We start from the raw sequence: 57,671 nt of genomic DNA, 5'->3' as shown, positions 1-57,671 counted from the left end.
TCGCGCGTTCGGCATGACCGATTTCGGCAATGAGCAACGCAAGCCGCTGGCGCAACGCGTCTCGCACGGCACACACATCCTCGATCTCTCCGGCGGCTACGATCCGACCGCGGAGGATATCGGCAGCAAGCGGCCTCTGTTGGCGGTGCAGCTGCCGTCGCCGGTGTCCAGCGATACGACCGGCGTTACCATGGCGAGCTACGTGCTGCAGGGGGCGCGCCAGATCATGCTATGGGCCGACCGGATCAACCCGAAGCTGCCGCTCGTCATCAATTTCAGCTATGGCATCGCGGCCGGCCCCAAGAACGGCAGCCACGAGATCGAGCAGGCTCTGTCGCGGATGATCGAGCGTCGCAACCAACGCGGCGGCCCGACCTATCTGGTGCTGCCGGCCGGCAACAGCTATCGCGAGCGGACGACGGGCCGGATGGCTGTGCAGCCCGGCGCCTCCGATCAGATCGATTGGATCATGCTGCCGGATGACGGTACGTCCAATCATCTCGAGATCTGGCTCGACGGCGAAGCGATCGCGCAGCAATGGCCGCGCGTCGGCGTCAGCCTGACGCCGCCCGGCGATGTGCCGCGCATGATCGATGGATTCGGTGATGGCGATGTGCAGGTGCTGGAGGATGACGGCAAGCCGATCGCCGCCATCAATGGCCACCTGGCCAAGGTGGCCGGCCAGCCCGACCGCGTTCGCTTTCATCTGTCGGTCAATCCGACCACCGCGCGCTGGAGCGTGAGGCATCCAGCGCCGGCCGGGCGCTGGCGGCTTTCCGTCACCAACGGATCGGAGGCGCCGCTGACCGCACATCTCTACATCCAGCGCGACGATACCCCGCTGGGCTACGTGCAGCATGGACGTCAGTCCTATTTCGATCATGCAGGGGGCTATCAGCGTGCGGCGCTGGATGGCAGCTACAGCGATCCGGACAGCAGCGGCTGCCCCATGACTCGCGAGGACACACTGTCGGCGCTCGCGACCGGCGCGGGCGCGCTCGTGGTCGGCGCCGTCGATGCCGCGGGCCAGCCGACGGATTATACGGCGAGCGGTCCGACGCCGGGGCGCGCCGAGCCCGATTGTGCTGCCATCGCCGACCAGGGGCCCGCGCATTGGGGCGTGCTCGCGGCCGGTACCCGGAGCGGTTCGGTGGTGGCGATGCGCGGCACCAGCGTGGCAGCGCCGCAACTCGTGCGTCGGCTCGCAGATTATCTCGCATCGCTGCAACCGGGCCCGGTGCTTGCGTCGCTTGCGGTGACCGACGGTCCCGTGGCCAGCTCCGACGTCCCGCCGCCGGGCGCCGCCGTGCTCGAGCCGATCAAGCAGGACGCGGTGGCCGCTTCGCCGTGTGACCATGCCCGTATCGGCAGTTTCATCCTGCGTGCGAGCGGCCACCCCGGCCTGCCGCCGCGGACCTATCCGCGCAGCCCAAACTTGCGCTGAGCCCGACTCCCTGGTTCGCCGCCGCGCAATTGCAGCATGCTGGCAGACAGTGAGCCAGCACAGGCGCGCGCCTCGACTCCCAGCCCGGATCCGATGCCTCTTGCGCTGCGCCCTTGCCGACGCGCGCGATAGCGCAAGTGCGTGAGTGCAGATGGCGTCGTTCCGATGCATTTTTGACGATGCTCTTGCGATGTCCTGACGATCGTCTCACACCACCTCGGCATAGTTCCTCCCGTGCAAACGAGACACAGGAGGATTCAATGCGCAGATCCAATATCCGTATCGTGATGGGCTTGATCATCTCGCCCTTGCTGATGTCCCAGGCCTCCGGTCAGAACCTCAAGGACCTGGTGCCGACCTATCAGCCGCATCAACAGACCGACAGCGAGCGGTTGCAGAACTTCCACGCTCCAGCCCCGCCTCCGACCAACTATCCGAACATCAGCCGTGATCCTTCCACCAACGAGCCGCGGCTCAACGTCAACCGCGATGTCTCGCTCGGCGGCAACGTGACCCGGAACAGCGCCGAGGGAAACGTCCGCTTCCCGATTCCGGGATCTCGCTAGGCGCTGTTCGGCGACCTGGATGGCAGCTCGCCGTCCAGGCGCGGCGTCTCGAAAGCGGGCCGCTGATTCAAACAATCATGATGACCTGAGGAGATTGCAGATGAAGAGTCTTCGACTGATGGCCTGCTCCGCCATGCTGTTGCCCAGCGTCGCTCTGGCGCAACAGCAGATTCCGACAGGCTCACTGCCGCCCGACATCGCGGCCGCGATCAAGGCGGCTCCGCTGACGCAGACGCTGATTCCGATCAGCGGCGAGGAGAAATTCGCGCAGCAGATCATCAAGGCAGACGAGATTTCCTTCGCGGCGGGGGCAAAGCTGACGTTGACCGGATTGAACTATCCCTACATCGTGGTGGCCGCGCAACGCATCAAGTTCGCCAACCCGGACACCTACAGCATCATCCAGCGCGATCCGCAGGCCGTGGCCGCCGTCGGCAGTGACGGCCCCGCAGGTCCCAATGGCGCCGACAATCCCGGCGAGACCAACCGGACTGGCAATCCCGGTTACCCCGGCGGCCCTGGCGGGCCTGCCGTTGCCGGACAGACCCGGCAACTGCCCGACGTCTATCTGGTCGCCGGAGAGCTCTCCGATCCGAAAGGGCCGATCCCGGCTGGTCTTCTCAACCTCGTCCTTCTCTTCCGCGGCATTGACGGCGGCGATGGTGGGACCGGGGGGAAAGGCGGCAACGGCGGCAGGGCCGGAAACGGCAAGGAAGGGGCCACGAGCCTGTTCGACTGCAAGGAGGGGGGCGGCCCCGGCGGGACGGGAGGCGCCGCCGGTCCCGGCGGACGCGGCGGTGACGCCGGCGCTGGGGGACAAGGCGCCGATCTCATCTTCGTCACGACCAGACCTGCCTACGAAGTCCTGAGCTATTCGCGGATCAACAATGTCGGCGGGAGGGCCGGACTCCCAGGTCGGGGCGGCAGCCCGGGCAATCCGGGCCCCGGAGGCCAGGGCGCGCCGGCCAATGGCTGGTGCAAGGGCACAGGCGGAGGATCGCCAGGCAATTTCCCGTCGCCTGCAAACCTCGGCTTCGGCAATCCGTCTGCGGACGGCGCGAAGGGAACGGTCACGGCGGTCATCCTTCCGTCCGTCGGTCCTCTGTTCGGCAAGTGATGCGGCGAGCGGCAGATGAAACCTGCAGGCCGCATCCTGCAGGTTTCGTCCGCCAGCGCGCGGTCCCAATTCCTCAATCCCGGAGCAAGCCATGACGACGACGCGCGACAGAGTGGAGCAATACGTCCTCGACTATTTCCATCGCCAGTGGCCCTCGGCGACCGAGGCCACCTCGCTCGCCGGCGATCTCGGTCTGGATGCCTACGACATCTACGACATCGGCCGGCATCTGCGGGGTTGGCGCCGCGCCAGCTACACGCCGAGTGAGTTCGCCGGCTGCGAACTGGTGAAGGATATCGTGACGCTGATCTACCAGAAGGTCCGCGCCGCCGGAAACTGAGGCGGGCACCGGCGGGATCCAGTCCACCACATGAAGGAAGGTACCGATGAAGCGCATGAGCCTCGCCAGTCTCACCGTCGCCGTCGCGGGCGGCATCCTTGCGGCGCAGGCCGCAGCCGAGACGGCAGCTGCTGACGACATCTTCGCGTGCTACAAGACCGCCCCCGCGGCCGAGCCGGACTGGACGGCGATCGCGCGCGACTATGCGCACAAGCGCCTGAAACAAGGCTGCGGGCAGCAGTGGCCCGTCGCCGCCACGCCACACCCGCAGCGGGCGTCGGCCGCAGCCGCAGCGCTGGCGGTGAAGACGGCGCCCGGGCCCGCGCCGGTCAGCGACTTCATCTGGTTCGTGCGCAAGGACTTCGCCGATGTCGACATGTTCGGCAAGCCGCAGTCCAACGAGAAGGCGACGGGTGCGGAATTGTCCTGGGCGCGCAACAACACGGCCGCCGACACGATCTGGCAGGTCAATGGACTGGTCGGTCTCGCCTACAGCTATCTCAACGAAGACTACTCGCGCTTCATCGGTGCCAGCCTGGCGTCCTATGTGAAGGTCGATAAGGAAGCGCATTCCGCCGCGGCAAGCGACGACAGCCGGGATGCGATCACCGTCGGCGGCAGCGCCGAGGTCGGATTCATCAACCCGATCGGTGGCGCCGACTATGTCCGCGGCAGCTGGCTCGAAACCCGCGACGGTATCCTGAACCGAACCACTGGGCAGGCCAAGCTCGAATGGATGCCGATGTATCTGCGCGTGAACCGGCAGATTCCGGGCACCTTCGTGACCACCAATTTCCGTCCCGACCTCAAGGTGCAATATGACGAGCGCCAGGGCGGTGTCGTACCGATCGGCTTCTCCGGTCTCGGCCGCTCGCTGCGCATCGGCCCCGAAGCGACGTTTCTGTTCCGCGTTGCCGATTTCGGCACAACGCTGCCGGCCTGGGCCGAGCCGCTCGCCGGTCTGAGCGGCGCCGTCACCTATCACTGGTGGCGCGAGGTCTATTCCGGGCATAGCGGCAGCTGGCTCGACAGCACGATCAAGTATGACATCAACCCGAACGTCGCGCTCGCCTTCTCTTATCAGAACGGGCGCAACGAGGAGACGGCCAAGCGAACGGACCTGTACAAGCTCTCGCTCAATTTCAAGACCTGTGCCGCCTTCGCTGGCTTCTCGGGCGGACGCTGCACCGCCGACAAGGACTGAGCTGGTAGTCATGACCGGGTTCTGGAAGCTCTACGGCTTCACGACGGAGGGAGATGATATGGACAAGGCCATCGATGGTTTCGTTCAGGTCCTGAGCTTCGTGCTCGCCTCATCCTCGACCGCAGCGCTGCTGGCGGTCGGACTGATCCTGCTGCTCATCACCACGGTGTTCGCCTGCTTCGCGCTCAGGTCAAAACCGGAAGATGTCACCTCGTTCTTCAAGGCGGCGTTCTTCCTTTGCCTGGTTGGTGGCATCCTGTTCTCCGCGGCCGGTCCGTCGCTCGCGCTGTTCTACGTGTCGCAGGATCCGATTCGCAGGAAGTCGGTCAATGAAGCGATCGACGATCTCGCCAGCAACAGACGTGTGCGCTATGTCATCCGCATGATCTCGCGCAGCCCCTCCGATGCCGCCCTCGGCATCGACGCGCTGACCCAGCTCGGTCCGCCCCGGCAGAAGTATTCCTTCGTCGCCGACTACGAGGAGTTGAAGGGTCATACGGTCAAGGAAGCGCTCGACCTGTTCGGCATCGGCTATGTCGCCGGATACCGTGTATCAGTCGTGATCTTTCCCCTGCAGATCGATCTCTATCCGGCCAATGCGCGGGGTCTGTTGCAGGTCGTCAGCAATGTCGAGGCCGGCGTTGCGCCGGAGGATCGCTTTCTCAAGCCCGGCAAGCTTCACGACGCGGAGCTCAAGGAGTTCGGCGACACCGGCATTCAGACCTACCGTATCGACAACTTCAAGCCGTTCTACCCGCACTATTGCGAGCTGGCGCAGACCTTCTTCTGCGGGCACTACGCCGCCAAGGAGCTCGTCGGCGGCCTCTACCGCGATTGGCATCCGCTCGGCTTCTCGCAGAAGAATCCACCAACCCAACCCTGCACGATTCCCAAGGAGAAGTTCTGCGCCTTCTCGGACTGGGACAAGGTGCGGCAGGACTTCAAGGGCCACTTCGGTGTTCGCGCGTTCCTCATCGAAAATCTCGAGATTGGCAAGATCCCTGGCCGCATGCTGTTCGACTTCCAGGATCCGCAGCGCGACAGGATCCCCGAGTTGGGGCTTCCACCAGCGTCTGACTGACCCACGCTTGTCAGCGAAGGAAGCCTATGGAGGTTAGTTTCCGAGCGGTTTCTGCTTGTCGTCGTAGCAATAGGCGAAGCGCCAAAGTTACGATCCGGTCGCGGTGACGAGCATGAAGAGCCCGCCTTCATTTGAGCGCTTGTAGTCTTTCCTTGCCGGCTTCAGGTGCCGGAAATAGGGGGCGGATTTGGTCGGCATAGGTTCGATTCCACCCAAAGCTCGCGATACCGTGACCCCGCGCACTCCCATCAAGGATACCAGCAAGACGGGGCGAACGCCGGCGAAGGGCAAACGGCGGCTTATCTTTAGATCTTGAGGGGGAAACGAACGTCGGCGGATGCGGGCGAACGCCCAATTGGTGCCCCTGGCCGACAACCGCCTGCTACCATAAGCAGTTGATTTTGATGTAATTTCTGTTGCCGATTGCTGCCGATGCCAACAGAAATACCAACAAGCTGACGCGCGGATTCGTTGGCGAAAAAATTCTTGTAGGCTCCTCGACGGCAGGCATGCCCCGCGCCGTGTCGGCCTCGACAATAGCTCCGACCGGAATCGAACCCGAAGTTGATTCGAACTCTCTGCGAGATCGACCCCTGACTCAATATCGGGAAGTCAAGGGCAGAGCTTGTTGCGCGTACGCCGTCCATCGCGCCCACGACGCCGAGCGAGCCCACGTACCTCGTTGCTGGGCGACTCCGCGGTCGACCAGGTTGGGCTTAGCGCGCAACCGGCGCTGCAAATGAAGGTAGTCTGCCAGTGTCCGAGAACACACTTGAACGAAGCACTGTGCATCATTGGTTCCGATACTGGTAACCGGCGGTGACCACAGTGTGCACACCTCCCGCTCGAGCGCGTCAAACCTGCTCAACGACGAGGCGGCGTTCGACGGCGATGTGGTGGAAGCCCAACTCGTTCGCGACCCGGGAAAAAGCGCCGGCGGAGCGGCGGGGTGGCGCGGCAAGGGCGCCAAGAACAAAATCCACAGAATCTACAGCCGTGCGGCCTATTGGGACGAAAGCGTGCGCTCTATGGAGCATTGGTCAGAATCGTCTCGACAACCTGCGCGACCGCCGTTCTGCAGCGTAAATCTGGCGGTCCAGCTTTCGCTCGTTTCGACCCTCGGCGGCGAAGCGTGATATTCATCCACGCTGTCGAGGTCGATCATGGTCTTGCCTTCCATCTTGTAGGCCCTGATCCTCTCTTGGGCGATCAGCTCATAAGCCTTAGTCTTTCCGAGTTTGCCATAGCGGCAACCGTCCTTGAACTCGACGAGCCGGCGCCGTCCTTTGTTATCAATGCCAACTATGGTTCCTGCATGTGCTTCGCTGATCTCCGTCACAACCGGATCAAGCCCAGCCGGGCGAGATGGGTATCTCCGTAGCGCGACCTTGGCCATCGATGCGCCAGCTGATTGTTTCGAGGCCCCCCTCCCGCGCGTAGCTCAATTGCTCGGGGATGCGTTGATCGATATCGCGTACGGTGCCAAACAAAAGACCCTATGATGTCGCAGACTAATTCCTGCGCGCCGTAGCGTGCAAATCCGACGGACCAGAAGCGTTGATGGCAAGCTCGTATCCTGCGATCCGCGTGCTCTCTTGGCGGCTGGGCAACTTTCGGTGTGCAAGCACCATTTGAACTCATAACCTTAAGGTTGCCGGTTCAAACCCAGCTCCCGCAACCGACGGCGCAGAACTAGTCGGCCCCGCTCTGGCGTCGATCTTTCGACTCGATCTTGGCGCTGGCCGAGCCGCTTGCCTGTTCACGTCCGCGACCTACAGGCCAATGCTCTCAATGGCTCAGGCATCGTGCCGGATGTCGTCAGATGCGCGGCCAGCCGCCGTGCGATACCAGTTTAGATATCGGTTTCGCCGTGCATTTTCACGGCTGCCTTCTCGCAAATGAAGCGCAACAGCCTTTCATATTTGCAGGGTCGCGCTCTGACGCGTGTATCCACAAGACATAAATTTCTAAGAATCGAAGCGTGTCAGATCTTGTCTATTCGTTTCCAGTGGTACAATGTCCGATCGCGACTTATAGTGGTGCTGGGGCAATGGACGCGGGGCAGAGGGATACGGGGCTTGACTGCCTGACATTGCTGCTGCGTTTCCATCAGGTGGCCATCGATCCGGCCCAGATCGCGCACCAATTCGCGGGAGAGCCGATCGGCGTGGCGGAGATGCTTCGCTGCGCCAGGCAGTTGAAGCTCAAGGCGCGTGCGGTCAGGCAGAATTGGGATGGCCTCGCCAAGTTGTCGCTGCCGGCCATTGTCGTGCGTCCCGATGGCTCGTTCGTCATCCTCGGGCAGGTCACGGCCGAGGCGGCGCTGATACAGGATCCCCTGGTGAACCGGCCGCAGAGCATCAAGCGCGCCGAGTTCGAGGGCAACTGGACGGGGACAGTGGTGCTGATGGCGCGCCGCGCCTCGCTGACGGATCTCGCGCGGCGCTTCGACATCACCTGGTTCCTGCAGGCGATGCAGAAATATCGCCGGCTGCTGGGCGAGGTGCTGCTGGCCTCGTTCTTCCTGCAGATGTTCGGTCTGGTGACGCCGCTGTTCTTCCAGGTCGTCACCGACAAGGTGCTGACGCATCGCGGTTACACCACGCTCGACGTGCTGGTGTTCGGCCTCGTCACCGTCGCCATCTTCGAGACAGTGCTCGGGGGCTTGCGCACCTACGTGTTCTCCCACACCACCAACCGAATCGACGTCGAGCTCGGCGCGCGGCTGTTCCGGCATTTGGTGGCGTTGCCGATCGCCTATTTCGAGGCGCGGCGCGCCGGCGATTCGGTGGCGCGGGTGCGCGAGCTCGAGAACATCCGCAACTTCATCACCAGCTCGGCGCTGACGCTGGTGATCGATCTCGCCTTCACCTTCGTCTTCTTAGGCGTGATGTTCTACTACTCGCCGTTCCTCTCCTGGATCGTGGTCGGCTCGTTCCCGTTCTATATTGCGCTGTCGGCCGGTGTCACGCCGCTGTTCCGCAAGCGTCTCGACGTCAAGTTCAACCGCGGCGCCGAGAACCAGGCCTTCCTGGTCGAGACCGTCACGGCGATCCAGACCCTGAAGGCGATGGCGATCGAGCCGCAGATGCAGCGGCGCTGGGAGGAGCAGCTCGCCGGTTACGTCGGCGCCAGCTTCGACGTGCTGTCGCTCGGCAACTGGGCGAGCCAGTCGGTGCAGTTCATCAGCAAGATCGTCACCGCGCTGACGCTGTATTTCGGCGCGTATCTGGTGATCGAAGGCAATCTGAGTGTCGGCGAGCTCATCGCCTTCAACATGCTGGCCGGCCGCGTGGCGCAGCCGGTGCTGCGGCTGGCGCAGCTGTGGCAGGATTTCCACCAGGCGCGGCTGTCGGTGGCCCGCCTCGGCGACATCCTCAACACCACGCCGGAGCCGGCCTTCAACCCCGGCCGCGCGGCGCTGCCGCCGGTGCGCGGCGAGGTGGTGTTCGACCACGTCCATTTCCGCTACCGCGTCGATGGTCCGCTCGCGCTGCACGATGTCAGCCTGAAGGTGCCGGTCGGGCAGGTGGTCGGCATCGTTGGTCCCTCAGGCTCCGGCAAGTCGACCCTGACCAAGCTGATCCAGCGGCTCTACGTGCCCGAAGCCGGCCGCATCCTGATCGATGGCGCCGATCTGACGGTTGCCGACGTCACCTGGCTGCGGCGGCAGATCGGCGCCGTGCTGCAGGAAAACGTGCTGTTCAACCGCTCGATCCGCGACAACATCGCGCTCGGCGATCCCGGTATGGCGATGGAGCGGGTGATCCAGGCGGCCGAGCTCGCCGGCGCCCATGAGTTCATCCTGGGCCTGCCCGACGGCTATGACACCATGGTCGGCGAGCGCGGCGCCAGCCTCTCCGGCGGCCAGCGCCAGCGCATCGCAATTGCGCGTGCGCTCGTCACCAATCCGCGCATTCTGATCTTCGACGAGGCCACCTCGGCGCTCGACTATGAGAGCGAAAACATCGTTCAGCGCAACATGCGCAAGATCTGCGCCGGGCGGACCGTGTTCATCATTGCGCACCGGCTGTCGGCGGTGCGCAATGCCGACCGCATCATCACCATCGAGAATGGCCGCCTCGTCGAAGACGGCACCCATGACGAGCTGATCAAGCGCGCCGGCCGCTATGCGACCCTGCACCAGATCCAGGCGGGGCTCCATGTCGTCGGCTGAGGCGCACAAGCAGGACAATGCGCCGATCTCGCTGGCTGCGCACCGCAAGCGCCGCAATGATGCCCGCGAATTTCTGCCCGCAGCGCTGGAGATCGTCGAGACGCCGGCCTCGCCTGCGGGCCGCGCGATCGCCGGCAGCATCATGCTGTTCTTCGCGATCGCGATCGGCTGGTCGGTCATCGGCCATGTCGACATCATCGCCTCGGCGCAGGGCAAGATCGTGCCGACCGGTCGCACTAAGACGATCCAGCCGCTGGAAGCGGGCGTCGTCGCGGCGATCCATGTCCAGGACGGCGACAAGGTGCGGGCCGGCGACGTGCTGGTCGAGCTCGACCGAACCGTGACCGAGGCCGAACGCCGCCGCGTCGCCCAAGGCCTGATGCAGTCGCGGCTCGATGTCGCCCGGCTCAGCGTGCTCAGGGATAGCTTTGCCGATCTCGCCGCGCTGCGGCCGCTCAACGTGCCCGAAGGCGCCGCCCCCACTGATGTCGCGCGCACCCGCGCCGCGCTGCAGGCCCAGGCCGCCGAGCAGCTGTCGAAGCTTGCCTCAAATCAGCAGCAGATCGCGCAGAAGCGCGCCGAGGCGCAGTCGGTGGAGGCCGCGATCGCCAAGATCGACGCGATCTTGCCGCTCCTGCAAGAGACCGCCGAGATTCGCCTCCACGCCAAGGAGATCCAGTACGGCAACCAGATCGCCTTCATCGACGCACAGTCGCGCCTGATCGACCAGCAGAGCGAGCGCGTTGTTCAGACCCGGCGCCTGGTCGAGATCGAGGCCGCGCGGCTGGCGCTGGAGCAGCAGCTCGCGCAGACCCGCTCTGGATTCGAGCGCCAGGTGCTGTCGGATCTCGCCGATGCCGAGAAGAAGGCCGAGGAGCTCACCCAGGACCTCGTCAAGGCCGAGCGCAAGATCGCCGAGCAGGTGCTGCGCGCCCCGATCGACGGCACCGTGCAGCAGCTCGCGCTGCATACCGTCGGCGGCGTCGTCACGTCGGCGCAACAACTGATGGTTATCGTGCCCGCTGGTAGCCAGCTCGAGACCGAGGTCATGATCTCCAACCGCGACATCGGCTTCGTCAATATTGGCCAGCCCGCTGAGATCAAGATCGACACCTTCAACTTCACCCGCTACGGCCTCGTCCACGGCAAGGTGATCAGCGTCTCGCAAGACTCCATCGTCCGCGAGAAGCCGGCGGACAAACAGAACGGTGGCAAGACCGCCGGTGCTCTGGCCGAGACCAGCGAGCCCGCCGGGCAGGAGTTCATCTACTCGGCGCGGGTGTCACTGGATGAAAAGCAGATGCAAATCGAGGACAAGATGGTCGCTCTGGCGCCCGGCATGGCCGTGACGGTGGAGATCAAGACGGGAACAAGAAGGATCATCGAATACGTGATGTCGCCGCTACTGCGGTACAAGCAGGAGAGTTTGAGGGAGCGATGATGCCTTTGTTTCAAGAAATAGACCTGTTCGAATGCGCTGCGGCACAGGCTTCTGTTGCGTAGCCGATTGTAACTGAGAGGAAGGCTGCTGCCCGCCGATAAGGTTTATAAGAAGGCTAGTGAGGATGATGGCGCGGCTGAGTTCAGGGCAGTATCGCTATATGTTAAATCGCGCGCTCGGAAGGTTTAGTTGTCTTGTCCTAGTTCGGGCTTGTTACGAATGAAAATTCTTGGTCGGTCCGTGTGTCGGCAGGTCGTTCGAATTGCGAATACGAATGTCGGCCCGGCTCTAACAAATCCGAAGATAAATCTCTGACGCGGCCGAAGTGATAACAAAAGGCATGTAGGGGCAAAGACATCATGGCGAACACTCCTCCCACGGTAACCATCACCAGTGCTGCATTAGCCACCAACAACGCCACCCAGACCATCACCGGGACGGTCACGGCCGGCAGCGGTGCAATCGTGGGACAGACGGTCACGCTGACGGACAACGGCACGACGCTCGGAACGGCCATCGTTCAGGCCGACGGCAGCTTCTCGGTTGGCGTTGTGCTGCCGAACCAGGGAGCGAACTCGATCGTCGCGACGGTGAGCGACAGCTATGGCAACACCGGCACCAGCGCGGCGGTGGTCGACACGCTCGGCAATGTCGTCAGCGTGGCGCCGACGATCATCGGAACGACAGCGGGCCAGACGACCACGTCGGAAGCCGCGGTCCATCCGTTCAGTGGTGTGACGATTGACGATGCCAATGTCGGGGCGACCGATACGCTGACTATCACGCTGAGCGGAGCGGGAGGAACGCTGTCGGGCGCAGGCCTGAGCGGCTCGGGCAACACCTACACGCTGTCGGGGAGCGCCGCGACGATCACCAGCCAGCTGCAGGCGCTGACCTTTACGCCTGCGGCGGGGTCGCCCAACAGCAGCCAGACCACCACGTTCACCCTGTCGGACGTCAGCAGCGCCTACACCAACGTTGTTTATGCCAGCACGGCAACGGCGGTGGCCACGTTCAACGGCACCACCAATGGTAACGCGCTCTACGGCAACCTGATCGCAGACTCGGCCGGCAACCTGTTCGGCACCACCCAGTCCGGAGGGGCCAACAACGCCGGCACGGTGTTCGAGATCGTCAAGAACGGCAGCGGCTATAACAGCACGCCGGTGACGTTGGTGTCGTTCAACGGCACCAACGGCTCGAGCCTGCAGAACAGTCTGCTGATGGATGCTGCGGGTAATCTGTTCGGCACCACCGAGACGGGTGGAGCTTATGGCAAGGGCACGATCTTCGAGATCGTCAAGAACGGCAGCAGCTACAGCAGCACGCCGGTGGTGTTGGCCTCGTTCGACGGCACGAACGGGAACCGTCCTCCGGACAACCTGATCATGGATGCGTCGGGCAACCTGTTCGGCATGACGTACTCTGGCGGAGCCAATGGCGGCGGGACGGTGTTCGAGCTCGTCAAGACTGGCAGCACCTATAGCTCCACCCCGACCACATTGGTCTCGTTGGACAGCACTAGCGGGATCAATCCCGCTGGCAGTCTGTCGGTGGACGCCGCAGGCAATCTGTATGGGACGACGACGCATGGCGGGGCCAACAACGTCGGCACGGTGTTCGAGATCGCGAAGACGGCGAACGGCTACAGCAGCACGCCGACGGTGCTGGTCTCGTTCAACGGCACCAACGGGGCATCGCCGGGGAGTGGCAGCATCATCTTTGATGCGGCCGGCAATCTGTTCGGCACCACCCAGTCCGGAGGGGCCAACAATGCCGGCGCGGTGTTCGAGATCGCGAAGACGGCGAACGGCTACAGCAGCACGCCGACGGTGTTGGTCTCGTTCAACGGCACCAACGGTTCCACCCCCTATGGCAACCTGATCATGGATGCCCATGGTGATCTGCTGGGCACGACCTGGCACGGCGGAGCCAACGGGTACGGCGTGATCTACGAGGTGGTCAAGACATCGACGGGCTACAGCAGCACTCCGGTGGTGCTGACGTCGTTCAACGGCACCAATGCCAACGGATCCACCGGCGCGCTGCTGATGGATGGGGCAGGGAACCTGTTCGGAACGAGCCCCGGCAACACGGTGTTTGAACTCCCTGTCGCGTCTGCGACGGCGGTGCCCACCGTCAACAGCACCACAACGGTGATCAACACCGATCCGGCCATCGCGCCGACGGTAACGATCACCAGCGCGGCCGAGGCGAGCAACGTTGCGGCCCAGACCATCACCGGGACGGTCACGGCCGGCAGCGGTGCAATCGTGGGACAGACGGTCACGCTGACGGACAACGGCACGACGCTCGGAACGGCCATCGTTCAGGCCGACGGCAGCTTCTCGGTTGGCGTTGTGCTGCCGAACCAGGGGGCGAACTCGATCGTCGCGACGGTGAGCGACAGCTATGGCAACACCGGCACCAGCGCGGCGGTGGTCGACACGCTCGACAATATCGCCCCGACGGTGACGATCACCAGTGCGGCCGAGGCGAGCAACGTTGCGGCCCAGACCATCACGGGGACCGTGAGCTTGGACGGTGCGTCGGCGGTGGTCGGTCAGACGGTCACCGTGACGGACAACGGCACGACGCTCGGAACGGCCATCGTTCAGGCCGACGGCAGCTTCTCGGTTGGCGTTGTGCTGCCGAACCAGGGGGCGAACTCGATCGTCGCGACGGTGAGCGACAGCTATGGCAACACCGGCACCAGCGCGGCGGTGGTCGACACGCTCGACAATATCGCCCCGACGGTGACGATCACCAGTGCGGCCGAGGCGAGCAACGTTGCGGCCCAGACCATCACGGGGACCGTGAGCTTGGACGGTGCGTCGGCGGTGGTCGGTCAGACGGTCACCGTGACGGACAACGGCACGACGCTCGGAACGGCCATCGTTCAGGCCGACGGCAGCTTCTCGGTTGGCGTTGTGCTGCCGAACCAGGGAGCGAACTCGATCGTCGCGACGGTGAGCGACAGCTATGGCAACACCGGCACCAGCGCGGCGGTGGTCGACACGCTCGGCAATGTCGTCAGCGTGGCGCCGACGATCATCGGAACGACAGCGGGCCAGACGACCACGTCGGAAGCCGCGGTCCATCCGTTCAGTGGTGTGACGATTGACGATGCCAATGTCGGGGCGACCGATACGCTGACTATCACGCTGAGCGGAGCGGGAGGAACGCTGTCGGGCGCAGGCCTGAGCGGCTCGGGCAACACCTACACGCTGTCGGGGAGCGCCGCGACGATCACCAGCCAGCTGCAGGCGCTGACCTTTACGCCTGCGGCGGGGTCGCCCAACAGCAGCCAGACCACCACGTTCACCCTGTCGGACGTCAGCAGCGCCTACACCAACGTTGTTTATGCCAGCACGGCAACGGCGGTGGCCACGTTCAACGGCACCACCAATGGTAACGCGCTCTACGGCAACCTGATCGCAGACTCGGCCGGCAACCTGTTCGGCACCACCCAGTCCGGAGGGGCCAACAACGCCGGCACGGTGTTCGAGATCGTCAAGAACGGCAGCGGCTATAACAGCACGCCGGTGACGTTGGTGTCGTTCAACGGCACCAACGGCTCGAGCCTGCAGAACAGTCTGCTGATGGATGCTGCGGGTAATCTGTTCGGCACCACCGAGACGGGTGGAGCTTATGGCAAGGGCACGATCTTCGAGATCGTCAAGAACGGCAGCAGCTACAGCAGCACGCCGGTGGTGTTGGCCTCGTTCGACGGCACGAACGGGAACCGTCCTCCGGACAACCTGATCATGGATGCGTCGGGCAACCTGTTCGGCATGACGTACTCTGGCGGAGCCAATGGCGGCGGGACGGTGTTCGAGCTCGTCAAGACTGGCAGCACCTATAGCTCCACCCCGACCACATTGGTCTCGTTGGACAGCACTAGCGGGATCAATCCCGCTGGCAGTCTGTCGGTGGACGCCGCAGGCAATCTGTATGGGACGACGACGCATGGCGGGGCCAACAACGTCGGCACGGTGTTCGAGATCGCGAAGACGGCGAACGGCTACAGCAGCACGCCGACGGTGCTGGTCTCGTTCAACGGCACCAACGGGGCATCGCCGGGGAGTGGCAGCATCATCTTTGATGCGGCCGGCAATCTGTTCGGCACCACCCAGTCCGGAGGGGCCAACAATGCCGGCGCGGTGTTCGAGATCGCGAAGACGGCGAACGGCTACAGCAGCACGCCGACGGTGTTGGTCTCGTTCAACGGCACCAACGGTTCCACCCCCTATGGCAACCTGATCATGGATGCCCATGGTGATCTGCTGGGCACGACCTGGCACGGCGGAGCCAACGGGTACGGCGTGATCTACGAGGTGGTCAAGACATCGACGGGCTACAGCAGCACTCCGGTGGTGCTGACGTCGTTCAACGGCACCAATGCCAACGGATCCACCGGCGCGCTGCTGATGGATGGGGCAGGGAACCTGTTCGGAACGAGCCCCGGCAACACGGTGTTTGAACTCCCTGTCGCGTCTGCGACGGCGGTGCCCACCGTCAACAGCACCACAACGGTGATCAACACCGATCCGGCCATCGCGCCGACGGTAACGATCACCAGCGCGGCCGAGGCGAGCAACGTTGCGGCCCAGACCATCACCGGGACGGTCACGGCCGGCAGCGGTGCAATCGTGGGACAGACGGTCACGCTGACGGACAACGGCACGACGCTCGGAACGGCCATCGTTCAGGCCGACGGCAGCTTCTCGGTTGGCGTTGTGCTGCCGAACCAGGGGGCGAACTCGATCGTCGCGACGGTGAGCGACAGCTATGGCAACACCGGCACCAGCGCGGCGGTGGTCGACACGCTCGACAATATCGCCCCGACGGTGACGATCACCAGTGCGGCCGAGGCGAGCAACGTTGCGGCCCAGACCATCACGGGGACCGTGAGCTTGGACGGTGCGTCGGCGGTGGTCGGTCAGACGGTCACCGTGACGGACAACGGCACGACGCTCGGAACGGCCATCGTTCAGGCCGACGGCAGCTTCTCGGTTGGCGTTGTGCTGCCGAACCAGGGGGCGAACTCGATCGTCGCGACGGTGAGCGACAGCTATGGCAACACCGGCACCAGCGCGGCGGTGGTCGACACGCTCGACAATATCGCCCCGACGGTGACGATCACCAGTGCGGCCGAGGCGAGCAACGTTGCGGCCCAGACCATCACGGGGACCGTGAGCTTGGACGGTGCGTCGGCGGTGGTCGGTCAGACGGTCACCGTGACGGACAACGGCACGACGCTCGGAACGGCCATCGTTCAGGCCGACGGCAGCTTCTCGGTTGGCGTTGTGCTGCCGAACCAGGGAGCGAACTCGATCGTCGCGACGGTGAGCGACAGCTATGGCAACACCGGCACCAGCGCGGCGGTGGTCGACACGCTCGGCAATGTCGTCAGCGTGGCGCCGACGATCATCGGAACGACAGCGGGCCAGACGACCACGTCGGAAGCCGCGGTCCATCCGTTCAGTGGTGTGACGATTGACGATGCCAATGTCGGGGCGACCGATACGCTGACTATCACGCTGAGCGGAGCGGGAGGAACGCTGTCGGGCGCAGGCCTGAGCGGCTCGGGCAACACCTACACGCTGTCGGGGAGCGCCGCGACGATCACCAGCCAGCTGCAGGCGCTGACCTTTACGCCTGCGGCGGGGTCGCCCAACAGCAGCCAGACCACCACGTTCACCCTGTCGGACGTCAGCAGCGCCTACACCAACGTTGTTTATGCCAGCACGGCAACGGCGGTGGCCACGTTCAACGGCACCACCAATGGTAACGCGCTCTACGGCAACCTGATCGCAGACTCGGCCGGCAACCTGTTCGGCACCACCCAGTCCGGAGGGGCCAACAACGCCGGCACGGTGTTCGAGATCGTCAAGAACGGCAGCGGCTATAACAGCACGCCGGTGACGTTGGTGTCGTTCAACGGCACCAACGGCTCGAGCCTGCAGAACAGTCTGCTGATGGATGCTGCGGGTAATCTGTTCGGCACCACCGAGACGGGTGGAGCTTATGGCAAGGGCACGATCTTCGAGATCGTCAAGAACGGCAGCAGCTACAGCAGCACGCCGGTGGTGTTGGCCTCGTTCGACGGCACGAACGGGAACCGTCCTCCGGACAACCTGATCATGGATGCGTCGGGCAACCTGTTCGGCATGACGTACTCTGGCGGAGCCAATGGCGGCGGGACGGTGTTCGAGCTCGTCAAGACTGGCAGCACCTATAGCTCCACCCCGACCACATTGGTCTCGTTGGACAGCACTAGCGGGATCAATCCCGCTGGCAGTCTGTCGGTGGACGCCGCAGGCAATCTGTATGGGACGACGACGCATGGCGGGGCCAACAACGTCGGCACGGTGTTCGAGATCGCGAAGACGGCGAACGGCTACAGCAGCACGCCGACGGTGCTGGTCTCGTTCAACGGCACCAACGGGGCATCGCCGGGGAGTGGCAGCATCATCTTTGATGCGGCCGGCAATCTGTTCGGCACCACCCAGTCCGGAGGGGCCAACAATGCCGGCGCGGTGTTCGAGATCGCGAAGACGGCGAACGGCTACAGCAGCACGCCGACGGTGTTGGTCTCGTTCAACGGCACCAACGGTTCCACCCCCTATGGCAACCTGATCATGGATGCCCATGGTGATCTGCTGGGCACGACCTGGCACGGCGGAGCCAACGGGTACGGCGTGATCTACGAGGTGGTCAAGACATCGACGGGCTACAGCAGCACTCCGGTGGTGCTGACGTCGTTCAACGGCACCAATGCCAACGGATCCACCGGCGCGCTGCTGATGGATGGGGCAGGGAACCTGTTCGGAACGAGCCCCGGCAACACGGTGTTTGAACTCCCTGTCGCGTCTGCGACGGCGGTGCCCACCGTCAACAGCACCACAACGGTGATCAACACCGATCCGGCCATCGCGCCGACGGTAACGATCACCAGCGCGGCCGAGGCGAGCAACGTTGCGGCCCAGACCATCACCGGGACGGTCACGGCCGGCAGCGGTGCAATCGTGGGACAGACGGTCACGCTGACGGACAACGGCACGACGCTCGGAACGGCCATCGTTCAGGCCGACGGCAGCTTCTCGGTTGGCGTTGTGCTGCCGAACCAGGGGGCGAACTCGATCGTCGCGACGGTGAGCGACAGCTATGGCAACACCGGCACCAGCGCGGCGGTGGTCGACACGCTCGACAATATCGCCCCGACGGTGACGATCACCAGTGCGGCCGAGGCGAGCAACGTTGCGGCCCAGACCATCACGGGGACCGTGAGCTTGGACGGTGCGTCGGCGGTGGTCGGTCAGACGGTCACCGTGACGGACAACGGCACGACGCTCGGAACGGCCATCGTTCAGGCCGACGGCAGCTTCTCGGTTGGCGTTGTGCTGCCGAACCAGGGAGCGAACTCGATCGTCGCGACGGTGAGCGACAGCTATGGCAACACCGGCACCAGCGCGGCGGTGGTCGACACGCTCGGCAATGTCGTCAGCGTGGCGCCGACGATCATCGGAACGACAGCGGGCCAGACGACCACGTCGGAAGCCGCGGTCCATCCGTTCAGTGGTGTGACGATTGACGATGCCAATGTCGGGGCGACCGATACGCTGACTATCACGCTGAGCGGAGCGGGAGGAACGCTGTCGGGCGCAGGCCTGAGCGGCTCGGGCAACACCTACACGCTGTCGGGGAGCGCCGCGACGATCACCAGCCAGCTGCAGGCGCTGACCTTTACGCCTGCGGCGGGGTCGCCCAACAGCAGCCAGACCACCACGTTCACCCTGTCGGACGTCAGCAGCGCCTACACCAACGTTGTTTATGCCAGCACGGCAACGGCGGTGGCCACGTTCAACGGCACCACCAATGGTAACGCGCTCTACGGCAACCTGATCGCAGACTCGGCCGGCAACCTGTTCGGCACCACCCAGTCCGGAGGGGCCAACAACGCCGGCACGGTGTTCGAGATCGTCAAGAACGGCAGCGGCTATAACAGCACGCCGGTGACGTTGGTGTCGTTCAACGGCACCAACGGCTCGAGCCTGCAGAACAGTCTGCTGATGGATGCTGCGGGTAATCTGTTCGGCACCACCGAGACGGGTGGAGCTTATGGCAAGGGCACGATCTTCGAGATCGTCAAGAACGGCAGCAGCTACAGCAGCACGCCGGTGGTGTTGGCCTCGTTCGACGGCACGAACGGGAACCGTCCTCCGGACAACCTGATCATGGATGCGTCGGGCAACCTGTTCGGCATGACGTACTCTGGCGGAGCCAATGGCGGCGGGACGGTGTTCGAGCTCGTCAAGACTGGCAGCACCTATAGCTCCACCCCGACCACATTGGTCTCGTTGGACAGCACTAGCGGGATCAATCCCGCTGGCAGTCTGTCGGTGGACGCCGCAGGCAATCTGTATGGGACGACGACGCATGGCGGGGCCAACAACGTCGGCACGGTGTTCGAGATCGCGAAGACGGCGAACGGCTACAGCAGCACGCCGACGGTGCTGGTCTCGTTCAACGGCACCAACGGGGCATCGCCGGGGAGTGGCAGCATCATCTTTGATGCGGCCGGCAATCTGTTCGGCACCACCCAGTCCGGAGGGGCCAACAATGCCGGCGCGGTGTTCGAGATCGCGAAGACGGCGAACGGCTACAGCAGCACGCCGACGGTGTTGGTCTCGTTCAACGGCACCAACGGTTCCACCCCCTATGGCAACCTGATCATGGATGCCCATGGTGATCTGCTGGGCACGACCTGGCACGGCGGAGCCAACGGGTACGGCGTGATCTACGAGGTGGTCAAGACATCGACGGGCTACAGCAGCACTCCGGTGGTGCTGACGTCGTTCAACGGCACCAATGCCAACGGATCCACCGGCGCGCTGCTGATGGATGGGGCAGGGAACCTGTTCGGAACGAGCCCCGGCAACACGGTGTTTGAACTCCCTGTCGCGTCTGCGACGGCGGTGCCCACCGTCAACAGCACCACAACGGTGATCAACACCGATCCGGCCATCGCGCCGACGGTAACGATCACCAGCGCGGCCGAGGCGAGCAACGTTGCGGCCCAGACCATCACCGGGACGGTCACGGCCGGCAGCGGTGCAATCGTGGGACAGACGGTCACGCTGACGGACAACGGCACGACGCTCGGAACGGCCATCGTTCAGGCCGACGGCAGCTTCTCGGCTACTGTGACGCTGCCGAACCAGGGGGCGAACTCGATCGTCGCGACCGTGACCGACAGCTTGGGCAGCACCGGCACCAGCGCGGCGGTGGTCGACACGCTCGACAATATCGCCCCGACGGTGACGATCACCAGTGCGCCGGAACCGGGTAATGCCGGGGCACAGACGATCTCGGGCTTGGTCGCGTCAGGAGGCACTGCAACCGTAACTGGCCAGACGGTCACGCTGACGGATAATGGAATCTCGTTGGGTACGGCGATCGTTCAGTCAAACGGGAGTTTTTCGACGTCAGTAACGTTGCCTGGACAGGCCAACAACGCGATTATGGCAAGCGTAACCGACAGTTACGGAAATACGAACAATACCTACCTCGTAACGACGGGCAGCGGTCAGATAGAAATCAACGCCCAGCAAGGCACGGGTACGACTAACAATCTCGATTTCACGGGCAGCGTCACCGATCAGAATCTGTGGTTCCTGCAGTCAGGCAATAATCTGCAGATCGATATTCTAGGAACAAGCACAAGCGCGACCATTGACAACTGGTTCTCAAGCAGCAGTCCCGATCAGCTTCAGGAAATTGAAGCGGGCGGATTGAAGATCGACAGCCAACTATCTCAGCTCGTACAGGCGATGGCGACCTATTCGTCCAATAACCCCGGATACGATCCCGCATCCTCAGGAACTAGCATGCCGAACGATAGCAACCTCCAATCAGCAATCGCTGCGGCGTGGCACTCCTAGAGGTACGAAAAAGGGACGATGAACTTGCGGACGACATTCTATCGGTCAAGGCGGCGTTCAAGGCCGCCTTCGATCAACGGTTGGTCACCGAAACGTTGGCCGGAATCGAGCCTTCGCTTTGCAAGCGATGCTGTCGATTCGGTTGTATCGTGAGGGAGAATGGGTTCGATGGCCTACCAGCGGATCAGTTGGCGGGTGGCATTGCTTTTACGGCTGTGAGATTGTGACAAGGTGCGTGATCTTGATATTTTCGTTCATTGGCATCGTCGCTGCGCTACATCAGGATGGCCGCGTTTGCCAGCCGCCGTGATTTCTTGAAGCTGAGCTTCCCGGGATGGACGAACTTCCATACCGAACGGTAGTCTATCTTGTCCGCTTGAGAAGCCTGTTTGACGTTAGGAAGGCGGGCGTCAGCGTGCCAAAGGGCGACCAGAATTGAGGCCAGCCAAGTCCTCAGCCCTGTGAGGATGCGACGGAGGGGCGATTGGATCGAGCTTGCCCGGAACAGATCACCGTCCTCCGTCACCTCCTCTTTCTTTGGCCTCTCTAATCGGATCGGACTCTGCGATTCGAGGAGCTCTCTAACTGCGGACTGCAGGCTTCCGAGCCTCAACCGTGCCAAGCCTGCAATCCAAAATGCATCAACGTTAGGAAAATAGACTCCTGATCAGCCACCTATCGTTCTTCGTGGGCGATTACTTCCAACATCGCTTTGATGCGTCACCTTTTCATCGCCTCAAGGTGTAAAGCTCAATGCTGCGGGTGCTCCAGCTGCTGGCGCAATTGCTCAAGTTGCTTTTCCAATTTAGCTTCCGCAGCGGCCAAAGCCTCAGGGTCATTGATAATGGTCTCGACATGGTTCTGCGTTCGTTGCGCGATACGCTCCCATATCTGGCTGACACGATCAAACGGCGGGTCAATGCGCCTCAGCATCATCTCGGATCGGCAATCGTCAATGTCCTGCGACGAGAACTCGTGCGAGCCGCTAGCCCAGAGGTTCATCATAAGCACCCAGAGATCAGCCAAGTCGGTCGCGGGTAAAAGTTAGAACCTCCTCCCGCGGGCGGAATAATCCAGGACCTTTTCGAGGCTTTCGTGCTTCAGCAGAGCTTCAATTTCGTCTTTTCGGTCAAGCGCCATGTGGTCCCTCGGAGGGTAGATCCGCGAATTACTGCCAAATTACTTCATGAATTTGCCGCATCAGCGGTAAGGGTTCCAGCCGTTGATCTGAGTATTTGAGCGTGGCGGACCCTGCTTGTCCGTGACCTCGCCGCGCACTGCACCTCGGGACCGCAGCCTAGTCTGTGCGGACAGTCTGAAACTGCCATCATCGCCGTGACCCATACGCCAGCCACGCAAATCTTTTACATCGGGCGAATGCCCATGTCGTCGACATTCAGGGTGGTCAAGATTGATTTGGCGTCTCATGCCGGCGGGACCGATGATATCCCGGCCGACAGGACCTGGGCGGATCGGCAAGCTAGTTGGGCAAGGCAGATGCCGCGCGACACTGCCGACCTCTGGACCTTCGTGGTGACACTCGATCACGACAGCCGTATGGCTCTGTTCGAGGCATAGGGAGATCTACCGCGATGACGACGGCGCCCGGCGGCCCACGCTGCGTCTGCAAATCGGCCTGGAGGACATCAAGGATCTGAAGGCCGATCTCGCGGCGGGGGGCAAGCGGCTCGTGTCCTACACGCTGACCGCAGAGCCCGGCTGACAGCGTTTCATCCCGCCCAGTCTCTGAACGCTGCGGGAAGTGTGGAGAGGAACGACATGACGCGCTGCGGGCGCTGGGGCGGGCGGCCATCGGAGGTGCGCAGCATCCATCTTTGGATCGACGCCTTCGGCAAACTGGAAATAGCTTTCCTTGCGCAGCTTGGGGATCGGGCACTCGAGTTTGCCGGCTCCAATTTCCGAGCTCTGGTCGCGGTAGCTGTTGCGCTGCGCCAGCACTCAGCGCCCTTCTCGCCATAGGGCGCGCCGTCAGCCCGCCGACTCCATATCCGTCAGCCGCTGGGCACAGGGCCGATCATCGCGCGCGGGACATCGGCATCGGGGCCTTCTCCACGAGCGCACGAGGGCCTATGATCGTCCCGATCATCGAGAACGACCGTGCGGACGGCTTTGCTGTACCGAGCTACACCACCTCCGAGGACACGACCATGCCCCGCGATTCAACGCGCGGCAGCACGGCGTGATATTCATCAATGCTGTCGAGGTCGATAAGTGTCTTGCCTCCCATTTTGTACGCCCTAATCCGCTCCTGCGCGATCAGTTCATAAGCCTTTGTTTTGCCGAATTTGCCATATCGGCAACCTTCCTTGAACTCGACGAGACGGCGCTGCTTGTTATCGTTATCGGCTTTGTCCATTGAGGTGCCTTGATCGAGTGGATTTGACGTTTGAACGGGAAAGTTGGTTCTGACCACGTTGCAGATGCTCTACTCCTGACATGCCTTGCGCGATTCCGATGTGAGTTGTCATGTACGCGCGTCCCAGGCAGGGGACGATTCGTGCCTGCTTGGAGTTCGCAGCGCCGCATGTCTTGCAGAATGCAGTCAATTTGCCTCCATACGAATTTGGAAGAGCGACAATGCTTCGGTATGTGCTTCGGATACGGTGGCGTAGAATCAGGTCGGTTTTCGAGCACAAGCGGGGCTGGCGAGTTGACCACGCAGAAATGTCGCCCAGACGTGGCCGACTACATAGATCGCCATCCATCACCTCGAAATTATCACGTTTGGACATGAGCGGCTCTGCGATTCAATCGCCCGTTCAAGGTCCGGAGATATTCGGCGTAACCTCCGGCCCGGCTTTCAGGTATTCCTATGTGCGACTACAATGGCCGGCTTGACAGCGCAGCCCGAGTACGGCTCTTCCGAAACATGCGGAGGAGAGCCCTTCCTGCTTCTATCGTCGGCAACTGGCGTCTCCGTGGGGGGCATTGCTGGTTTGCTGCGGCGTGAGCAAAAAGGACAGGACGGGTAGCCCGTTCGACGGTCTTGGTGTCGCTCGCCGGAGGCTCTCGCGTTAGGGGCTGCCGCTTCGCGGCATCGCTATCACTGCCCCAAACGCGGGTGCCTTGTTAACCGGTCTCGCGACTGCACTCGGTCCCGGGTCCCGCCGCTGGCGCAGCGGCCGCTATGCTGACCCTCCTGCGGGTGCCTTTCTCTGCCCTCGCTCCGCTCCGGCTGATCGATCAGCGATGTGTCAGACGCTCGTTCAACATGCTGGTGGCCAGCAGAGACTGTGAAACCTATCAATCTTCACTGAGCCAAGATCGAATCGCTGTCGGCGCGCGTCCAATCAGCGGAAATTGCTCGCCTGACGCACTGCAGATCCTGAGGACATTGGCTGTAGACGCTCGGCCCGGAGAGTGGACATCGCATGATACGCGATGATGCTGCTTGGTGACACATCCAACTTCGAGTTGGACACGACAATGCAATCCAGATTCTGGGGTGCCCTTGAGCGTCCGAATCCGCTAAGCGTCAATAGATTCGCCGGCTTTCCGCTCGGTGGTCCCAATAACTCGCGAGCCGATATCTTTGCCTTCTATCCTTCGTACGTCCCGCAGCTCGGTGCAGCGGAAAACGACTTCACCAAAGCAATCCGCCGCACCAGAGAAGCCGGCTCCGCGCAAGACGATATTGGGCGCGCCTAACAAGGCAGCGGTCGCGAGGTTTGCCGTGTCCTCCGCATCGCCTCTCGGACTCTTGGCGCTGCACCTCATGGAACAATGGCAAGAATCCGGTCGAGGCGGTCTCGTGTTTCTCGCCGAGAATGAGCGTAGGGCCGAGCGTTTGGCCTCCATCATTCAGGCTCTTGAGCCGACCTGTGATGTGCTCGTTTATCCGCGACTGAACACCCTGCCATTCGATGTGCTCGAGCCGTCACGTGACATTGCCGGCAGGCGCAATTCCGTGTTGAGGCGCCTTGCGACTGCGAAGAAGTCGATTCTGCTCGTCACCACAGCAGAAGCGATGATGGAACGGTTGCCCCTCACGGCTGATTGGCCGCGTGTTGGCATGTTGCTTAGGATCGGCGGCGCCTATTCCGAACAGCATCTTCAGGCTCGCTTTGAGAGCCTTGGCTACGACCTGGACGATAGCCCAGACTATCCGGGCGGGGCGCTGTTTCACGGCAACACGTTCGAGATTTTTCCGGCCGGTGCGCGCGGCCCTATCAGGGTCGAGCATTCTGCAGGCAGGATACGACGGATTGCCGCATTCAATCCGCTAAATCAGCAAGTGATCTCCGAGCTCAAGGAGCTTCAGATCGATCCGATGTCCGAGCGGCTGGCGTTCAAGGAACGAGCTCGGAACAAGGCCAGCCTGTTCGAGTACTGCACGCGAGCCAATTGGGTCGCAGATGCCGAGGTGCCCAAGCACGCAGACACTTGGCTGAGCACGATTGAGGACGCGGCTCCTCGCGCCGAGCGTGATCGAGCGTATGTGAGCCGCCGCGAGTGGGACCAGGCGGTGAAAAGGATCGCTCTGCTGTCGCCGACAGCGCCATACCGGGCAACGCCGGAGTTCTTCAAGGAAGCCGCGCCCCGGAAGGCGCTGCGCACCTTTGTCGACGAAGCCCAGCGCGGTGACGCGCGTGTGGTGTTTGCTGCCGCAGCCGAAGCGGATCTGCGCCTGATGGCGCGGATGAGCGGGGTCAAAGCCGAATGTGCCGCTGATTGGGCGCAGGCAACTGCGAGGGGCAGGCGAGAAGCCGCCTTGCTGGCGGGCTTCGACGCCGGCTTCGTCGTTCCGGGGCGGAAGCCAGTTGTCGTCATCACCGCGTCCGACGTTCTCGGCAGCAGGGCCCATCAGCCGCAACCCGCGAACTGGGCTTGGACACCTGGCTTCGAAGCCGTTGATCTGCCCGAGCTTGGATCGGTGGTCGTTCATCTGCAGCGTGGATTGGCCCGGCTCGGCGGATTGCGGTCGATGGGCAGTGGAGGGGTCTCTGCACGTGAGATGGTCCGGCTGGTGTTCGCCGGAAACGATGCCGTTCTCGTGCCTCTTGCGGAGTTGGCCCTGATCTGGCCGTACGCGGCTGAGCTCGGGGATACTTCTCTCGACAGGGCTGATGGAAGTACATGGCGGCCGCGGAGAGCGGCTGCCGAGACCGAGATTCATGTCGTCGCCAAGGAGCTCGCGAAGCAGCGGAGCCAGCGCCGGCGGCGGCCAGCACCGAAGCTTGTGCCGCGGCCTGCGAGCTATGAGAAATTCGTCGCGCGGTTTCCCTATTTCACTACGCCCGATCAGGCCAAGGCCATCCGCGACGTTCTGGACGACCTTGCGTCGGGGCACCCGATGGACCGGATCGTCTGCGGTGACGTTGGCTTCGGCAAGACCGAGGTGGCGTTGCGCACAGCGGCAGCTACCGTCCTGTCGGGAAGACAGGTCGCTATCGTGGTCCCCACGACCGTGTTGGCTCGACAGCATGTGGAGACGTTCCGCAAGCGCTTTGCGACGCTCGGCATCGAGGTCGGAGATCTGTCGCGGGTCGCGTCGACGGCCGAGGCGCGCAAGGTGCGAGAGGGACTGAAAAGCGGTGAGCTCAAGGTCGTCGTTGGGACGCTTTCGCTGGCATCGAAGGAGGTCAAATTTGCCGATCTAGGGCTCGTCATCGTCGACGAAGAGCAGCATTTCGGGGCAGCTGACAAAGCCATGCTGTCGAGCCTCAACAAGAACGGTCACCGGCTCTGGATGAGTGCGACGCCCATTCCGCGTACGCTTGCGGCCGGCTTGACGGGCCTGCGGGATCTCAGCGTCATTGCAACGCCTCCGGTTCATCGTGTTCCGGTCGTGACCAAAGTGGCTCCCTTGTCGGACATCGCGATCGCGGCTGCCCTGGTCCGCGAGCACCAACGCAATGGCCAGAGCTTTGTGGTCTGCCCGAGGATTCAGGATCTGGACCCGATGCTTATTCGGATCCACACGCTGGCGCCTGAACTGCGGATCATTTCGCTTCACGGCAAGCTGTCTGCCGACGAGATCGACGAGAGGCTGATGGCTTTCGTTGAAGGCGAAGCGGACGTCTTGCTCGCGACCAACATCGTGGAAAGCGGTCTCGACATCCCGCGAGCCAACACCATCGTCGTGTGTTGGCCGGAAAGATTTGGCCTCGCGCAATTGCATCAGCTCCGCGGCCGGGTGGGGCGCGGCGGCATCCGTGCATTTGCGCATTTTTTGACGGACGGCGGCTCTGGCCGATCGGAAAAGCGCCTGTCCGTTCTGGAGGAGCTGAACCGCCCGGGCGCAGGCTTCGCGATCAGCGCACGCGATCTCGATCTCCGCGGCGGCGGAGACATGCTCTCGGATCGTCAGTCCGGTCATGTGCAGGTGTTTGGCCCAACTCTCTACGGCCATCTTCTGACCCTGACTCTTGAGGGCGATCGAGACGGGATGTCCGCTCTCTGGATTCCGGAGTTGAACCTGCCGATCGCGGAGCTTCTTCCGTCGAACTATGTGCAGTCCGAAGCAGTCAGGCTCGAGATCTACGCTCGCGCCTCTCGGTGCCGGACCGATGATGAGCTGGAGGAGCTGGAGGATGAAACGCAGCGCCGCTTCGGTATGCTGCCGCCGCCGGCCAGCAACTTCTTCGCAATTGCCAAGCTCAGGTTGATTTGCAGAGAACGCGGGATCATGCGTCTCGACGTGGGACCGGACGCAATTGCGGCCATGCTGCTGCCAGGACGGATCCGGAGGTCGTGCTCCCAATTGCTGCAGCGCGATGGCAATCGGATCATCTATCCCGGGCGGAGCAGCGAGCCTGTGTTGCAACAAATCGAACAGTTTTTGGATCTGTTGGACGAATAGCGGGCGGCACTTCGGTAGTTTTCTGATGCTCGGCGCCGCGACGAGGGTGCTTGGATTTTGAAGCCGCTCCCTATCGTTCGAGGCGCTCCTTGGTTCCTTTGCGCGGCAGCCGGCTATTCGGGCATCATTGACAAGCGGAACCCATCCAGCTTCCAGTCAATCAATCCATTTTCGTCTTGCTGAATCTGCGGTCGTCGGATGATGATCAAGGCATGTTGTTTCCCCGAGCCGCGCCAAATTGTGAGAGAGCGCCGCGGCTCGGATCTATTCGCTCACAGCGGAAGAGCGATGATGGACCTTCCAGCGGCGCGCCTTATCATGGCTGCAGCCGGTCTTGTCAGCTAGCCAAAACGAGCGTTTGATGCTGACGAAGCTGCTGGGGCATGATGATGGTCAATGCGCTCGTCGTCCGCGAGACCCACCTTCCGCAATCACCAAACGGACGTGCAGCGCAATACGTTCGCATGTCGACGGACTATCAGCGCTACTCGATCCAGAATCAGGCTGCGGTGATTGCTGCCTATGCCCACGCCCACGGGCTTTCGATCGTCAAGACCTATGCGGATCATGGCGAGAGCGGTCTCAAGATCAAGAACAGGCCGGGGCTTGCCAAGCTGATTGAAGACGTCAGCAACAGGCGGGCCGACTTTGACCATATACTGGTCTATGACATCAGCCGGTGGGGCCGTTTCCAGGACGTCGACGAAGCCGCACACTACGAGTTCATCTGCAAGCAGGTGGGGATCAGAGTCAGCTATTGCGCTGAGCAGTTCGACAATGACGGCAGCATGCTCTCTAACATTGTCAAAAATCTGAAGAGGGTTATGGCGGCCGAATATAGCCGCGAACTGTCGGTCAAGGTGCATACGGGCATTTGTCGTTTCGTTGGACTCGGCTTTCTGCCTGGCGGACCCGTTAGCTACGGCCTCGAGCGTGTTTTGGTCAACGAGCGCCTCGAGCCGAAGAAGATCATGGACAGGGGAGAGCGAAAGTATCTCCAGACGGATCATATTCGTCTGCGGCCTGGCGATGCACACGAGATCAGCGTTGTGAAGCGGATCTTCGCACGCTTCCTTCAGGTCAAATCTGAGAAGGCAATCGCCAGAGAACTCAACCGCGAAGGGATTTTGTGCCGAGGGAAGGCGTGGAGGGCACCCACGATCAGCCGTATGCTGCGAAACGAAAACTACATCGGTAACTTGGTTTACAACAGGCAGTCGAAAAAGCTCGGCGGCGTGCGGATCAACAACCCCGCGAACCTATGGATCCGCTCTGAGCGGTGCTTTGAGCGCATCATTACAGAGGACGTCTTTCTTACTGTCCAGAAAATCGTGAAAGAGAGGCGCGTTGACGTTAGCGAAGAGGAGATGTTGCTCCGTTTGAAGCGAACCTTGAAGAAGGAGGGCCGTCTCACGCCGACGATCATCAACGCAACGGTGGACCTCCCGTCAGCCCGAACCTTTATTGACCATTTCGGGACTCTGCGAAATGCCTACAGGCTGATCGGATATCAGTCGCAACGACGCTGCGAGTACATCGACGTTCGTCGGAGTTGGGTTGAGCCACTCTCGGCCCTCGCGGGACGCATTTGCCAGCAGCTGCAAAAGGAGGGATGTCACGTAGCCCTCCAGAGTATCAAGAGCCGTTGGACCCTCGTAGGTGTTCCTGAGCAGCACCTGATTGTCGATGAACGGCAGCAGATTTTTTTTCGGGTCGCCTATTGGACAGCTGGAGCCCGCCCGGGATTTTCTCCCTTCTGGACAGTTTCTTGCCGACGTCTACCGGCCGGATGGATCGTGGCAATCCGGCTGAGTGAGCACAATGAATCCATTCTCGACTACATCGTGATGCCAACGGCTTCGAATGACAGCAACATGATCAGATTCCGTGAGAATGGGCGTGCCGACCACGGCGTCACCTACCTCAAAACGGAAGTCGAGCTTGCCCGGTTAGTGGTTCGCCTGGTCACCAAAGAGAGCCGTATCGCGCGATCACGGCGGCGACAGCGGACCCGACTAGTGAAGCGATCCCCATCCAACGGAAAGGGCGCTGACGCACAGCGTCGATAGAACGCAGGTAGAGATACGCTCCAAGGAGCGACCCGTAGTTCCGTCGAAAGTCGCCGTTCAATTTCGAGATGTGAACAAGGTCGGACGTCGAAGGTGATTGTTCGGCCATCGTTGTCTCCCAAAGTTAAGCCGGCATCCAATGAACCACTGATTTGCCCGACGGTGCAAATAAAATTCGGTTTATGCGAAACAGTGGCGACACACTCAGGGAGGCACCCGATTTTCCGGCTTGGAGGGCAGGCCGAGTCGGGGACGGTTGCCCGGCATGTCCGACGCGAGGAATTCGGCGGCCACCCTTGATTTCGTTCCGGCAAGCGCGCCGAACTACGGTGGCGGCCTGTCCGCGAACCAGCGGAATGTTGCCAACGCACTGACGCGGTTCTTCGATACGACGGGCAGTATTCCGCTCGTGTTTGGCACACTTTCGCCTTCGGGACTGACCCAAGTATCGGGAGAGCTCGCGTCAGCTCCGCAGCAGGCCACGTTCAATGCGATGGGGCAGTTTGTCAGCCTGCTCGGGGATCACGGTCAGGCCGGGCGCGACGGCGTTGGCGAAGTTGCCCCGCTGGCCTATGCCGAGGCTGGCAGGACACCGAGCCGGCCGGCGGGGAACGCCTTTGCGTCGATGAGCAGGCAACCAGAATCGCTCGAGCCGCGCTGGAGTGTTTGGGTTGACGGATTTGGCGGGTCGCAGTCGACGGATGGAAGCGCCGGAGCCGGATCAGCTCACTCCACCAGCCGGATCTACGGGACTGCGGTCGGGGCAGAGTACGCATTGACGCCGGCCACGATCGCGGGATTCGCTCTCGCGGGTGGCGGCACAGGTTTTAGTGTCAACGCCCTCGGAACAGGGAGATCTGATCTGTTTCAGGCTGGTGCCTATGTTCGACACGTCCAAGGGCCGGCCTATCTGAGCGCAGCCTTGGCTTACGGTTGGCAGGATGTAACGACAGATCGCACTATAGCCGGTGTCGATCGGTTGAAGGCGTCGTTCAAAGCGAACGCCTACTCCGGACGCGTTGAAGCCGGCTATCGCCTGTCGGTGCCCTTGATCCGCAATTTCAGTCTGACGCCCTATGCAGCAGGCCAGGCCGCCCATCTTGATCTGCCCCAATACGCCGAGCAGTCGGTCGCTGGCGCCTCGGTATTCGCCCTGAGCTATTCCGCCAAGCGGGTGACAGACTATCGGACCGAAATAGGACTTCGGACCGGCTTGTCCTTGGGGGACAAGGATGGCGTGCTCAACTGGCGAGGCCGTATCGCGTGGGCTCATGACTTCAACCCGGATCGCAGCGTCGCTGCAACTTTCCAATCGCTGCCGGGGGCAAGCTTTACCGTCAGCGGCGCGCAGCCGGCGCCGGACGCTGCGTTGACCACTCTGGGTCTCGAACGACATTGGAGCAATGGCTGGTCCGCGGCTGCCACCCTCGATGGAGAGTTCTCGAGCACCACACGTTCCTATTCCGGTAGAGCCTCCATGCGCTATGTCTGGTGACCGCGATATCGCAAGAATCGATGAGGATCATCACGAGCGGCGAGATCATCGGGAACGAGTGGGACAGAGTCATATCTCTGCGGAAGCTCACGATCCTTCGACTAGGGGTCGTGCTCGGCTCGCCTCGAGATGAAAATCGGGCGCGCCTTTTAGTCATTCCAATGCAGATTCCTCGATGAGTCCGTCGATCAGGAGGGGCGCGCATTCGCACGATGACGGCGAAGGCTCAAGCGGGCACTCACTTGACAAATCGGGGCAGGAAAGAACAAAAATAGAACGGGGTGGCCGCACCGTCAAGAGAGCCCAATGCCCACCCTCACCTCAGAAGGCTTGAAGGGCTGAACCGCGCTACGCTGCGCAACAGAAGGCATGAAAAGAGCGCCCCGGATGAAGCCGCAAGTTCTTCCTGTCTATTACTATCTCGATCATTTCACGGAGATGCTCGGCTTCGTGAAGAAGACTTACGGTGCTGTCCTGACCTCGGAGCACCATGTCTTCATCGAGCAATTTGACGGTCTTCCCAGGGATGCACAATGCCTTCTTGTCCGCATGGTCAATCGGCGGGGAGCGATCTTCAATCGCACGCTCTTCAAATATCCAGAGATTGCAGATGTTGAAGCCGCGGCTCGGCATCTGCTTGCCAGCGCCCATGCTCGTGTTCTGCAGGTCGACGATTACGCCGCTTTCGTAACATGCTTGCCCAAAGACACCCTTGTGACGGCGGCGCATGCATCCGGAAGATCCGATATTCGTAAATCCTGGTCGAAGTCCAAGCTCATCGAATACTTTCTCGCCAATGTTCCTTTTGAGGTCGCTGCTCAGCATTGTGGCGGGAAAAACTTCATCGCGCTTCACAACACGAGGCCGATCGAATTTCTGCTCTATCTCTATTTTGGCAAGACGGAGCGGGATCTCAAGACCTTCGCGCTACGCGATCTCGGCATCATGCGCACCAACAGTGCGACCTCGTTCAGTGCACGCTTTGCGGATGGCGATGAAGCCCACGCCTGCTTTCACTATAGTAGCCTGCTCGACCAACTCGAAACCGAAGCCGAGGCGATCTATCGCCAGGGAGTGGTCGACCTGCTCGGCGGACCGCCAGGTCCGACAGATTACGCTCAGGATCTGAGAAGCCGCGCGGCCTTCAAGCTTGGCCAGTTCTTCGAGAAGGGCGCCGATACTGCGCTCGCGCTTCAACTTTATCGTGCCGGTTCGTCCCCCGAATGCCGCGAGCGCCTCGTGCGCCTTCACTACAGTCTGGGCGCGAAAAGCGAATCTGAAGCGCTTCTGCGCCGGATCATTGATGATCCGGCGAGCGACGAAGAGCACGTTTTTGCGGTCGACTTCTATGCGCGCAAGTTTGGCGGTCAGCGAACGGGGCTTTGCACCGAACTCCTGCGCTCGGGGCGCGTCGTCGCGGTCGACGACACACATCGGGGCAACCCGGAGGCCGGTGTCGCTGGGGTCATGCGCCGTCAGGGCAGTCAGGTATACTTTGCCGAGAACGCATTGTGGCACACCCTGTTCGGCCTCTGTTCTGGGACGAGCTGTTCGAATCCGGTCAATTGCACAGCGGCTTCGACTGGGTCCCTCAATGTCTCAAAGATCGCACGTTCATCCGATTGTTCAAGGCCCAGGTGGACGTGAAGCTTGCCGCCGTCCGATCGGGTGATGCCCTTCCGCTGATCCTGCGTGCGCTCGCTGCGCGCTGGGGGCGGCCCAATGGCATCTTCAACTGGGATCGCTTTCAGATCGAGGCTGTCCGTACGCTTCTCGATCACGCCAGCCCTCACGGGGTTGCCGCGATCTTGCACGCGATGTGCGAGGATTTCCGCGCTATGCGCGACGGATTCCCTGATCTGATGCTGCTTCGCGATGGCGCGGTCTCATTCGTGGAGATCAAGGCAGAGGGTGACGTCATCCGCCGCAATCAGCTCACCCGCCTGCGGCAACTGCAATCAGCCGGGCTCCAGGCCGAGATCTGCAGGGTCGAGTTTTGCTTCGACCCCGGGCAGGATTACATTGTTGTCGATATCGAGACGACCGGGAGCTGGGCCTCTGGCGACCGCATAACCGAGATTGGCGCGGTCAAGATCCGCAATCATCAGGTTGTCGATGAGTGGCACTCACTGCTCAATCCTCAGCGTCCCATTCCTGCAAATATCACCCGGCTCACGGGCATCACAAACGAGATGGTTCGCGATGCTCCGGTTTTCGCATCTGTTGCAGACAGCTTTCTCGAATTCATGGGTGACGGCGTCTTCGTCGCGCACAACGTCAATTTCGACTATGGCTTTATCGCTTACGAGTTCAGCCGTCTCGATCGAAAGTTCCGCTTTCCAAAGCTTTGCACCTGCGCCGGAATGCGACGGCGATATCCCGGCCATAAGTCCTACGGGCTCGGAAATCTGTGCCAGATCTACGACATCGAACTCGAGAGCCATCATCGCGCACTCTGCGATGCGAAGGCTGCCGGCCAGCTGCTCAATCTGATCAACAGGAAGCGCGAAAGTGAGGGCCCGCTGGCGGAGGAACAGGCCGCTTAAAGATGCGGCGCTGTCCCCAGAGAGGCAATACACGCCTACAGCTCATCATCCCGGTGGACGTCAAACGGCGATGTCCTCCCGGAAGCTCCGGAGGGAATTCATGAGCCGTCCGCCCTGGATGGGCGTGAAGCTCGTTGAGAGCAAGAGTGCAGCCGGGTTGGCCGTGACGGGTTGGAAGTGGCGAGAGGGTTCCGCCGCGCCCGTCGCGGAGATCCGCGATGCAGGGACGGAGACTTGGTGCGCGCGCCGGCGAGAGCCGGGCGAGCCTCTATGAAGAGATCACGAGCAAGATCATCGGTGAGCTGGAGGCTGGCCGGGTGCCCTGGGTCCGGCCATGGGGGACGCAAGCGGCGAAGGCTCAGCTGGCCTTGCCACGGAATGGGGCTACGGGTCGGCCGTACTCGGGGATCAACGTTCTCATCCTCTGGGGGGCAGTCATCGAGCGCGGGTTGACGGGCCAGAGCTGGTTGACCTTCCGGCAAGCTCTCTCGCTTGGCGGTCATGTCCGCAAGGGCGAGCGCGGCGTCTCTGTCGTCTACGCCGACCGCTTTGTGCCATCGGATGAACGGCAGCGTGCCCGCGAGGTCGGCGAGGAGGCGCAAGCCATTCCGTTCCTGAAGCGGTTTACTGTATTCAACACCGACCAATGCGATGGTCTGCCAGATGATATCGCAACCGTGGCACCGCTTCCGCCGCCGGGTGTCATGGAGCCTGTGGTCGAGACCCTGATTGTCAACAGCGGCGTCGACTTCCGGATCGGGGGTGATCGTGCGTTCTATGCGCCAGGCGAAGATTTCGTGCAGGTGCCACTGCCAGCGGCGTTCTTCGAGCCGATCAACTGGTACCGCACCGCTTTGCATGAGCTCGCCCATGCGAGCGGTCATGCCTCGCGGCTGAATCGGGATCTCTCGGGTCGGTTCGGCAGCCGCAAATACGCCTTCGAGGAGCTGATCGCCGAGATCGCAGCCGCCTTCAGCTGCGCCGCGCTCGGCATCGTGCCGACCGTGCGCCATGCCGACTATCTCGGCTTCTGGCTCGACGTCCTGCGCGAGGATAGTCGCGCCATTGTCCGGGCGGCAAGCCAGGCGAGCCGCGTGGCCGACTATCTCCTCGGCTTTGCACCGAGTGCTGCTGGCCTCGCTCAGCCGAGCGCTCCGGATCGCGTACCCGCGTGAACCCTGCACGCTTGGGAGAACAGAGGAGAGGGAGAGGGCGAGAGGTGCTCTGCGACGGGTTGAAGGCCTGAGAGAGAGGCTCCGGGCCGCCCGTCGTGGAGAACGAAGACATGACCAAGGCCGCTCACAAGATCACGCTGTCGCCATCGCGCGACATTCCTTTCAACAAGCTCGTGCTCAGCCAGTCCAACGTGCGCCGGATCAAGGGCGGCGTTTCGATCGAGCAACTGGCCGAGAGCATCGCCGAGCGGACGCTGCTGCAAAGCCTGAACGTTCGGGCTGTCCTCGATGCCGAGGGCAGGGAGACCGGGATGTTCGAAGTGCCCGCGGGCGGCAGGCGCTACCGGGCGCTGGAGCTCCTGGTGAAGCAGAAGCGAATGGCGAAAACGCAAGCTGTGCCTTGCGTGGTGCGCGATTCCGGTTCGGCCCTGGACGACTCGCTCGCCGAGAACGACCAGCGTGTCGGCCTGCATCCCCTGGATCAATTTCAGGCGTTCCAGGCCCTGCGTGACGGCGGCATGGGAGAGGAGGAGATCGCGGCGCGGCACTTCGTGACCGTTGCGGTCGTCAAGCAGCGGCTGCGGCTGGCCGCGGTCTCGCCGGCGCTTCAGGACGTGTATGCCGCCGACGGCATGACCCTGGAGCAGCTGATGGCGTTTTCGGTGACGTCGGATCATGCACGCCAACAGGAGGTCTGGGACAAGGTCAGCCGTTCCGGCGGCGATACGCCCTACCAGATCCGGCGGCAGCTCACCGAGCAGACGGTTCGGGCGTTCGACCGCAGGGTCCAGTTCATAGGGCTGGCTGCCTACGAGACGGCCGGTGGCGCTGTGCTGCGGGATCTGTTCGAGGCCGACGATGGCGGCTGGCTCCACGATGTCGCGCTGTTGGACCGGCTCGTGGCGGAGAAGCTGAAGGCGGAAGCGGAGCGGATTGGCCTTGAGGGCTGGAAGTGGATCGCGGCCGCCGTCGACTTCCCTTTCGGGCATACTCATGGCTTGCGCGAGCTTCATGGGCAGCCGGCAGAGCTCACCGCCGACGAGCGGGCGACCATGGAAGCGCTGCGGACTGAGCAGGCCAGGCTCGAGGCCGAACACGGTCAGGCCGATGAACTGCCTGAGGATATCGATCAGCGTCTCGGTGAGATCGAGGCGGCGCTGCAGTCCTTTGACGAGCGGCCGATGATTTTCGATGCAGCCGAGATGGCGCGCGCTGGCGCGTTCGTCAGCATCGACTCGGAAGGCCGACTGCGCGTCGCCCGCGGTTTCGTCCGACCCGAGGATGAGGCCGTGGTGTCGGAAGATGAGCCGGAGACCGAAGCTAGTCACGACAGGGGCACTGCGACCGCCATTCCGGATATGGAGGGCGGGGTGCCGGCGGCGACAATCGTCATCGGTCACGGCGAGCAGGAAGCGCCCGCCGACGCGGAGGATGTCGAGCGGCCGCTCCCCGACCGGTTGATCAGCGAGCTCTCGGCGTATCGCACGCTCGCCCTTCGTGAGGCACTCGGCCGAGAGCCATCCATCGCCTTCAAGGCGGTGCTGCACACCTTCGTGCTCGCGGCCTTCTATCCCTACGGGTCAGTCTTCTACTGCCTGGAGATCTCGCTGCGCACCCCGAGCTTCCCGGCGCAGCCGCCGGGCCTGCAGGACAGCGCTCCGGCAAAGGCGATCGCCGCGCGTCATGCGGCCTGGAAGGCGAAGCTGCCGGCCAACGACAAGGACCTCTGGGCAGCGTTGACGACGATGGACGGAGCGGCCCAGGCAGAGCTGTTCGCCCATTGCGCCGCGCATGCGGTGAACGCGATCTTTGAGCCGGCCAACCGCGTGCATCAAGGCCGCCTGTCCGCCCATGGCGTCCGCGGGCGCCTCCGACAGGCCGACCATCTGTCGCGCGCCGTCGGGCTCGACATGATCAGCGCCGGCTGGAAGCCAACTGCCGCCAACTATCTCGGTCGCGTCACCAAGCACCGCATCCTGCAGGCCGTGCGAGAAGCGAAGGGCGAAGCGTCGGCGCAGCTCATCGAGCATCTGAGGAAACCGGATATGGCGCGCGAAGCCGAGCGGTTGCTCGAAGGCAGTCGCTGGTTGCCCGAGCCGCTGCGTGGCGCGGATGCCGAGGTAACGCGGGCGGTCGATGGCGTCGATTCCGCTAGCCTGCCGGCGTTCCTCAGTGAGGATGAGGAGGCGACGGGAGGCGCTGATGACGTGGAGGAGATCGTTGCCGCGGAATGATCAGCTTGCCTTCGCGGCCGATCCCAACCTGAAGAAACCGAAGTGCAAGCCCGGTCAGATCGGCCGGGCTTTTTTCATGGAGGTCACTGTCGCGTCGAGCAGCTCGAGAGTGAGAGAGGCGGAGCAGCGCGATTGAGTCCGCCGGACCGGAGAGAGCGTTCGGCGGAGCTCTTCCGTGTTCCGCTCTCCTTGAAGGTTCCTCGACATGATCACCGAGACGAACTGTCCGGCTGCGCCCTTCGCGCTGCTTGCGCGCGCCAAGGCCGTCCTTCGTGCAGCCGAGCTGCTGCTGCCAAGCCTTACCCGGGGCGAGCGGATCGATGCCAGGTGCCTGCGCCTGGCCATGCAGACCGCATTTGGCGCCAGTGACGCCGATGGAAGCTGGGATTGGAAGACGGCCTACGACGCCTGTGAGATCGCCTCTGTCCTATTCCTCGTCAAGCACGGTCCAGCGATGATCAAGGCCAGCAAAGGCACTCCCCCGGCCATGCTGCCGATGGTCGCAAAGGTCGCGGCCCTACTGCCGAGCCACACCAGGCGCTCACTCGAGAGCCAGAGTCTTCAGCAGTTCTCGACCCCGCTGCCATTGGCGTTCGCTGCGGCCGCGGCGGCGCAAGTGACTTCGGTCGATCGGGTGCTCGAGCCATCGGCGGGGACAGGAATCCTGGCCGTCTTTGCGGAGCTTGCTGGCGGCTCGCTTCTGCTCAATGAGCTCGCTGCAAGTCGCGCAGCCTTGCTCGATCTGGTGTTCGCGGGTCTGACCGTGACCCGCTTCGACGCCGCGCAGATCGATGATCATCTCGATGCGGCCTTCGTTCCAAGCGTGGTTCTGATGAATCCCCCGTTCTCGGCGACCGCGAGTGTGGACCGTCCGCTGGCCGATACGGCGTTGCGCCATGTGTCTTCGGCCCTCGCACGGCTTGGAGACGGTGGGCGACTGGTCGCAATCACGGCCGCCGGCCTTGCGCCCGACAATCCGACCTGGACGGATGCCTTCGTGCATCTGCAGGAGCGCGGTCGTCTGGTGTTCTCCGCGGCGATCGATGGCACTGTCTATGCGCGGCAGGGCACGACGACCGCCACACGGATGCTCGTGATCGACAAGCGCCCAGCTCCGGACGCTCGTGTGTTTCCGCAATCTGCCGGGGTGGCACCTGATGTCAGGACCTTGCTCGGCTGGATCACGGCGCTCGTGCCACCGCGGCCGCCGATGGCCAGCCGGTTTGTCGCTCAGGTGGGTCAGCGTGCAAAAATTCGTTCGAGACGGGATCTGGATCCCGCATGCTCCTCTCCGTTGCCGACTTCCAGTGAGCCTGAGGGCTGCGAGCTTGCCTACGACATCGTGGATGAGGTCTCCGACGAAGGAACTCGCCTGACTGACGCGCTCTATGAGACGTATCAGTTGCAGTCGATCCGGATTCCGGGCGTGCAGCCTCATCCCACGAAGCTCGTGCAGTCGGCGGCGATGGCCTCCGTCGCACCGCCAAAGCCGTCCTATCGGCCGCATCTTCCGGCCAGGATCGTCACTGAAGGCGTGCTGTCCGGCGCGCAGCTCGAGAGTCTCATCTTTGCCGGCGAAGCGCATGGTGGATTCCTCGCCGGCTTTTGGACGGTCGACGAGACCTTCGATCAGGTCCGTGCGGTCGGCGAGGACACGGAGACGGCGGTCCGCTTCCGGCGCGGCTGGTTCCTCGGTGATGGCACGGGCGCCGGAAAAGGTCGCCAGGTCGCCGGCATCCTGCTCGACAATTGGCTGAAGGGCCGGCGCCGGGCGGTCTGGATCAGCAGGTCCGACAAGCTGATCGAGGACGCGCAGCGCGACTGGGCAGCGCTCGGTATGGAGCGGCTTCAGGTCACGCCGCTGTCGCACTTCCGCCAGGGGGCGCCGATCCGGCTCGATGAGGCCATCCTTTTCACGACCTACGCCACGCTGCGGACCGACGAGAAGGCCGAGAAGCTTTCCCGCGTGCGCCAGATCGTCGACTGGGTGGGACGGAATTTCGATGGCGTGATCATCTTCGACGAGAGCCATGCGATGCAGAACGCCGCAGGCCACAAGGGCGATCGGGGCGATCAGGCGGCTTCACAGCAGGGCCGCGCCGGATTGCGGTTGCAGCATGCGCTGCCCAATGCCCGCATCGTCTACGTCTCGGCGACAGGCGCGACCACCGTTCACAATCTGGCTTATGCCCAGAGGCTGGGACCGTGGGGCGGCGCGGATTTCCCGTTTGCGACGCGGGCGGACTTCGTGGCGGCGATCGAGCAGGGCGGCGTCGCGGCCATGGAGGTGATGGCGCGCGATCTCAAGGCCCTCGGGCTTTATGCGGCGCGCTCGCTGTCCTTCGAGGGCGTCGAATACGAGCCGCTCGAGCACCGGCTCACGGACGAGCAGGTCAGGATCTATGACGCCTATGCCGAGGCGTTCGCGGTCATTCACAACAATCTCGAGGCCGCGATGCAGGCGACCAACATCACCGGCGCAACCGGCACGCTCAACGCCCAGGCCAAATCGGCCGCGCGCTCGGCCTTTGAGTCGGCCAAGCAGCGCTTCTTCGGGCACCTCCTGACTTCGATGAAGACGCCGACGCTGATTCAGGCGATCAAGCGCGATCTCGATGCTGGCCACGCCGCGGTCGTCCAGATCGTCTCCACAGGTGAAGCCCTGATGGAGCGCCGGCTGGCCGAGATCCCGACCGAGGAGTGGGGCGACGTCCAGGTCGACATCACGCCGCGCGAATATGTCCTCGATTATCTCGCCCATTCCTTCCCGGTCCAGCTCTACGAGCCGTTCACCGATGGCGAAGGCAATCTGTTGTCGCGTCCGGTCACTCGCGATGGCCGGCCGGTCGAGAGCCGCGAAGCGGTCGCTCGCCGCGATCAGATGATCGAACATCTCGCTTCGCTCGCCCCGGTGCCGGGTGCGCTCGACCAGATCGTTCAGCGCTTCAGCACGGACATGGTCGCTGAGGTCACGGGCAGGTCGAGACGGATCGTCCGCGTCCGCGATCGGATGGTGGTCGAGACGAGGGCGACCTCTGCCAACCTCGCTGAGGCCGCAGCGTTCATGGATGATAGGAAGCGCATCCTGGTGTTCTCGGATGCCGGCGGCACAGGCCGCAGCTACCACGCCGAGCTCTCGGCGACGAACAAGCGGCTGCGGGTGCATTATCTACTGGAGCCAGGCTGGAAGGCGGATGCCGCGATCCAGGGGCTTGGCCGGACCAATCGCACCAACCAGGCGCAGCCACCGCTCTTTCGCCCTATCGCCACCGACGTGAAAGCCGAGAAGCGCTTCCTGTCGACGATCGCGCGCCGGCTCGACACGTTGGGCGCGATCACCCGTGGCCAGCGCCAGACCGGCGGACAGGGACTGTTCCGGGCGGAGGACAATCTCGAAGGCCCGCACGCCCGCGATGCCCTGCGTCAGTTCTATGGGCTGCTCGCCCGTGGGCAATTGGGGAGCTGTTCGCTGCAGCGGTTCGAGCAGGCCACGGGATTGAAGCTCACGGACGAGAACGGCCTTCGCGACCAGCTGCCGCCGATCACGACATTCCTGAACCGGCTGCTGGCGCTGACCATCGAGCTGCAGAACATCCTGTTCACGGTGTTCGAGCAGTTGCTCGCGGCGCGGATCGAGGGCGCGATCGCATCCGGGACTTTCGATGCCGGTCTGGAGACGCTGCGTGCAGAAAGCTTCGTCGTCATGGAGCGGCGCACCATCAACACCCATCTGGCAACAGGTGCCGAGACTCATCTCGTCACCATCGCCCAGCGTGACCGCAACCGGCCGATGCCGCTGAACGAGGCCTTGGAGCGGCTGCTGCAACGCCGCGCTGTTCCCGTGACCCATGTCCGCTCGGGGCGAGCGGCGATCCAGGTGCCGGCGCCGAGCTGGTTGCTCGACGATGGCGAGATCGAGCAGCGCGTCCATCTGATCGGACCGATGCGACGCCAGACTCTACCGCTCGCCAGGCTGGCCGAGCATGATTGGGCCGAGACAGACCGCGAGCAGTTCAAGGCCGGCTGGAGTGCGGAGCTCGCATCCATTCCGGAGTTCACGACCACCACGATCTACCTCGTCACAGGGCTTCTGCTGCCGATCTGGAAGCGCCTCCCTCAGGAGTCCGCGCGGGTCTACCGGCTCCAGACCGATGCGGGCGAGCGCATCATCGGCCGCAAGGTGCCACTCAGTTGGGTCACCGCAGCGTCGACCGAGCGACCTTCGCTCGCTCCCGATGACGCGTTCACATCCGTGCTGCGTGACGGCTATGTACTCGATCTTCATGAGGGCTTGCAGCTGCGGAGGGTGCGCGTCATGGGCGCCAACCGGATCGAGCTCTTGGGCTTTCCTGCGGGCTTACGGGATTGTCTCAGGGCCTACGGGCTGTTCAGCGACATCATCTCGTGGAGGCTGCGGATGTTCGTACCCACCGATGCAGGCGGCCCGGCGATCCTAGCCAGCGTTCTGGAGCGGTTTCCAATTGCTGAGGTCCGCGGGCGGGAGCTGTCGTGATGTCAGACGACGCGTCTGAACTGGCGCGCCGCCTTGCGCGTGAGGCCGAGGCGGTGTGCCGTCACTATCTGTCCAACGGCAGACGTCAGGGACGCTACTGGTTGGTCGGTGATGTCAACAACACGCCGGGCCGATCATTGTTCGTGCGATTGCACGCCTCGTCGAAGGGGCCGGCCGGCAAATGGACGGATGCTGCGACCGGGGAGCATGGCGATCTGCTCGACGTCATCGGCTCGGTTTGTGGCCTGAGCAGCTTTCACGAGGTTGCCGGGGAGGCGCGCCGTTTTCTGAAGCTGCCGGACTGGGAACGCAAGCCTCCAGTCGGTGCTGTGAATGCCGTGCGCCCCCGCGACTCCGCCAGAGCGGCTCGCCGGCTGTTTGCGATGGGGCAGCCGCTGTCTGGAACGCGCGGCGAGGCCTATCTTGCTCATCGCGGTATCGACCCGCGCGCGGGCACTGATGGTCTACGTTTTCATCCACGTTGCTACTATCGGCCGGACGATGCCACCGATGTCCAGACATGGCCCGCGCTGATTGCCGCTGTGACGGACCTCGAGGGGCGCATCACCGGGGTTCATCGCACCTGGCTGGATCCCGATGGCTTCGACGATCGCAGGCTTGGCAAGGCGCCAATCGACACGCCGCGGCGGGCGATGGGCGATCTGCTTGGGCATGCCGTGCGCTTCGGGACCGCCAAGGACGTGCTTGCGGCCGGCGAGGGCATCGAGACCATGCTGTCGTTGCGGACGGTGCTGCCGACCTTGCCGGTTGCTGCTGCGCTCTCGGCCAACCATCTGGCGAATCTGCTGTGGCCGGCCACGCTGCGCCGGATCTATGTCGCCGTCGATGCTGATGCTGCTGGTATCGCCGCGGCAGAGACGTTGACGACACGCGCGCTGGACGCCGGTATCGAGGCGATCGCATTATGCCCTCGCCTGGACGACTTCAACGAAGACCTACGCGTTTTAGGGACAGCCAAGCTCCTGGACGTCTTGCGTCATCAGCTGCTGCCCGAAGATGCCGAGCGCTTCGTGAGCGCGGCTGCGACCTAAACGTCGGCTCGGCGCTGGAGAGTCGTTCGGCGCTCGCCGCACATTGTCGGGACAAGAGGATCTCGTCAGGGCGTCAGAGAGCCGCGCCGGGGCCTTCTGAGAGGCGATCGGACGGCAGGCGGTCCGGTCCGGCAATGGCGGTGCGTGGCCATTTTCCGCCGGCCCGCAGGCGGGCCTTTGCATCGCGAGGCAAAATAGCCGCGCACACCGCCATCCTCCGCTGTCGCTCCGGCCCGCTGCTCGAAGGGATCAGCGGGTTCTGGTCCGGTCCTCCCGCCGTCTTGGAGATCGCCATGGAAGGCCGCGATCGACGCGGTCACCGAACATAGACGAGGTCCCCATGTCCGACCAGCAAGACGAGATGCGTGAGCCGCACGATGCGCAGTCGAGCATCGACAACGCCCTGACCGAACTCCAGCTGTACGGCTACCGCCCCTTCGACGATGAGCTTGATCCTCGGCCGCTCCCTGAAGGCAGGGGCATCGCCGGCGCGGTCGCCGATATCTTCGACGCCCTGGTCGCGACGCTCTCGGAGACGCGCCTCGAGCCTGAGCTGAAGGAGCTCTTGTGGTCAACGGTCAACCTGTTCCACCGTGCCACGATGCGCATCGAGCGCGAGCTCGACGACAACGAGCAGGCGCAGCGCTCGAGTCAGCGCGAGCAGAACGGCTCGGAGGTGCGCTCGGTCGAGCTCGAGCGCCTGACGTCGGAAGGACTGTCACTGGTCGAGCGTCGCAACGCCATGGAGCTGTTCCGCGATCTGGCCGCCGAGGCCTTCGAGCTCCATACGCGATCGCCGTGGCGGCCGCGCTCGGGATCGCAGGTCAGCCATCGCACGCTGACGGCGGCCATGATCGACTCCCGCGATTTCCTTGCTGCCAAGCATCGGGCTGAGACGGAGGTCATGCTGCCGCCAGGCCCCAAGATCGCGCTGACCGGCGGACCGGACTTCAATGACGTCGCACTCATCTGGGATCGTCTCGACAAGGTCCATGCCAAGCATCCCGACATGGTCCTCCTGCATGGCGGCTCGCCGAAGGGGGCCGAGCTGATCGCTAGCAAATGGGCATCGAACCGCAAGGTGCCGCAGATCGCGTTCAAGCCCGATTGGACAAGACACAATAAGGCCGCCCCCTTCAAGCGCAATGACGCCATGCTGGCGACGCTGCCGATCGGCGCCATGGTCTTCCCGGGCTCCGGGATCCAAGGCAATCTCGCTGACAAGGCTCGCCGCCTAGGCATTCCCGTCTGGACCTTCGGGCAAGGCGGCGCGTGAGCGCCGTCAACTGTGCAGGTCCTTTGCGTTCGTCCAAGCGGCTGCGGCGACATCCCAAGCGACTCCTGCGCTCGGCATCGACATGTATGTCTGCTTGAATGCGTCGGACCTGGTGGCGCAGAGTGCATGGTGGTCGCTGACCGCCGCGACGCTGTGCCGGCCTTGATGTGCCTTGCGATTGGCGGCACAATTGCTCGAAGGTCGAGCTGTCGAGTGAATCGAGGTTTGATGGTCGCGTGGGCGGCGCGGACGTGCTGGAGCTCGGCGGAGTGCCTCATGAGCCGCTCGGCCACTGAGCATCGGCCTATCGGCGGCGTAGCTCGGACGGGCTATGCCCGAATTTCCGCCGGAACACGGTGCTGAAGTGTGACGAGCTGCTGAATCCCAGCTGGTAGGCGACCTCAGTCACCGACAACACGCGCTGCTCAAGTCGTGTCAGCATATCGTAGGACCGTTGCAGGCGCCGGTCGAGAATCCACTCCGACACCGACATGTCCGTGAGTCGAAAAAGATAGTGCAGGTGTCTGAGCGAGACCCCGTTGTTCCGTGCGATCTTCTCGAGCGAAAGGTCGTGGTCGGTGAGATGCTCCTCGATCCAGGCTTTGACAGAGCGCAGGCGGGCTTTCTGAGCCGTGGCGTCCTCGGAAAATTGGTCCTTGTCGCCCATGTCCAGGGCGAGAGCCAGAACATCCATCAGCTCGTCGCCGAGCCGCGACCTCGCCGCTTCATCGACTGACGATGCTTCCGATGCCAACGTCGAACAGAATTCGGCGGCGATCCGGCCAAGACCGCGTCCGGTCGCAATAGTCATCGCAACGGGAATCCGATTCTCGGTGAATCGCGACGAAAATTCTTTGCGCGGAATCTCAAGGTAGAGGGATCTAACCTTCCCTACGCACTCCAGATCGTAGGCTTCGGCCGCGGAGAAGATTGCACCGACGTGGGGATTCGTATTCAGCGTCTGGCCTGCCTGCAGGACGTTGATCTTGCCCTGTTGAACGAATTCGACGTAGTAGCAATCCTTGTCGAGCCTGGCGATGTGCCGCTCCCGTCGTGATATCCGTTGCTCCGACAGCAATACGTCGGTCATCGTCAGCACGCCAAATCGTGCTTCCCGGATGAAGCCCTGATAGTCGGACCGTTGCTCGGCCTCGACGTCGACATGGACATAGACGTCGCAAATGGCGCCTTGCCAGGCAGCGTAGCGCTTGGAAGGCTCAAGGCTTTCCGTTGTGAACACGAGCTCCATCGGTCATCCATCGCGAGCAGCCCAAGCTGCATTTTGCATCGCACAAGGACCGTTCCGCAATTCTAGTTGCCCAGCGGCTCTACGCAAGCCAACTTTGCGCGGCCATGCAAAAGCTTTGCGCTCCGAGGCAAGCGTCACTCGGGGCGGCAAGCTAAGAGAACAAAAATGGGAGGAAGCAGTCGCGGATGCCGATGCGGGCGTGCGTGATTTGCCGTGCCAGGGACTGCAGCAATGGGGGGAGGCCTGCCTTCACCGATGACGACGAGGTTCACGCGCCCTGTCGGCTCCATTGCTGACATCGTGGCGCTGGAGCGGCTGCCATATGACGCCCTCGTACCTGCGCGAAATCTGTATCACCTGTTCGAGGCGACCGCCCGATTGCATCCGGATCGGAAGGCCCTGACCGTTCTGATACCTCGTGAATCCCGCGAAATCAGCCTCACTCACCGTCAATTGCTCGCCGACATATCCCGCGCGGCGAACTTGTTCAGGGCGTCCGGCATCAGACCGGATGGACCGACCGTTGCATTCCTCTGCCCGAGCCTGCCGCAGGTCTTTCCGGCCTTGCTCGGCGCCCAGGTCGCGGGCGTCGCGAGCTCGATCAACTATCTGCTGAACGAGGACGCGATCGCCGATCTCCTCGAAGCGCAGAATGCAGCGTTGCTTGTGATCCCTTCGGAAGCCGACGATCCGGCGCTCTGGCACAAGGCGAACAAGGTCGCCGCACGGGTCGGATCTTTGCAGAAGATCCTCGTTCTAGGCGAGAGCCGCGACGCGAACGGCCGAATGGCCGTCTTTGACGAAGCCGCTTCGAGGCACCGAGATGCGCTCGATTTCGAACCGTCAAATGATCGGCGGTCGGTGTGCGCGCTCTTCCACACGGGAGGGACGACCGGACGTCCAAAGCTCGTCCGCCTGACACATGGCAACCAGATCCACGCCGCATGGGGCTTCGCCCAGGTTCACGGGCTCGACGAGTTTGACATCGCGCTGAACGGGTTTCCGCTGTTTCATGTTGGCGGCACCATGACTGCAGGTCTGTCGATTCTCGCCGCTGGCGGCCACGTGATCATTCCGTCACCCTACGGTCTGCGAGTCCCGGAGGTCATCCGCGACTATTGGTACGCTGTCGCACGACATCGCGTGACGATCGTGAGCGGCGTGCCGACCTCCATTGCGGCTTTGGCGGAGGTGCCGATCGGGTCCAGCGATATCAGCTCGGTCCGGATGGCGCTGACTGGCGGTGCGGTGCTCCCGAAGGCGGTCGGTGACCGTTTCCAGGCCAGGACGGGAGTGAGGTTGTTCGAGACTTATGGGATGACGGAGACCGCGGCGGCGATCGCGTTCAACCCGGGTCGCGGTGAGCCTCTTCAGGGCAGCGTCGGATTCAGGGCGCCGTTCTCGCGAACGAAGATCGTGGCACTGGGCGACCCGAAGCTGAGGAAGGAGTGTCCTCCGCTCACGAGCGGGCTGGTGCTGGCCAAGGGCCCGCAGGTATTCCCCGGATACGTCGATCCCACGCACAATGTCGGCGTCCTGACCGACGATGATTGGATCGTGACCGGCGATATCGGCTACCTCACCGCAGACGAGCGGCTGGTTCTCACAGGTCGGGAGAAGGACCTTATTGTTCGGAGCGGCCACAACATCGATCCCGCCGCCATCGAAGATGTCGCCAATGCATATCCTGGCGTGCAAATGAGCTCTGCCGTTGGCATGCCGGACGCCTACGCTGGCGAGGTGCCGATTCTCTTCATTGTGCCGTCGCCTCAGCAGACGATCGAGCTCGCGCGGCTCTGCGACTACCTCGAGCAGAATGTCCACGAGCCCCCCGCGCGCCCGAAGCGCGTGGTGGTGCTTGACGCGCTTCCAGTCACCGCCGTGGGCAAGATCTTCAAGCCGACGCTTCGCGATCTCGCCGTTCGGGAGAAGGTCAGGACGGAAGTCGATCGGATATTCGGTCCTGCAACCGCGGCAGACATCCAGGTCGACAAGGACGACAAGCTCAACACGGTCGTCTGCATTTCGGTCGAAACGATCGACAAGGTCGCGCTGGGCCGGCTTGCAGAGAGCCTGTCGGCGTTGCCGCAGACCTATCGTATTGAAGCGACACCGCCACGCGGGCGGGCGTAGTTGGGAATTGGTGAGAGCAACGATGAAGCACTTTCGGCTTGGTCAACAGGAGATCGTGTTCGCCGTCTTCGCGGCGCTGTTCCTGGCCTTCTCGATCTTCCTCAAGGGCTTCCTGACCGCCGACAACATGCTGACCCTGCTGCAGAACGTCGCCGTTCTCGGCATTCTCGGCCTGGCGATGGCCGTTGTCGTCATCGGGCGCGGCATCGATCTATCGCTCATCGCTGCCCTCGCGGTCCCCGGCGGGCTCGTCCTGCAGATGGTGCAGAACGGTCATTCGTTGCCGGCCTCCTTGCTCGCCGCCGGCCTCCTGGCCGTCGCCATCGGTCTCGTCAATGGCTGGCTGATCGCCTATGCGGAGGTGCCGCCGCTGTTTGCAACGCTCGCGACCGGGCTGTTTGTTGCAGGACTTGGGCAAGCGGCGCTGTTCCAGCTCGACGTCGTCCAATGGAGCGACGGCATGGCGGGATTCGAGCGGCTCGGGCAGGGCAGCATCCTTGGCATTCCGACGTCGATCGTGATGTTTGCGATCGCCGCAATCGCCGTGTTCTTCCTGCTGCGTCAGACCCGTTGGGGGGCCTTTATCTATGCGGTTGGTGACAATCCGTTCGCCGCACGGGTGACCGGCATTCCCTCGCGCCCGATTGTCGTGCTGCAATATGTGCTTGCGGCGGTGATCGGCTGCTTTGCCGGTCTCGTGATGGCGGCATCCGTCAACTCGATGCCCACCCGGATCTTCAACTCGACCATGATCTATGACGTGATCCTCGTCGTCGTGCTCGGGGGCATCGGATTGTCCGGTGGCCGCGGCGGCGTCGTGAACGTCATCATCGGCACGCTGCTGATCGGGACCATGCTGAACGGCATGACGATTCTGGATATTCCCTATGCCGGACAGAACCTGATCAAGGGCGTCGTCCTGCTGATCGCGGTGATCACGGATACGATCTTGAATCCGCGAAATGAAGAAACGGCCCAGCAAGGCGACATCTAGCTCAGTCCGAAAAATGAAAACATCAAACGGGAGAAAACGACGATGCGCACGCATAGCTTAGCACTTGGAAGTCTGGTGGCGGTGACGCTGGCTGCGGCGCCGGCGCTCGCGCAGCAGGGGCTTGACGAGCCCTTTCAGAAGACCTTTCGCGAGGCGCTTGCCGGCAAGACGGTCGCCTACGTGCCGGTCGCCATGAATTTCGATCTGACGGAGGGCTGGTACGCGGGCCTGAAGAAGGAGCTCGAACCCTACGGCGTCAAGTTCGAGATTCGTGATCCCAACTGGAACACCAACGCGGGGGCGCAGGCCGTCACCTCACTGATCTCTGAGAAGCCGGCGGTCATGGTGATCCACAATCCCGACGTCCAGACCTATGCCAAGCTGTTGCAGCGCGCCGAAAACGAAGGGATCTACGTCATCCAGATCAACATGGGATCAGCCTATCGCAGCTCCGCGTTCGTCGGCGCGAACTGGATCGAGATCGGCGAACGCCAGACCGAGGGGGTGGTAAAGGCCTGTCAGGGCAAGTCGAACAAGATCGCGATCATTCAGGGGGCGCTGTCCGCGGCCGCCAGTGCCTACACACTCAAGGGCGTCGAGAACGTTCTCGCCAAGCATCCTGAAATCAAGGTGGTGTCGAGCCAGGCGGCCGATTGGGATGCGGCGAAAGCCAAGGCCATCACGCAGACCGTCCTGAAGCAGAATCCCGACCTGTGCGGCATCGTGGGCTTCTGGGATGGAATGGATATCGGCACTGCCGCTGCGATCAAGGAGGCCGGGCTCACCGGCAAGGTCTTCCTGGCAACATCGGGCGGTGGAGAGCGCAAGGGCGCCTGCGAGCTCGTGAAGAACGGCTCGTTCGATCTGAACATGAGCTACGACGTGCCGACGCAGGCGGCGCAGATGGCCGGAACGATCAAGTGGCTGCTGTCCTCGGGGGTGAAGGCGGGCTCGGTCAAGGGCTTCGAATACAGCACGCTCATTCCGATCACCAAGGAGAACGCAGACTCCCAGACGTCGTGCTGGAACCTCTCCGATCTCAAGAAGTGACGACGCTCCGCGGCGCGCGTTCCGGCTCGGCCGGGACGCGCATCAAGACGATTGCATAGGCAGTACCCATGGAAGGCAGATGCGCGAGACATTGACTCGGCTGCGATATCGCTACTGGCCCGACCATCTCCTCGGCGAGATCTTGTCCAAGAGGTGGACCGAAACCGCCGTTCCTGTGCTTCTGCTCCTGATCGTCGGCTTCGCATTGAGCCGGGTCCTGGAGCACTTTCTGTCCCCCGCCAGTCTCGCCGACACTGCGCGCCAGGCCGGAGAGATCGGTTTCATCGGTCTCGGAATGGGGCTTGTGGTCATCGTCGGCGGCATCGACCTGTCGGTCGGGTCGATGTTTGCCCTGACGGATTTCTGCGCGCTCTATCTCCTGGACGTTCTCAATTGGCCCGTTCCGGCAGTGGTCGTCGCGACCATGGTCGTCGGCGGGCTGCTCGGCGCCGTGAACGGGGTCTTGATCGGATATCTGAGACTTCGCGCCTTCATCGCCACGCTGATCACGCTGATCATCTATCGCTCGGCGTTCGATCTGCTGATTCAACGCTATTCGAACGCCATCGCGTCATCGCTTCCAGATATCCCCTCGTGGGATTTCATTGGCGGCGGGGATGTTCTGGGAATCCCGAGCGTCGCGCTGCTCTATGTCATCGTCGCCATCGTCGGCCATGTCTTTCTGACGCGGCTGCGGCCCGGCTGGCACATCACGGCGATCGGCGGATCGCGCCGCTCGGCCTACAATTCCGGCATTCCGGTGCGGCGGACCATCGCGCTCTGCTACGTCGCGAGCGGCGTTCTGACCAGCATCGGTGCGTTGTTCTTTGCCGCCCGCCTCGGAACCGTGGGCGGCGACATCGGCGTCGGCCTCGAGGTGATCGTCCTGACTGCAACCGTCCTCGGCGGGATCACACTGGGCGGTGGCAAGGGTTCGGTCGTCAAGTCGCTGGTCGGTGTGCTCATCGTCCTCCTGATGACCAACGGCTTGACCGCGATGAACGCGCGTGGCGGCGTCAACCGCATGGCGCTCGCGACGATCCTCCTGGCGGCCGCCATGGTCGATATACGCTGGCAGAAGAACCGCAACCGGATCATCAGCAAGGTCTACGTTGCCCCGACCTATCATGCGCTGCCGCCGCCACCCCCGACCGAGATCGGCAAGGGCGGGCCGTTCGAGCAGAACGACAAGCTTCGCGATGTGTCTCTCATCGGGCTCGGACGGATCGAGGCGCCGGAGGATGTCATTCTCGACCGCAACGACGTGCTCTATGCCGGCTCCCGTCACGGTGACATCATCCGGTTCTTTCCGCCGGACTACGAGCGGATGGAGGTGTTCGCCCATATCGGCGGCCAGCCGCTCGGAATGGCGTTCGACCGCCAGGACAATCTGTATGTCTGCATCGGCGGCATGGGTCTCTACCGCATCACGCCCGACGGGACCGTGGAGAAGGCCACCGACGAGACCAACCGAAGCCTGTATTCGGTGAATGACGATAGCCGTCTGCGGCTCGCCGACGACCTCGACATCACCGATGACGGACTGATCTTCTTCTCCGAGGCGACCGTTCGCTACGAGATGGATGAGTGGCCGGTCGACGGGCTGGAGGCCCGCGGCAACGGTCGCATCATCTGCTACGACACGAAGAGTGGAACGACCCATACCGTGCTGCGCGGACTTAAGTTTCCGAACGGCGTCGCTGTTGCCAGCGACGGTCACTCGATCTTGTTCGCGGAAACCTTCGGCTGCTCGATCAAGCGATACTGGTTCGCTGGTCCGAAGAAAGGCGCGGTCGAGACCGTCATGGACAACCTGCCGGGCTATCCCGACAACATCAATCTGGCGTCGGATGGCAACTATTGGCTGGCGCTGGTCGGCATGCGCAGCCCTTCGCTCGACTTGGCGTGGCAGATGCCGGGCTTCCGGCGGCGCATGGCCAAGCGGGTGCCGATCGACGAATGGCTATTTCCGAACATCAACACCGGGTGCGTCGTCAAGTTCAACGAGCAGGGCCAGATCCTGGAATCCCTCTGGGACCTCAAGGGCGTCAATCATCCGATGATTACCTCGATGCGGGAACACCGCGGTTATCTCTATCTCGGCGGTATCGCCAACAACAGGATCGGGCGCTTCAAGCTGGAGAACGCCGATCCCGACTTCGTCCACTACGATACACGCTGGAGGAGGCATTCGTGATCGCCGCCATCCGTGAATTCGCAAACCGCTTGCTCGGCCGTGGCGATGCGACCATCACCGTTCCGTCGTTCGACGGGGCGCTGAAGGCCAATCAAGTGCTGGAGGCAGCCGAAACGCTCCTCGAATGTGAAGCACCGGAGGATATTGCGTCCGACGGCCGTTCCCTTCTCATCGCCGACGGCGCACGACTCCTGCGTTGGGCCGGATCGTCGCCTACGGAGATCCGCAGGTTCGCGCGGCCGATCTCTGCGTTGGCGATGCTTCCGTCCGGCGGTCTGGCCGTTGCGATTGGCGGCACTGAGGTTCATTTCTATGACGACATCACCGCCAAGACCCCGGTCTCGACATTTACCGGTGAGTTGCGCGCCGTCAACGCGCTTGCGCCCGCAGGCGACGGCACCCTGATCGCAACCGATGGTTCGTCATCGTATGAGGTCGGCGATTGGGCGCGCGACCTGATGGAGCTCGGTGATACCGGCCGTGTCTTCAGGCTCGATCCGCGGACGCAGACGATGCAGCAGCTTGCGGGCGGGCTTCGCTACGCCTTCGGTGCCGTCGCAAACGGCAACGACGTGCTGGTCAGTGAAAGCTGGCGGCACCGTCTGGTCTCGATCGCACCCGGCGGCACGCGCACGGTCGTGCTCGGTCACCTGCCGGTCTATCCCTCCCGGCTTGCACCGGCGCATGGCGGCGGCTTCTGGCTGACGGCCTTTATCGCCCGCACGCAATTGGTCGAGTTCGTGCTGCGCGAACCGGCCTACCGGCGTCGCATGATTGCTGAGATCGAGCCTGACTATTGGGTGGCACCACGGCTCAGGTCCGGCCAGTCCTTCAAGGAACCGCTGCAGGGAGCGCACATCAAGACCATGGGTGTCATGAAGCCGTGGGCTCCCCCACGGTCGTACGGACTCGTCATCCGGCTCGGTGTCGACGGACTGCCGGTTTATTCGCTTCATAGCCGCGCTGATGGCGTCAATCACGGCATCGTCGCTGCCGTCGAATACGGCGGCGACCTCGTCATGATCGCAAAGGGGCCGGGCAGGGTGCTCAGGCTGCCCCTTGCAACCGTTGGCCGGGAGATCCTTCCATGAGCGAGGTCATCCTGTCCCTGTCGAAGGCAACCAAGCTGTATGCCGGCGTGCCAGCGATCGAGGGCGTCGATTTCGAGCTGCGGCGGGGCGAGATCCACGCGTTGGTCGGCGAAAACGGCGCAGGCAAGTCGACCTTGACCAAGGTCATGGCCGGTGTCGTGGCCTTGACGTCAGGTGCAATGACGGTCGATGGCGTCGCGGTGTCTCCCAGAACGCCGCTGGAGGCGCGGCATCTTGGCATCGCAATGGTGTTTCAGGAAAACAGTCTGGTGCCGACGATGACCGTGGCGCAAAACCTGTTTCTCGGTCAGGAGCGATTCTACAATCGGCTGCGCGGCATCTACATCGCGGCTCAGCAGTTCCTCCAATCTCTCAATTTCGACGTCGCGCCGACGGCGACCGTCGGCGGCCTGGGCGCGGCCAAGAAGCAGATGGTCGAAATCGCTCGCGCCGTGCTGCACAAGGCGAAAGTCATCATCTTTGACGAACCCACGGCGACGCTTACGCCAGAGGAGAAGAAGTATTTCTTCGATTTGGTGCGGGATTTGAAGAGGCGCGGTGTTTCGATCGTCTTCATCTCGCACGCGCTCGAAGAAGCCTTGCTGTTGGCCGATCGCATTACTGTCCTGCGGGACGGCAAGCACGTGGTCACCGACGACGCCTCGGGATTCGATCGAGCGCGCATCGTTCAGGCCATGGTCGGACGAAACCTCTCAAATACGCTCTATGGTGTGCGGAAGGACAAAGTGCGCCCGGCCGGCAGGCGCGTGTTGACAATACAGAATCTCAAAATGGCGCCGATGGTCAGGAACAACTCATTGTCGGTGTTCGCGGGCCAGATCACGGGCGTGTTCGGACTGGTCGGCTCGGGCCGAACCGAGACTTTTAAGATCGTCTCGGGTATTCTGAAGCGTGATTTCTTTCACGGTGGAGAAATTCTGCTCAACGACAAGTCTGTGCGATATCGCGTCCCCGCGCCGGCCGTGAAAGCCGGAATCGCCTACGTCACCGAAGACCGCAAGGTGGAGGGCTTTTTCGAGACGGCCTCGATCGCGCGCAACATCTATTTGGGTCTGCTTGCCAAGTTTCCGAAAGGGCGAGCCTGGTTGTCGCGTCGTGAAAGAAATGGGGTCGGCAAGACCTGGATCGAACGTCTCAAGGTTCGCGCCATCGGCGACGAGGTCAAGGTTGTCGAGCTTTCCGGCGGCAATCAGCAGAAGGTTGTCATCGCTAAATCGTTGATTCAGGATCCGGAGCTGATCATCTTCGATGAGCCGACGCGCGGGGTCGACGTCGGGGCCATCGTCGAAATTCACGAGTTGATCAACAGGCTCGCCGATGAAGGCAGAGCTGTGGTCGTGATATCCTCCTATCTGCCGGAAATTATAGCGCTATCCGATCGGATCCTGGTATCAAGGCAGGGCAAGGTCGTCGAAGAATTCTCGGCGATCGAAGCGACCGAAGAGAAGATCATGTATGCCGCCATCCACTGATGCGCGCGGCCTCCAATCGATCAGATCCCTTCAAGCGCACCGACGCCTTACTGGAGACACTCCCGATCGGCCTCACGGTGTTCTCCCGGCTCGGGGATCCAGGGCAACCTCGCCGACAAGGCGCTCGGGCTTGGCATTCCGGTGTGGACTCCTGGCCAAGGCGGCGCGTGAGCGCCGTCAACTCTGCAGGCCCTTTGCCTTGCTAAAGCGGCCCGCGACGATATCCCAAGCGACTCTCTGCACTCGTCATCGAGATGTATGTCTGCTTGAATCGCGTTGCACGTGGTGGCGCGGGAGCGGTCGTGGTCGTCTGACGCGCTGACCGCGCGACGATACCTGCAATCGGCAGCAATTGCTTCTCGTCACGGCCTCTTGGACTGGTCGTGCCTGTCGGCCTTTACGGCGTGGTGCGAGCGCGGCGTGGTGGGAACATCCCTGGTTCGTGCTGCCGCCTTGCACCGGTCTTTCGTCTACGAACTGTCCCCGCCAGTCTCGCTGCAAGACGTGACCCCGATCGGCCCCCGCGTTCAGCGTGGTCGGGATCACAGGAGCTTAGAGCCCTCGCTGCCCTCGTTCTCGAGCTGCTTGATGCGGATCGCTAGCGTTGAACGACAGGGCGTCGAGCTCCATCGGAGAGATAGTCGCGACCCTGCTCGAACCAGCTGGACCCCCTTCCGGATCTCGACTGTCCCAGGCCTTTCGCCGGGCGTGACGGACGTTTGGCAGCCAGGGGCACACATCGGCACACGCTTTTCTTCTCGGTGGCTTCTGATCTTTCGCCTGATCATCCCGCTCTCTTGTGCAACCTCAGTGCACCATGTTTCTCCTGTGAGCTGAAGAGGCAGTGACGCACCTTGCCTCGTGATGGCTTGATCTGGCCGAAGGCCGGCTGGGCCTCGATCGCCTGAGCGCAACGCCGCCGGCCAACTTTCTTCCCCTGGACGGAACGTCCATTCCTCGCGGGACAAGAAAGTTGGCCGACGCCGTCCTCCGCTGCCGCTTCAGCCCTTCGGGTGCGCCGTCGCTCGCCGTTCGTCCGATATGCGCCATCGAGGCCGCGGTGGTCGCGGCCCGAACCAGCCAAGGAGAGACAACATGGCTTCCATCGGTTCCTTCAAGAAGGTCGGCGACGATTTCCAGGGCGAGATCATCACCCTGAGCCTCAAGGCCAAGGGTGTACGCATCGTCCCCGAAGCCAACCGCTCCAGCGAGAACGCGCCCAGCCACCGCGTCTATGCCGGGCGGGTCGAGATCGGCGCCGCCTGGGCACGTCACTCCGAGGAGGGACGCGACTATCTCTCGCTCAAGCTCGACGATCCTTCCTTCAACGCCCCGATCTACGCCAACCTGTTCGAGGACGAGGGCGGCGAGAGCTACACGCTCCTCTGGTCGCGGCCGCGCAAGACCGCCGAGTGAGCCGATCGCGCTCCGTCCGGATCTGCCGGGCGGGGCGCATCGCAGTCGGCCGGCCGCTCCGACTGCGCGGACTGTTCCTCGCCGGCCTGACCTTTGGGAGCAGGCGAGGCGTCATTACGCCAGCGAGCAGTTGCCGTCGGCCAGAGGGCGAAATGCGCGATCGGCCGGGATCGTGGCAACCACCTTGTAGTAATCGAACGGCTTTTTCGATTGCTCCGGCTCCTTGACCTCGACCAGATACATGTCGTGCGCGACCCGTCCGTCGACGCGCACGATCGTCTTGCCAAACAGCGGATCATCAAAGGCGCCAGCGTCGCGCATTGCCTCGATCACAGCTGCGCCGTCCTTGGCACTGCCGACCTTCTCGACGGCCCGCAGATAGGCCAGCGTGATGGAATAGGTGCCGGCCTAACTCATCGGGGCACTTTGCCGTTGTTGCGCCTGGCGAACCGCTCAGCGAAAACTCGAGTCTTGTCGTTCAGGTCCCTGTAATAGGCGGTGGTCAGCATGAGCCCGTTCGCCGCCTTCAGGCCGAGCGCATGGAGCGACATCGCTGGAACCCGCAGCTAAGTACGTATGGACTGATCTACGGCGACCAATTCGACTATATTCCCGTCGGGGTCAGTGATGTAGATTGATCGCCAACCAATCCATCGATGCTCATAAGTATTTGGGGAGAAGCCTGCGCTTGTGAGTGCATCGAGTGCTTTGGAATATTCCAACAGCGGTATCTCTAGCGCGAAATGATGCAGTGTCGGCGCGTGGATGTCTGATTCACTCCAGGTCGTGCCGGCCCTATTCGATGGTTGATCAACACGGAACAGACCAACGATACGTTCGTGCCCCTCGAACCCAGTTTCAATCTTCAAGAACGCGATACGATCTTCGAAGGTGCGGAGGACCTCAAGGCCGAGAATGTCTCGGTAGAAGCTGATTGCACGAGGAATGTCACGCACCCGAAGCACAACTTCCCCTAAACCTCGGGGACGAACAAGTGCGGCCATTTTAGTCACCTTCAGCAGCGTAGCACGACCCTGCAAGGATAGCCCGACCAGCTAATTCCGCAACGGGTCCAGGCCGGTCCATCGCGTAATTCTCACTCTGCCCAATGTCCGAGGTCGGTCATGATCGGTCTTGTCATCGCTTGAATTGGACGCAGGTCCGTCTCCAATATTCTCAAAGCGGACTCGGGATTGGAAGGGGCTCGTGGCTGAAAATGACCAGTCTCACTAGCTGAGGAGGCCAACATGACCGATATCCCAAGCGCCGTCCCTGCCGTCTCGAAACACGCTCCTTGGAACAAGGCAAAGATCGTCGGCGCAAAGCCGCCGCTCCGTCCGAAGCACGACGCATCACCGACAACAAGGGCCGCTTGCTCGCACATGGCACAACGCGTGCCTTATCTTTCAAGGCTAGAATCGAGGCAATTACTAGCTTCCGGCAGGCGCTGTTTGCGAAAGCCGCTTTGGGTCGATTTCGTTGAAAAAGTCAGCAGTTGCGACGCAGAGATATCGGTGATTCAGTCTGTCTAGTGGGCAGGACTGAAGG

33 protein-coding genes (1 of these 33 running past the window's edge) are annotated in these 57,671 nt (G+C 62.7%); 26 read left to right on the top strand and 7 right to left on the bottom strand.

Features of this window, described 5'->3' with window-relative positions; genetic code table 11:
* The 6 genes from QX041_RS12230 to QX041_RS12205 all read left to right on the top strand — a co-directional run.
* On the top strand, nucleotides 1–1,444 hold the 3' portion of the coding sequence (locus QX041_RS12230) for a S8 family serine peptidase (RefSeq protein WP_316165492.1). Its footprint begins 674 nt before the window's first position; the window shows 1,444 of its 2,118 coding nt (coding positions 675–2,118); the start codon falls outside the window, past its left edge; it ends in the stop codon at nucleotides 1,442–1,444.
* Nucleotides 1,445–1,704: 260 nt separating this feature from the next.
* Nucleotides 1,705–2,010: a hypothetical protein gene (locus tag QX041_RS12225; RefSeq protein ID WP_315736163.1), complete on the top strand. Its 306-nt coding sequence runs from the start codon at nucleotides 1,705–1,707 to the stop codon at nucleotides 2,008–2,010.
* A gap of 100 nt (nucleotides 2,011–2,110) precedes the next feature.
* A complete protein-coding gene (locus QX041_RS12220) occupies nucleotides 2,111–3,127 on the top strand; it encodes a hypothetical protein (RefSeq protein WP_315826590.1) in 1,017 nt (338 codons plus the stop codon).
* Nucleotides 3,128–3,218: 91 nt separating this feature from the next.
* Nucleotides 3,219–3,467, top strand: coding sequence for a hypothetical protein (locus QX041_RS12215; protein WP_315716235.1), 249 nt, complete (start codon nucleotides 3,219–3,221; stop codon nucleotides 3,465–3,467).
* A gap of 46 nt (nucleotides 3,468–3,513) precedes the next feature.
* Nucleotides 3,514–4,671, top strand: coding sequence for a hypothetical protein (locus tag QX041_RS12210; protein WP_316165491.1), 1,158 nt, complete (start codon nucleotides 3,514–3,516; stop codon nucleotides 4,669–4,671).
* Nucleotides 4,672–4,681: 10 nt separating this feature from the next.
* Entirely contained in the window at nucleotides 4,682–5,752 is a 1,071-nt protein-coding gene (locus QX041_RS12205; protein ID WP_316165490.1) for a hypothetical protein, read from the top strand.
* Between the two features lie 1,003 nt (nucleotides 5,753–6,755).
* Here the strand turns inward: QX041_RS12205 and QX041_RS12200 are convergent.
* The gene (locus QX041_RS12200) at nucleotides 6,756–7,148 is read right to left on the bottom strand and encodes a hypothetical protein (protein ID WP_316165488.1); all 393 of its coding nucleotides are present in this window, start codon (nucleotides 7,146–7,148) and stop codon (nucleotides 6,756–6,758) included.
* Between the two features lie 654 nt (nucleotides 7,149–7,802).
* Here QX041_RS12200 and QX041_RS12195 point away from each other — a divergent pair.
* The 3 genes from QX041_RS12195 (at nucleotide 7,803) to QX041_RS12185 (ending at nucleotide 21,317) form a co-directional block, all read left to right on the top strand.
* A complete protein-coding gene (locus QX041_RS12195) occupies nucleotides 7,803–9,929 on the top strand; it encodes a type I secretion system permease/ATPase (RefSeq protein WP_316165487.1) in 2,127 nt (708 codons plus the stop codon).
* A complete protein-coding gene (locus tag QX041_RS12190) occupies nucleotides 9,916–11,370 on the top strand; it encodes an HlyD family type I secretion periplasmic adaptor subunit (RefSeq protein WP_316165486.1) in 1,455 nt (484 codons plus the stop codon). Before QX041_RS12195 ends, QX041_RS12190 begins: the two co-directional genes overlap by 14 nt.
* A 359-nt stretch (nucleotides 11,371–11,729) precedes the next feature.
* On the top strand, nucleotides 11,730–21,317 hold the full coding sequence (locus QX041_RS12185) for a choice-of-anchor tandem repeat GloVer-containing protein (protein WP_316165485.1): 9,588 nt from the start codon (nucleotides 11,730–11,732) through the stop codon (nucleotides 21,315–21,317).
* 750 nt (nucleotides 21,318–22,067) lie between these two features.
* Here the strand turns inward: QX041_RS12185 and QX041_RS12180 are convergent.
* Complete coding sequence (locus QX041_RS12180) at nucleotides 22,068–22,319, bottom strand: hypothetical protein (RefSeq protein ID WP_316165484.1); 252 nt, start codon at nucleotides 22,317–22,319, stop codon at nucleotides 22,068–22,070.
* A gap of 1,141 nt (nucleotides 22,320–23,460) precedes the next feature.
* On the bottom strand, nucleotides 23,461–23,694 hold the full coding sequence (locus QX041_RS12175; RefSeq protein WP_316165483.1) for a helix-turn-helix domain-containing protein: 234 nt from the start codon (nucleotides 23,692–23,694) through the stop codon (nucleotides 23,461–23,463).
* Nucleotides 23,695–25,089: 1,395 nt separating this feature from the next.
* Between QX041_RS12175 and QX041_RS12170 the strand changes: the two genes are divergently transcribed.
* The 10 genes from QX041_RS12170 to QX041_RS12125 all read left to right on the top strand — a co-directional run bounded on the left by QX041_RS12170 (nucleotide 25,090) and on the right by QX041_RS12125 (nucleotide 44,500).
* On the top strand, nucleotides 25,090–28,140 hold the full coding sequence (locus tag QX041_RS12170; RefSeq protein WP_316165481.1) for a DEAD/DEAH box helicase: 3,051 nt from the start codon (nucleotides 25,090–25,092) through the stop codon (nucleotides 28,138–28,140).
* Between the two features lie 383 nt (nucleotides 28,141–28,523).
* Nucleotides 28,524–30,209, top strand: a complete 1,686-nt coding sequence (locus QX041_RS12165) for a recombinase family protein (RefSeq protein WP_316165480.1) — start codon at nucleotides 28,524–28,526, stop codon at nucleotides 30,207–30,209.
* 265 nt (nucleotides 30,210–30,474) lie between these two features.
* Nucleotides 30,475–31,704 carry an autotransporter outer membrane beta-barrel domain-containing protein gene (locus QX041_RS12160; protein WP_316165478.1) on the top strand — a complete coding sequence of 410 codons (1,230 nt, stop codon included), beginning with the start codon at nucleotides 30,475–30,477 and terminating at the stop codon, nucleotides 31,702–31,704.
* A 387-nt stretch (nucleotides 31,705–32,091) separates the two neighbouring features.
* A complete protein-coding gene (locus QX041_RS12155; RefSeq protein WP_316165477.1) occupies nucleotides 32,092–33,351 on the top strand; it encodes a hypothetical protein in 1,260 nt (419 codons plus the stop codon).
* Nucleotides 33,327–34,250, top strand: a complete 924-nt coding sequence (locus tag QX041_RS12150; RefSeq protein WP_316165476.1) for an exonuclease domain-containing protein — start codon at nucleotides 33,327–33,329, stop codon at nucleotides 34,248–34,250. The genes QX041_RS12155 and QX041_RS12150 overlap by 25 nt, the downstream gene beginning before the upstream one ends.
* Before the next feature lie 218 nt (nucleotides 34,251–34,468).
* The gene (locus tag QX041_RS12145) at nucleotides 34,469–35,425 is read left to right on the top strand and encodes an ArdC family protein (RefSeq protein WP_316165474.1); all 957 of its coding nucleotides are present in this window, start codon (nucleotides 34,469–34,471) and stop codon (nucleotides 35,423–35,425) included.
* A 110-nt stretch (nucleotides 35,426–35,535) separates the two neighbouring features.
* Nucleotides 35,536–37,659, top strand: coding sequence for a ParB/RepB/Spo0J family partition protein (locus QX041_RS12140; protein WP_316165473.1), 2,124 nt, complete (start codon nucleotides 35,536–35,538; stop codon nucleotides 37,657–37,659).
* Between the two features lie 205 nt (nucleotides 37,660–37,864).
* Complete coding sequence (locus tag QX041_RS12135) at nucleotides 37,865–42,172, top strand: strawberry notch-like NTP hydrolase domain-containing protein (protein WP_316165472.1); 4,308 nt, start codon at nucleotides 37,865–37,867, stop codon at nucleotides 42,170–42,172.
* A complete protein-coding gene (locus tag QX041_RS12130) occupies nucleotides 42,172–43,224 on the top strand; it encodes a toprim domain-containing protein (RefSeq protein WP_316165470.1) in 1,053 nt (350 codons plus the stop codon). The genes QX041_RS12135 and QX041_RS12130 overlap by 1 nt, the downstream gene beginning before the upstream one ends.
* Nucleotides 43,225–43,564: 340 nt before the next feature.
* The gene (locus QX041_RS12125) at nucleotides 43,565–44,500 is read left to right on the top strand and encodes a DUF2493 domain-containing protein (protein ID WP_316165467.1); all 936 of its coding nucleotides are present in this window, start codon (nucleotides 43,565–43,567) and stop codon (nucleotides 44,498–44,500) included.
* A 304-nt stretch (nucleotides 44,501–44,804) separates the two neighbouring features.
* Here the strand turns inward: QX041_RS12125 and QX041_RS12120 are convergent, their stop codons facing one another.
* Nucleotides 44,805–45,749, bottom strand: coding sequence for an AraC family transcriptional regulator (locus QX041_RS12120; protein ID WP_315718536.1), 945 nt, complete (start codon nucleotides 45,747–45,749; stop codon nucleotides 44,805–44,807).
* 255 nt (nucleotides 45,750–46,004) lie between these two features.
* On the opposite strand from QX041_RS12120, the gene QX041_RS12115 reads away from it, so the two are divergent.
* The 7 genes from QX041_RS12115 to QX041_RS12085 all read left to right on the top strand — a co-directional run bounded on the left by QX041_RS12115 (nucleotide 46,005) and on the right by QX041_RS12085 (nucleotide 56,123).
* Entirely contained in the window at nucleotides 46,005–47,882 is a 1,878-nt protein-coding gene (locus QX041_RS12115) for an AMP-binding protein (protein ID WP_316165466.1), read from the top strand.
* Between the two features lie 22 nt (nucleotides 47,883–47,904).
* A complete protein-coding gene (locus tag QX041_RS12110; protein WP_316165465.1) occupies nucleotides 47,905–48,876 on the top strand; it encodes an ABC transporter permease in 972 nt (323 codons plus the stop codon).
* Between the two features lie 42 nt (nucleotides 48,877–48,918).
* Nucleotides 48,919–49,926 (top strand): sugar ABC transporter substrate-binding protein, encoded by a 1,008-nt coding sequence (locus tag QX041_RS12105; RefSeq protein ID WP_316165464.1) that lies wholly within the window; start codon nucleotides 48,919–48,921, stop codon nucleotides 49,924–49,926.
* Nucleotides 49,927–50,005: 79 nt separating this feature from the next.
* Nucleotides 50,006–52,123, top strand: coding sequence for an ABC transporter permease (locus QX041_RS12100; RefSeq protein WP_316165462.1), 2,118 nt, complete (start codon nucleotides 50,006–50,008; stop codon nucleotides 52,121–52,123).
* Complete coding sequence (locus QX041_RS12095) at nucleotides 52,120–53,214, top strand: hypothetical protein (protein ID WP_316165461.1); 1,095 nt, start codon at nucleotides 52,120–52,122, stop codon at nucleotides 53,212–53,214. The genes QX041_RS12100 and QX041_RS12095 overlap by 4 nt, the downstream gene beginning before the upstream one ends.
* A complete protein-coding gene (locus QX041_RS12090) occupies nucleotides 53,211–54,707 on the top strand; it encodes a sugar ABC transporter ATP-binding protein (protein WP_316165460.1) in 1,497 nt (498 codons plus the stop codon). Before QX041_RS12095 ends, QX041_RS12090 begins: the two co-directional genes overlap by 4 nt.
* A 1,095-nt stretch (nucleotides 54,708–55,802) precedes the next feature.
* Nucleotides 55,803–56,123, top strand: a complete 321-nt coding sequence (locus QX041_RS12085) for a DUF736 domain-containing protein (protein WP_316165459.1) — start codon at nucleotides 55,803–55,805, stop codon at nucleotides 56,121–56,123.
* Nucleotides 56,124–56,237: 114 nt separating this feature from the next.
* Here the strand turns inward: QX041_RS12085 and QX041_RS12080 are convergent, their stop codons facing one another.
* The 3 genes from QX041_RS12080 to QX041_RS12070 are packed head-to-tail and all read right to left on the bottom strand — an operon-like array spanning nucleotide 56,238 to nucleotide 57,127.
* A complete protein-coding gene (locus QX041_RS12080) occupies nucleotides 56,238–56,501 on the bottom strand; it encodes an ABC transporter substrate-binding protein (RefSeq protein ID WP_316165803.1) in 264 nt (87 codons plus the stop codon).
* A 35-nt stretch (nucleotides 56,502–56,536) separates the two neighbouring features.
* Nucleotides 56,537–56,674, bottom strand: a complete 138-nt coding sequence (locus QX041_RS12075) for a hypothetical protein (protein WP_316165458.1) — start codon at nucleotides 56,672–56,674, stop codon at nucleotides 56,537–56,539.
* A gap of 15 nt (nucleotides 56,675–56,689) precedes the next feature.
* On the bottom strand, nucleotides 56,690–57,127 hold the full coding sequence (locus tag QX041_RS12070; RefSeq protein WP_316165457.1) for a VOC family protein: 438 nt from the start codon (nucleotides 57,125–57,127) through the stop codon (nucleotides 56,690–56,692).
* Nucleotides 57,128–57,671: the final 544 nt, after the last annotated feature.

Origin of the sequence: Bradyrhizobium sp. SZCCHNRI2009, assembly GCF_032485115.1 — a bacterium.
In the GTDB taxonomy this organism is placed as follows: domain Bacteria; phylum Pseudomonadota; class Alphaproteobacteria; order Rhizobiales; family Xanthobacteraceae; genus Bradyrhizobium.
The sequence above is the reverse complement of the archived record's forward strand: the minus strand, read 5'-3'. Positions and strand labels throughout refer to the sequence as shown.

What these genes read in the sequence shown, in the direction of transcription:
- QX041_RS12225 (WP_315736163.1), top strand. Translation starts at nt 1,705, where the DNA reads ATGCGCAGATCCAATATCCGTATCGTGATGGGCTTGATCATCTCGCCC.
- QX041_RS12220 (WP_315826590.1), top strand. Translation starts at nt 2,111, where the DNA reads ATGAAGAGTCTTCGACTGATGGCCTGCTCCGCCATGCTGTTGCCCAGC.
- QX041_RS12215 (WP_315716235.1), top strand. Translation starts at nt 3,219, where the DNA reads ATGACGACGACGCGCGACAGAGTGGAGCAATACGTCCTCGACTATTTC.
- QX041_RS12210 (WP_316165491.1), top strand. Translation starts at nt 3,514, where the DNA reads ATGAAGCGCATGAGCCTCGCCAGTCTCACCGTCGCCGTCGCGGGCGGC.
- QX041_RS12205 (WP_316165490.1), top strand. Translation starts at nt 4,682, where the DNA reads ATGACCGGGTTCTGGAAGCTCTACGGCTTCACGACGGAGGGAGATGAT.
- QX041_RS12200 (WP_316165488.1), bottom strand. Translation starts at nt 7,148, where the DNA reads ATGGCCAAGGTCGCGCTACGGAGATACCCATCTCGCCCGGCTGGGCTT.
- QX041_RS12195 (WP_316165487.1), top strand. Translation starts at nt 7,803, where the DNA reads ATGGACGCGGGGCAGAGGGATACGGGGCTTGACTGCCTGACATTGCTG.
- QX041_RS12190 (WP_316165486.1), top strand. Translation starts at nt 9,916, where the DNA reads ATGTCGTCGGCTGAGGCGCACAAGCAGGACAATGCGCCGATCTCGCTG.
- QX041_RS12185 (WP_316165485.1), top strand. Translation starts at nt 11,730, where the DNA reads ATGGCGAACACTCCTCCCACGGTAACCATCACCAGTGCTGCATTAGCC.
- QX041_RS12180 (WP_316165484.1), bottom strand. Translation starts at nt 22,319, where the DNA reads ATGAACCTCTGGGCTAGCGGCTCGCACGAGTTCTCGTCGCAGGACATT.
- QX041_RS12175 (WP_316165483.1), bottom strand. Translation starts at nt 23,694, where the DNA reads ATGGACAAAGCCGATAACGATAACAAGCAGCGCCGTCTCGTCGAGTTC.
- QX041_RS12165 (WP_316165480.1), top strand. Translation starts at nt 28,524, where the DNA reads ATGATGATGGTCAATGCGCTCGTCGTCCGCGAGACCCACCTTCCGCAA.
- QX041_RS12160 (WP_316165478.1), top strand. Translation starts at nt 30,475, where the DNA reads ATGTCCGACGCGAGGAATTCGGCGGCCACCCTTGATTTCGTTCCGGCA.
- QX041_RS12155 (WP_316165477.1), top strand. Translation starts at nt 32,092, where the DNA reads ATGAAGCCGCAAGTTCTTCCTGTCTATTACTATCTCGATCATTTCACG.
- QX041_RS12145 (WP_316165474.1), top strand. Translation starts at nt 34,469, where the DNA reads ATGCAGGGACGGAGACTTGGTGCGCGCGCCGGCGAGAGCCGGGCGAGC.
- QX041_RS12140 (WP_316165473.1), top strand. Translation starts at nt 35,536, where the DNA reads ATGACCAAGGCCGCTCACAAGATCACGCTGTCGCCATCGCGCGACATT.
- QX041_RS12135 (WP_316165472.1), top strand. Translation starts at nt 37,865, where the DNA reads ATGATCACCGAGACGAACTGTCCGGCTGCGCCCTTCGCGCTGCTTGCG.
- QX041_RS12130 (WP_316165470.1), top strand. Translation starts at nt 42,172, where the DNA reads ATGTCAGACGACGCGTCTGAACTGGCGCGCCGCCTTGCGCGTGAGGCC.
- QX041_RS12125 (WP_316165467.1), top strand. Translation starts at nt 43,565, where the DNA reads ATGTCCGACCAGCAAGACGAGATGCGTGAGCCGCACGATGCGCAGTCG.
- QX041_RS12120 (WP_315718536.1), bottom strand. Translation starts at nt 45,749, where the DNA reads ATGGAGCTCGTGTTCACAACGGAAAGCCTTGAGCCTTCCAAGCGCTAC.
- QX041_RS12115 (WP_316165466.1), top strand. Translation starts at nt 46,005, where the DNA reads ATGACGACGAGGTTCACGCGCCCTGTCGGCTCCATTGCTGACATCGTG.
- QX041_RS12110 (WP_316165465.1), top strand. Translation starts at nt 47,905, where the DNA reads ATGAAGCACTTTCGGCTTGGTCAACAGGAGATCGTGTTCGCCGTCTTC.
- QX041_RS12105 (WP_316165464.1), top strand. Translation starts at nt 48,919, where the DNA reads ATGCGCACGCATAGCTTAGCACTTGGAAGTCTGGTGGCGGTGACGCTG.
- QX041_RS12100 (WP_316165462.1), top strand. Translation starts at nt 50,006, where the DNA reads ATGCGCGAGACATTGACTCGGCTGCGATATCGCTACTGGCCCGACCAT.
- QX041_RS12090 (WP_316165460.1), top strand. Translation starts at nt 53,211, where the DNA reads ATGAGCGAGGTCATCCTGTCCCTGTCGAAGGCAACCAAGCTGTATGCC.
- QX041_RS12085 (WP_316165459.1), top strand. Translation starts at nt 55,803, where the DNA reads ATGGCTTCCATCGGTTCCTTCAAGAAGGTCGGCGACGATTTCCAGGGC.
- QX041_RS12075 (WP_316165458.1), bottom strand. Translation starts at nt 56,674, where the DNA reads ATGTCGCTCCATGCGCTCGGCCTGAAGGCGGCGAACGGGCTCATGCTG.
- QX041_RS12070 (WP_316165457.1), bottom strand. Translation starts at nt 57,127, where the DNA reads ATGGCCGCACTTGTTCGTCCCCGAGGTTTAGGGGAAGTTGTGCTTCGG.